Below are 57,671 nucleotides of genomic sequence, written 5' to 3'. Positions count from 1 at the left end.
TGTACCCAATTTTTGATTAGTTGTCATATCAGAAATCACAGCATGTGGATCCATCTCAGAACCAGTCGCTGATAGTGTTAATATTGTTACTATAGGCAATACTTCATTAATTTTTTGTGGACTAGTTACTAAATCCCATGGATCTCCTTCGTATTTTACTCCTGCCGCAATAACTTTCGCACAATCTATTGTACTTCCGCCTCCTACAGCAAGAACTACTTCAACATTATTTTCCTTACAAATTTTAATTCCTTTTCTTACTGTTTCAATTCTTGGATTTGGCTCTATTCCTGACAATTCAACATATGATATTGAATTATCATTTAATATTTTAATCATTTCATCGTATAACCCAATTTTCTTAATACTTCCTCCGCCATATGCTATAAGTATTTTATTACCATATTCTTTAATTATGGCAGCAAGATTTTTGATTTGCCCTTTTCCAAAATAAACTTTAGTAGGTATTGAATAATTAAAATTTTCCATAAACGCTCTCTCCTTATAATATATAATTTAAGTTATAATTATTAAAAATAGTAATCCATGAATTTTGTTTCTCATACCTCAATCTATATTATTTTTTCATATCATAATATAAGAATATCAGGTAATAAATCCATGAATATGAACCTTTCCTATAAATTTTACACCTTAGAGTTAACTTTATGTCAAGTATATATATTTATTATTTTGGTAAAATGAAAAACTAACTTCTTGATTGCAAGAGTAAATTCGTTATTAACGACTTTACTCTTGCACTTAACTATATTTATTATGTTTAAAATTTTAAATGTCATTATCTTTTATCATTTTATAAATAATAATTTTATCATCTTTCATTTTTCCATTTAAGATAAATTATTATACCTTGCTTGTTAAATATTAAGATTCAACTCTTTTCTATTCAAAATAAAAAAGACAAAACTCACAGCTTGATTGATTAAACCAAACATAAGTTTTGCCTAGAAATTACTTATAACAATTTATTTTTTAATAGATTATTGCATAACACCGTTCCAATCAAGATAATAACCGCCTACATACGTATTATATGCCATAGATCCATCTGAATTTAAATAATACCAGTTGTTTCCATCGTTTATCCATCCAGTCTGCATTACTCCATTAGAATCCATGTAATACCATTGTCCTCTTACCATTTTCCAACCACTTACTGGAACACCTTGTTCAATCAATATCCATTTTCCATCTGAAGTCTTTCCCCAAAAATCTCCTCTGTTTCCTGTGCTCGGTGAACTGCTTACGATAGCATTTCCTACACTTGTGTCTACAGCAGTTGTTGCACTTGAAGTATTGTCTTTACTTGTTGTATCACTAGTATCCTTATCCTTTGCATCTGGGGTCTGCGTACTTGAAAATGAGTTTTTATAGGAATCAACTTTATAGTTACTTTTGTCTATGTCTTTTGCATCCCATCCTGGAGTTAAATTGTTTAATTCATCTTTAGTATAATCGCTCTTATCCGAACTTGCTGCATAAGTACAAGATCCTTGAGCTAGGAATGCTAATAAGGCTAAAGATAAAATTCTTAATTTGTTATTCTTCATTTTGCTCATCTCCTAGAATATTTAATGTAATTTAATATTTATGTCTCAATTATATTCTTATAATTAATTATCGATTATAGCTATTAACACTTTAGCCTTTTTTATCTCTATTTAACACTACTTAAGCTAATTTCCATTTTCAAGAATCCTAATTATTAAATTCTATCGAATTTTATTTGCTTATATCACTTCTGCTCAACATATAACATATTTATTTAAATCATATATTCATCTAACTTTTCTGATTAAACTTTTTACAAATCTCTATCATATCCTTCTGTGCATTAACAATTTTACCTTCACTTTTAATTTTTGTATAAGAACCATCTTCTAGCAATATCCTACTTTTAACATTATCTTTTATATATAATTCAAGCATTTCTTTAAGTTCCTTTTTTATAAGATTATCTTCTATTACTGTCATAGTTTCAACTCTTTTGTCTAAATTCCTATACATCCAGTCAGCACTTGATATATATGTGTCTTCTTTTCCATTATTATAAAAATAATATATTCTGCTGTGTTCCAAATATCTTCCTACAATGCTTCTCACTGTTATATTATCACTTAAGCCTTTAACTCCAGGTCTTAATGAGCAAATTCCTCTAACTATAAGTTCTACTTTAACTCCAGCTTGTGATGCCTTATATAAAGCTATCATAAGTTTTCTATCAACTAACGAATTCATTTTTGCAATTATTTTTGCTTTCTTTCCATTTTTAGCATGCTCAGTTTCTCTTTCAACTAGATGCTCCAACTTTTTTCGTAATCCGTACGGTGCAATAGTTATTTTACTCATATTTTCAGGTTTAAAATATCCTGAAAGCATATTAAATATAACTGATGCATCTTCTCCATATTCAGGCTTTGATGTTATTATCCCAATGTCTGTATAGAATTTAGCTGTTACATCATTATAATTTCCAGTTCCTAAATGAACATATCTTTTAATACCTTTTTTTTCTTTTCTAACAATCAATAATATTTTACTATGAGTTTTTAATCCAATCACACCATATATAACATGACATCCCGCTTTTTCAAGCTGCCTTGCCCAATGAATGTTATTTTCTTCGTCAAACCTAGCTTTAAGTTCAACTAATACTGTTACCTGCTTTCCGTTTTCTGCTGCTTTTGAAAGAGCAGCTATTATAGGTGAATTCCCACTTACTCTGTATAGGGTTTGCTTTATAGCTAGTACTTTTTCGTCCTGAGCAGCAGTTTCTACTAATTTTACTACTAATGAAAAACTTTCATATGGGTGGTGTAGAAAAATATCCTTCTTGCTTATTTCTTGAAATATATCCTCTTCTTGTAATTCCTTAACTTGCAGACTCTTTATTTGCTCAAACTTAAGTTCACTATATCCCTTAATACTATATAATTTATTTATAAATGTTAAATCAATTGGCCCTTTTATACAAAATATTTGATCCTCCGAAATTTCAAATTCTTGTTCTAATTTATTTATGATCCTGGTATCATTTGTTTCTTCAATTTCTAATCTTACGGCAAGCCCCCACCTTCTCTGCTTAAGAGATTCTTCTATTGTTTCAAGCAAATCTTCTGCTCCTTCTTCATTTAAACTTAAATCTGCATTTTTAGTTATTCTATAGCACGCTGTTGTTAATACTTTAAATCCAAACAATTCCTTTAAGTGGCTTTTTATGACATCTTCCAATAATACAAAGTTTTCACCTATCCCTCCTGGTATAGGAACTAATCTCCCTAAAACTGATGGTACTTGAATTGTAGCAAACAATTCTTGTTCACTCTTACTTTCTTTTAATATAACACCTATATTTAATGTTTTATTTAACAACAAAGGAAATGGTCTACCTGAATCAATTACCATAGGTGTTAAAACTGGATATAATATATTTTTATAATAGTCATTTATAAATTCTAATTGTTCTTCATTTAACATATCATACGTGAAAATTCTTATATTTCTGGAACCTAAGTGGTCATATAAATGCTCATATGTATGATATTGGTCCTTAACCATCTCCCTAACTCTATAAAGTATTTTACTAATCTGTTCACTTGGTGTTAAGCCAGAAACTTCTCTTTCATCAAATCCTGCTTGAATTTGACTATATAATGATCCAATTCTCACCATAAAAAATTCATCGAGATTGGAACTTGATATGGATAAAAATTTTAATCGTTCCAATAAGGGGTTCGTATTATCCTTAGCTTCATCTAAAACTCGTTGATTAAATTCCAACCAACTAAGTTCACGATTAAAAAAATTTTCGTAATTATCATATGTATAATTTTCATCCATAATTATTCTCCTCATCCTATAAGCTAATCATTTTCAACTTAATTTAATTATTTGTAAATATAGTATTTTAAATACACATTGAATAATGTAATATATTTAAATGTATACTAATATAATCTAATATTTTTGTTAACTTTAAGTTAAAATGTTATTATATACAAGTTAACTTTTTATCATATTTTTATATAGAGGAGGAGTGAACAATGAAAAATATCGCAGTTATTGATATAGGTTCCAATTCAATGAGGGTTCTAGTATATGAAATATATAAGAATAATTCATTTAAAATAATTGATGAAGAAAAAAGAATGACAAGACTTGGTCAGTTTATTGATGAAAATGACAATTTATCAAATGAAGGAATAGGTAAGTTGTTAATTACTTTAGAATTCTTCAAGATTTTATGCGAGAAAAATGATGTAGTCGAAATAATTGTAGTTGCTACTGAGGCAATCAGACGTGCAAAAAATAGAGATCATATTTTATCTTTGGTAAAAGAGAAGACTAAATTAGATATTAGAATTCTTAGTGGAATTGAAGAATCAGCTTATGGATATATAACAATCAAAGCTACCATGGATATAAAGGATGCTTTACTTATTGATATTGGCGGTTCAAGCATGGAAATCACTTTAATGAAAGATAAAAAAATACTTAATGGAGTAAGTTTACCTCTCGGCTCCATACCACTAACTAAGCTATTTCCTTTTGATGTGTCAGCAGACAAAAATACTATTTCAGCATTTAAGAAATTTATATTTAATGAATTTGATAAGTTACCTTGGCTAAAGCTTGCTCAAAATTTGCCTTTAATAGGAATTGGCGGAACAGCTCGTTCGATTGGTAAAATTCACAAGAAATTTATTAAATATCCACTTGATCTGCTCCATAATTATACTATGCTTTTTGATGAAGTTAAAATAATTCATGAATATGTTCTCAATCTTAATACGAACCAAAAGGCAAAATTAAAGGGATTACCTAGAGAAAGATCTGACATATTTACCGCACCTTTCTCGGCACTTGTAATGCTTATGAACTATTGCAATTGTCCTGCTTTTAGAATTAGTCAATATGGAATCCGTGAAGGTGTTTTATACGAAAAACTCTTGAATAAAGATCTTGATAATCTTGATATTTTAGATTATTCATTGAACAATATTTTAACAAATAATGACTTAAATATTTCACATGCTGAAAAAATACGTGATTTATCTCTTGTATTTTTTAAATACCTTGAAAAACCAAATTATGAATTTTTAGAATTAGAATATAAACTTCTTGGTGCAGCAGCTAAATTGCATGATTTGGGGATAAGTATTTCCATAAAACATGCTTATAAACACAGCTTATATATAATAATTAACTCCTTAATTTCAGGACTTACACATAAACAAATATTAATGCTTGGTTACGCCATAGCACTAAGCGGTAAATTTGATTACAAATTATCAGATGAATATAAAAATATCCTTAGAAAAGAGGAGATTCTAATATGCAAAAAAATTTCAATAATATTATGTCTTGCTCATAAAATTGATAAGTATTTTTATAATAGCTTATCCGAAGTCACAATTATAAACCAGAAAGATACTTTTAAGTTAACACTTCCAAAGAGTAGTGTTAAATACATGCAAGATAGTTTACCTGTGGAAATGGATGAAAACTTTAAGAAATGTTTCAACAAAAAGTTATCTATTATCCCATTATAGGTTTTACTTAAATATTTATATGATATATTTGCTTTAAAATATGATATAATTCATATAATAGTAAATTAAGTTAAAGTAAAATAAGGAGATAGTACCGTTATATGAAAATTGAATTTGATAAAAAATTATTCAAGTATTCCATATATATAGTTATTACAGCAGTTATACTATATATAGCATTTTTAATTATTTTAAATATGGGATTATTATTTAGATCTGCATTTGACTTTCTAGGGTATTTAACTAATTTAATTAAGCCGCTGATTTTCGGTATCATAATAGCATATCTTTTATATCCTATAACTAGAGGCATTGAAACTTTTCTAAAGCAGAACAGACTATATAAATTAGAGAAGGCATCTACTCGAAGAATTATAGCAATTATGATTACATATGTCTTAATTATTGGTATATTTTCAGGCTTAATCTTAGGAATCTATTTTATGATAGGCGGTCAGATATCAAATAATACTACTATTATAAATATGACTCAACACATTTCCCTATACTTAAAGAGTAATTCCTTTTCAACTGAATCCATAAAAGGGACTTTAGATAGGCTGGATAATTCTTTTATAGATAATATAAAACCTTATATTATTAGCGGAATTATATATTTACAAAGATATGTTGAAAGCAACTTAGGAAATATGACATCATATATAATGTCAATTGGAAGTGGTGTTGCAACATTTTTTATTGCACTTGTAATTAGTATATATCTTCTAAAGGATTCTGAATATTTTATAGCACTATGGAATAAGCTTTATTATTTAGTATTTGGTAAAAGTATTTTAGGCAATAAAATTATTTACGTTTTTAGAGTTGTTCATGAAGTCTTTGCTAAGTACCTGCGCGGTCAATTGCTAGAAGCTTTTTTCGTTGGAGTTTTATCAGCGATAGCACTTTCAATTGTTGGAATAGATTACGCTTTTGTAATTGGTATAATTGCAGGAATAAGCAATATGATTCCATATGTAGGCCCAATTATTGGCACTATTCTTGCTGCTATTATGGGACTTTTAAGTGGTACACCTATAAGAATAGTTTACGCCATAGTTGCTATGCTAGTTGTACAACAAATTGATAATAATCTTCTAGCCCCTAAAATTGTTGGAAATAGTGTAGGTTTACATGCGGTATTTACAATGATGGCTATACTAATTGGTGGCAATGTAGGCGGGTTATTAGGAATGCTCCTTGCTGTACCAGTTGCTGCTTCATGTAAAGTTCTATTTAATAATTGGTACGAAAATTACATAGAAAAGCAAAAGCAGTCATAATTCTTTATGAATTAATTTATTAAAAGAGGCAGTTCAATTGAGTGCCTCTTTTAATATAGTATATATTCTTTCATTTAATTCTTTTAATACACTTTTAGCTACTTTACTATTTTAACAAACTTCTTCTTGCCTAACTTTATTATATCTCCATTTTTAATTGTTATATTGTTAAAATCAGATACTTTTTGCATATTTACATATACTCCACCTTGACTTAAAAGCCTTTTAAATTCATTATAGGATTTTATTAAGTTACTTTTAGCAAGAACTTTTCCAACATCTTCTAACAAGCTACATTCAGAAGATATATTTATTTCAGGCACCTCATCAGGTATATTTTTATTTTTAAATACATTTTCAAAATATTTAAGTGCGAATTTACTTTCTTCTTCTGTGTGATATAATCTTGTTATAATTTTTGCAAGCTCAAATTTGACATCTCTTGGATTTTTGCCATTATCCAACTCTTCTTTAATTCCTCTAATTTTATCTGGATGCTCATCGGTAGCAAGTTCGTAATATTTTATAATTAAATCATCAGGAATTTCCATTACTTTCTTAAACATTATTTCTGCTGATTCTTGTATTCCTATATAATTTCCTAAACTCTTACTCATTTTTTCCTTTCCATCCAGTCCTTCTAATATAGGCATAAATATTGCTGTTTGTTGCTCCATTCCAGCATTTTTTTGTAATGTTCTCCCCATAAGAATATTAAATGTCTGATCAGTTCCTCCTAATTCTATATCCGCCTTTAATGCAATAGAATCGTAACCTTGCATTAGAGGATAAAAAAATTCATGAATTCCAATAGGAGTATTAGAATTATATCTCTTTTTAAAATCTTCTCTTTCTAGCATTCTTGCAACTGTTGTAGTCGCAGCCAGTTTTAAAACTTCTTCAAATGACAGTTCAGATAACCATTCACTATTAAACTTAATTTCTGTTTTATCTCTATCTAAAATTTTGAAAATTTGCTTTTGATACGTTAATGCATTTTCTACTACTTCTTCTTTGGTCAGAGGCTTCCTAGTTTTAGATTTTCCGGTTGGATCTCCTATTTTACCAGTAAAATCCCCAATTATTATAACTGCTCGATGCCCTAAATCTTGCATTTGCTTAATCTTTCTTAATACAACCGCATGACCTAAATGGATGTCTGGCGCAGTTGGATCTAAACCTAACTTAATTATTAAAGGTTTATCTTCTTTTGCCGACTTAATAATCTTTTTCTCCAAATCATCAATGCTAATTATGTCTGCAACTCCTTTCCTTATAATTTTAATTTGTTCTTCAGTATTCTTTCTCATCTTCTTAACTCCTAAATATTTCTTATTTTTAATATAAGTAAGCGTTACAAGATTCAATATTTGCAACAAAAAAACTCTTGTCCTTTAAAATATAAAGGACAAGAGTATAACTCCCGTGTTACCACCTTAATTCATTAATCGCTCACACGATTAACCTCTTCAAGTACGCCAAAATTTTGGTTATACTTTAGCACTATAACGGGTGCAGGGTTCCGTCATCACCTACTCAAAAGAAACTTTTTTCAGCTTGAAGCTCTAAGATGTATTCAAAACCAGCTTCCATGCACCTCTCATCAACCGGTAACTTTCTGTATGGCATCACTAATTTCTACTTATTCTTTTCATTGCTTTTATTGAAAATCTAGAATAAAGAAATATAATAAATTACTTTCCTTATTATGCGATATATTAAATTGTTTAAATTATACAAAAAACTTAAGCTTTTGTCAATATAAACTTTATTGTTTAATTGCTACAGCTATGATATCCATGCTCCATTTGAATCAACTCTATATTTTCCATCAATAACGGAATTAAGAGCCATAGCCCCGCTTCCAGGATAACAATAATACCATTTTCCATTAGAGTATATCCATCCTGTTTTCATTATGCCATCATTGCCTAAGTAATACCAATTATTATCTATTATATTCCATCCAGTTGCATAACGTCCTGTGTTTTCCATAAAACACCACGCAGAATTAACTAAATTCCACTTACCATCTTTATTTGACTTAAGCTCAGATAATAATCCAGCATAACTGCTTGCCTTATTATTCTCATAATTATAATCCTCAGAGCATTCTGGATAATCACTTTCTTTCCATGTAAATCCATCATTTTTTAGAACCTTATCTTGTCTTAGAAAATATTTATTATTTCCTAATGCATCATTATTTGTGACATCTAAATGATACCACTTATTATTTAATTTAACTAAGTTCCATCCATGAGGAACGCCATCTAAATTTCCAATAATAATTTTATTCTCTACACCTGCTAATTTAAGCATTTTATAAGCAGTCATGGCATAACCTTGACATGTAGTTTTTCCAGTTGTCAATGCAGAATAGGCATTATTAGATACAAGACTATCATCATATTCAAATCTATTTATTAAATATTCATTTATTGCCTTGACCTTATCAAAATCGCTCATTCCATCGGTAGTTATAGAATTAACTATTTTAGTTAGCTCTTGATTAATATATAACTCTTGATCTTTAGTTGTTCTATAAGTAACCTTTAATGTTGCTTTATCTCCAACTCTTTCATAGACCATTTTCTCTAGTGATCTCATTAAGTAATCATCATCTTTTGCAATATTTTGTACCACTTCTAATACATCAGATTTATAATAATCAATTTGAAACTCTGTGTCCCAATTTTCTAAATGGTTATATACATATGAGTTTAAATCATTATCTGCTGCAAAAACAGGTTGTCCCATTATTGCTGATATTATTATTAATCCAAGTAATAGATTTCTAATAACGTTTCTCATCAATAAATCCCTTCTTTCTTCATATGAATCCCATTGGAATAATTTTTGTTAATATTATGTTATAAAGCAGCACAATTCAATACTTTCCTCCTTCCCAGATTATTATTTACCTCCCAAAACATATATATCTATTATATCAGAATATTATCAATGATGCTAAATTCAAATATATATTCATAAAAATAACTACCTAAAATATTAAATTTTCTAGGTAGTTGCTAAAACTATTTTATAATTCAAAAGTGCTGTTATCGATCCATTTATATTGTGGTCTTATGACTTTTATATCTTTTACTAATTTATACAGTGCCTCATCTTTCTGCTTGCATTCTAGCATTATATCAAAATCCCTATCTAGAACCTTGGCTTTTTCTAAGAATTCAACAAGATCCTCTGCATTTATATAATCAGCATGTTTTCTATCTTTATCGTGGTCTTTTGGTGTTGAAAAATGTATTTTAGGTGGGAAAAATTCATTATCCCATGTATTAAAAATCTCCTCAAGTAAGTCCTCTATATTTTCACCATTATTATTGCAATTGTGATGGTGAACATCTAAGACCATTGGAAGATTTAAAGTCCTGCATATATCTAGAACTTCCCTTGCCGTATATATTTTATCATCATTTTCAAGAATTAATTTAGATCCTATTTCTTCTGGAATTAGAGAAAAATTATCAATGAATCTGCTTATTCCTGACTCTTTTCCACCAGTTGCTCCTCCAACATGCAAAACCATTTTTCCATGTAAATACCCAAGATTCTCAAACCATTCTACTTGACGCATTAAATTGCTGATAGAATTTTTAACGATCTCATTACTTGCACTATTTAAAACATTAAACTGATCTGGATGTGTATCCACTCTCATGTTATTTTGCCTAATTATTCTTCCAATAAATTCAAAATCCTTTTTAAAAATCTCTCTATGTCCCCAATAACCAACATCAGGATGAGTAACTAGAGGAATTAACGCAGATGTTATTCTATAAAAGTGTATTTGATTATCCACATTATAATTAAGTATTTTCTCTAGATCATTTAAGTTAGATAGTGTTATACTCTTTAGTTTATCTAATTTGTTCTTTTCAGAAATAATTTTATTATAATTTGTAAACGTAACTGTGCTAGAACTAGAAATCTTTTTACCCAACCTCATTGAAATTGCTACATAGCCAAACCTTATTCTCATAATTCTTCTCCTATGTACTTAATATTTCTTGAACATAATAAAAGAACTCCAAAGTGGAGTCCAATTATATGTAAAGAGATTAATGAGTATTAGAGGTTGTATTAAAAGTTAGATTAATATTTAATAATTTAAACTTTTAAACACTCTATTACTTATTATAATCTCATCAGTTATTATTGTAAACATTTTCTTTTAAATTATAACTATTTTTTTAATATCTTTGCAAATTTCTTATAACTATACAAAAAGAAGTTATCTAAAAATAATAAAAATTAATGTTAATCATCCATTATTATTTTCCTATTCTTAGATAACTTCTTTTAACTATTTTAGTCAGAAATTCTATGCTTAAGCCAGTTATTTCCTCTAAGCCTAAAGCAGTACATAAGTCCACGTACAATCCAATCAATATACATAGCAATCCAAATTCCTAAAACACCAATTCCTAGAACAATACCTAAAATATAACCTGCAAATATTCTAAATATCCACATACCTATAAATGCAGTTAGCATAGTATATCTGGTATCACCAGCTCCTTTAAGGCCTGATGAAAGTATGAAAGATATCCCCCAAGCAATTAATGCTATACTGTTGCTTCTAGTTAATGTTGCTGATATATTTATTACCTCTGGAACATTTGTATAAAGAGATGCTAACCATTTTGATATAGGTATAAAAATCAATCCCAAAGATACTAAGCAAATAGTACCAAACTTAGTCAAGTATATTAATGTACTCTTTGCACCTTTAATATCATTTCTCCCTACATACTGTCCCACAAAAGTTGTTGCTGCTAAACAAAGTGAATTTCCCGGAACATTTATCATTATAGCAATTGATGATGAAATTGCATTGGCAGCAATAGATGCTGTTCCCATTGTAACTATAAACATCTGAACTATTAATTTTCCTGCATTAAATATCACTTGTTCCATGCCCGCTGGAATTCCTATATTAAATATATTTTTCTGTATTTCCATATCAAATTTAAATGGAAATATATTTTTTAATTTTATAATTTTACTTCCTCTAAATAAAACTAACATTATAATTAAAGTACCAATAAGTCTAGCAATTGCAATTGCTACTGCCGCACCAGCTATCCCAAATGATGGTATGTTCAATGCATTAATTCCAAATATCAATGTATATCCTAAAGCAATATTTATAAGATTCATAAATATTGTTATTTGCATAGGAGTTTTTGTATCTCCACATCCTCTGAGTATACCATTAGCAATTTGTTCTATTGCTATAAATGGATACGTAAGCAAAGTAAACTCCAAATATAGTTTTGCATCGATTTTAACTAATTCTTCTGCTGAACCATAAAGTACATTAATTAATTTAATCCTGAAAATCCACAAAAGCAATGTTATAATTAATGATACTAAAATACCTGATACAATAGCTTGTTTAGCTGTTTCATTTGCTTTCTTAGGTTTATTTCTTCCTATCTGCTGCGCAACCACTACCGTTGCACCAACTGATAAAGCTGCAAAAAATGATATGAACATATTGTTTATAGAATCAACCATTCCTATTGCTGATACAGCTTGTTCACCAATATGTCCTGCCATCATTGTATTACATGTACCTAATAACATAACAAATGTTTGCTCTATCATTATAGGTATTGCTAACTTTAAAACATCTTTTCTTATTAACACACAATATCCTTCTTCCTTCTAGTAAAACACCCAAGTTACTAGTTTTTTCTGTTAACGTTAAACAAAAATTAAAGCTATATATTTATAGCTATTACCCTTGTCCATTTTCAATTCACATTATATATCTTCATATTCGTCTTTATATCACTCCTCGCTGCTCCAACAATTTAATGCTCATATATTCAATAATAAATTCCATCTTCCATAATGTATTCTAATACACGCTATCCCAAAATCAATAATTTATAATACATTTTTTATAAAAACACGCAAATAGAATGACATATCGTTAATATTTCATAAACATATATCATTCTTTCTTTGATATAAAATTTTTATAACTATTTATAATCTTATCACTTATTACTAAAAATCACCACCTTACTCTACATACTTTATCACTAAAATAAGGTATGTAGATTATTCTTCTTTTGACTAACACTTGTTTTTATTAATATTCTGTGCAATATGAATTAATTCATAAAATTTCTTACATTTCTTTCGAGGCTTTTTAATATATATTCTTTAACCAAATTTCTACATTTAAATTGCGTATGAGTATTTCACTTACTAAAACTTTAAATATAAATTTATTACATCAATATATACGTATTAATTATTATGTTATTTTATTAAATCTATTTACATAATCTCTTATCACTTTTAGCACATAAGTTTCTCTAAAAATCCAGTTTGGAATTGGTTCTACTCCTGATGATATTATTTTTTCATTATTATTAATAGCATCTTCTATTTGTATCCACTCTGGCCTAAATTTTAATTTAGCCTCATATGGATCCAATTTTTGAGCTTTCCTTACATTTGATACTTCTGCTAAGTAATAGTAAGAGATCATCTTAAAAACTCTATTATTAACATATTTATCTTTGCTTCTTTCTGTTATAATTCCAAGTTGATCACCAATTTTGCTGCAAACATATCCAGTTTCTTCTTCCACTTCTCTTTTCAGAGCATCTATATGCCCCTCATCCTTTTTCATTCCTCCTCCTGGAAACTTATAATCCTTATTCTTGGAATGTACCATTAGAATCTTTTTATCCTTTATTATTATTCCTCTTACTGCTTCCCTAAAATTGATTTTTTCGATTGAATCACTTACTTTGTCTATTTCAAAAAGTTTGTTGAACATAATATTCATTTTCTCACATCCTTATTCTTCAAAATTCCCTATACCATAAATAATTTATCTACTAAATCTTTGATTTCGCCCAGATATTGTTAAAATAATAATTAATTTAGTTAGCCATTAATGATGTTTTTTATATTTTTTACTATTTTACAGAAAAATATCCTTAAATAAATTATACTTTAATTATCTATTATTGTAAAAATTTATTAAAAATTTAAACCCACAAAGTTTTTGCAAACCTTGTGGGCCATATTTGAATTTTATGAAATGTATCTACTTTTTTATATTAAATAGAAATTGTTCGTTTGTACTATTTATAAAGATATTTATAATGGTGTGTGGACATTAACAAATATCTTTTAATCATAATACTTAGTGGTGTGTGGTCACTAAATATTAAACTTTTGGTGGTTAATTACTCACATTCATGGTAGTGTGCGTTACCAAGAATACTTTATTTTGTATTCAAAATTTTGATAAAACTGTTTTAATTATATTAATTAATTTTAATAATCTAAATTATCTATTTGCTAAATACAATTTTTATAATCAAATGTATACAGCGTTTTTATAAAAGGAGTTTTTTATACTTAAAGCGAGGTCACGCGATAAACTTCCCTCAAGCATATTATTTATTGTATATTCTTTAACTGTGTCATATGTGTTAAAAATCATCTTTGCTTTCTTACTATCGTTATATACCTTCCAGTATCCACATAGTAAACATTTTTTAGTAGTACATTCCATAAAATCTTTAACATCTTCAAATGGTATTCCTAGGAATAATCCAAGTTCATGAGGGCAGTGATATTTATTATATCTAAATTTTAATGTATCAATATATCTATCTATGGTTATTTGGGAAGGATACCCTATGTTTGCTAAAAAATCTATATGTGATTTTTTATTTAACTCTTTTTCTAATATATTTTCATCATAAATCATTATTATCATACAATCATTATTTTCTCTTAACTCTATGAATTTTAGATTTATATTCTTTATAAATTTTTTTCCGAAGTCATTCCAGCCAATATACATCTTTTCATTACTTTTTTTCAAATTTATAGTTACAGCCGGTTTAACTCCTGCGATAACTAATGATGAATTATATACCAAGAAATTTTCTATATATTCCTTCTCATCCATTAAATCTAATCTTTTGTAAAAATCTAGATATTTCATATCATATCACCACCAAATTTAATTATATATTAGCAATCTTCTTACCAAAGTCTATGCAATCTTGTTCAGCTTCATCTGGCTCATTTTGAACTATTAATGGTGTTTCTACTACAACACAACCATATCCATTCATTCTTTCTTCAAAATCTCTCATCCATTTTCCATCGCCCCAACCATAAGAACCGAAAAGCGCAACTTTCTTACCTGATACCTTAGTTGAAATTTCCTCTATAAATGGCTCAAACTCTGACTCTTCTAATACTTCATCTCCCATTGCTGAACAACCTAGAATAAGTATATCCTCATTTAGTAATTCGTCTATATTTACATCTGAGACATTTATAGTATTAACATCTTTCCCACTTTCTATGATTCCTTTTGCAATTAATTCTGCCATTTTTTCTGTGTTTCCTGTTCCTGACCAATATACTATTTTCATTACTTATACCACTCCCTATTTATTTAAATAATCTTGAAAATCATTCTCAATTAGATAATATTATATATAACCACTTTTGTCAAGTTTTATTAATAAATTTTATATTTTTTTCCTTAACTAATATTTTTTATATTATTTATAATCAATCTTTATTGTATACAAACATATATAAGGATGCACTGAAGATGATAATATATCCCACAAGACTTAAGTAATCAGGAAGTATTCCAAATAAACATAAACTTATTATTGCCGAAAAAATTATATTTGTATAATCGAATATTGATATTTCTTTTGCTGGTGCATACTTATACGCTAAAGTTATTCCAAATTGTCCAAGACTTGCAAAAATACCAGCTAAAATCAAATAGATAAGTTGCATTATATTCATATTTTCATAGTATATTATCATTAATGGAAAAGTAATTACACTAGAAATAAAAGAAAAATAGAATACAATAGTTTCTGGATGTTCTTTTCCACTTAAAGCTCTAACACATGTATAAGCTACTGCTGCAGTGACACCACCTAAAATTCCAGCTATTGCAGGCATTATTTCTAAGTTTAAAGAAGGCTTTATTATGAACAAAGTTCCTACAAAGGCTATAATTATTGCTATAATTTGTTTTATATTCACTTTCTCTTTTAAAAATATTCCCGAAAAAATAATTACGAAGAAAGGGCTTAATTTATTTAGCATATTAGCATCTGATAGAACTAATTTATCTATAGAGTAAAAATTAAATAAAATTCCTAAGGTTCCAAATATCGACCTGAGCAATAATGTCTTTTGATTATTTTTTTGTCCAAAAAAGTTTCCTCTATGTTTTGATATTAGTGCAAATGCCACCATGAGTGATACTATATTTCTAAAAAAAGTTTTTTGAAATGATGGCAAATCACCAGAAATCTTAATAAATGCTGACATCATTGCAAACCCAAATGCAGATGCAGTTATAAATATTATTCCTTTCTTTCTGTTACTTAAATTTGTTAATTTCATTTGTCCTCCTATTAGTATATATTTATTAGTATAAAAGCGCATAAGCTACTATTAATAAGTGCTCACACGCTTATATTTTATTCAATCAATTCTAAAACTGGTCTATACCCTACAGTTTCATATTTTAAGTCCTTAACTGACTGTTTAGAATATGTTGTTGAATAATATCCTCTTATTATACAGAATTTTTCACTTCTTAAGCCTTCGCTTTGAGTGAAAGATGAGAAATTATACCAATGCCATAAAGCATTATTATTTCCATTAATCTTCTCATCATCAAATTTCTTTATATTATTATCTACATCATAATCTTCACTTGGTGGAAGTCCATCAATTTTATTAGGATTTACTATATACTTATCCCATTCATTATTCTTATAATTTTTCTTTTCACTATATCCAGTTAAGAGCCTTAAGATGTATTTTTCTCCTTCTACTATCACTACTTTACCAAAAACTAAATTTTGATCATTTAGTTCATTCCATGAAATATTTTTCAAAATATTTCTATCACAAATCAATAATTTCTTTCCAGCATCATTTATCTCTATCCAAGACAATTTATAATCATCATCTTTATCAGTATCTTTAATTTCTATTTTTTGGCCTGCAAATGAAGTAATATCTTTGAACTGCAAGAAATCTCCTGGCACCTTTTGCTTTTCATCATTTAAATATAAAGTACCAAAGCTCCTTATTATACCTGTTGAATATGTCTTAATATCAATGATTTTTTTTATCTTTTTATTTCTAAATCTCTTACCCATTGCTATAGCACCACTTAATGCTGCCATAGATCCAACAATAACTCCTGTTCCAATTAACTTATTTTTTTTACTTTTATCCATAAGTTCCACCCCTTTTACCATTGATTTTATATTTACATAAATTTAATTATATGACTTTTTTTATATTTTATTCTTTTAAAACTTATATGAATTATTATATCTTATTATGATATATCATTAAATACAAAAATTTCTTATATTTTTGTATTATCAAAATCATGATTATTTAGCAAAGTAATTTTTATTAAGCATATTATTGCTTAATCGAAATTCTGTTTTCTCCAATCTCGTACTTTGTTAACTTATTTCCACTTATAGAAATAATCCCTTTAGAATAAGATTGCAAAAGATCTCCTTCATACTTAATTGTCTTCTTACTAATCAGCTCTAAAACACTTTCAGCAGATTTATCATTAATATAAACCTTTCCTGAATAATCTACAATTATATCTTCCTTACTTACTGGCTTCGATAAAATCAGCATATTCCATTTTATTTTTCCTTCGTTTAATGCTGAATAATATATTTTAGTAATATTGCCGCTAACTTCTTCACCAAAATATACATTGTCATTAATATCACTGCCTAGTATTTTTATAACTTTTGCATTTGGTATTTCTATGTTATTGGGACTATTTAATATGGTTGCTCCATTCCCCATTTCCATTACCGCATTTGTACTTGTAGTAGGAACCACTATATTTCCAATTTCTTTATTTGATCTGACTTTCTCTAATTGATTCATTACATTAGCATAATATAGATCACTTTTTCCATTCGCTTTATCAATTTTTATGTAAAGACTATGTGTTGCAGTAGAAAATACTACATTACCTACTTTATCGCTTGTATTCCTTGTATCTATTTTCAACTCATTTAAATTAAAATCTGCAAGTTGTCGTGTTTCTCCTTTCTTTGCATCAAAAGAGACTGGCTCAAAATAAGCTCCTCCTTTTTTTTGCACTTTTTGTATAACTATTATATTGTTTTCATTTGTTAACCATTTATAGAACACTACATCTTCGCCATTATCACATTGGAATTCTTTTTCACTATTATCATTGCTATCTAATACCTTAAGTTTACTATTTTCTATATAAGCAACAAATCTGCCATCTGAGGATACTGATGCTTTAGACACCCCATCTTTAATATTAATTTCATTTTGCTTATTATCTTTTGGAGTTTCCTTTTCTTCAACTTTTTCAGCTTGAATTTTTACATCTGAAGATAAATATATATTTTCTACATATAAAAATATACCTTGTTGAATTACTATCGCTATAAGTGTCCACACTACTATTCTTATCAGGTTTTTCATTAACTACCCTCTCCTACAAAGATACTTCAAAATCACTTCTACTTTTGTGTTATATGTAATATTTATTATGATAATTTTTCATAAAATTTATTTTACTCAACGTAAAAAGCTGTGGCAACAGATCTTTCACCATCCCAAGCATTTGGCGAATTTATCACTTCTCCCTTATAGTACATTGTAGAAGAATAACCACCATCAAGAGCACCCGCATTAATAGCACCTCTATCTAACATTATTTCTTGAACATCATACAAACTTGCTCCAGGCGCTGTAATTTTTCGCCCATCAATAACTAAAAATATAACTGTACCATCTTCTTTTTGTCCCACTGCGGTTCTAGGATTAAGCCCATCAGAGGTCTTATCTTTAACTTGAGGCTTACCATTTATAATAATATTAGGCCTTCTAAAACACATTGCTTCTTGTACTCCTAGCTTTTGAATCTCATCAAGAGTATGATCTCCCACAATAAGCTGACCACCTTTAGTAAAGGCTATAACATTTTCAACAGTAGTCCTATTGACATTGCTCTTAGGATATACAACTTTTCCACCTGATATAACAAATCCTCCTGGCTCTGCCCCAGTTCCCGCATAAAGCGTTCCATCAGAAGATTTATCTACAAAAGATCCACCATTAATAGCTGCAATAGCATTATTCTCTTCTGCCATTTCGCTGGTTTTCTGTCCCATTTTTCCTAAATATTTTGTCATTGCAACTTTAACTCCTAATGGATTTTTTATTTCAAGTATATATCCATTATATCTGTCCGTATGTATATCATATCTAGTTATTTCATTTCCACTAGTATATTTAACTTTTACTTTATTTAAGTCTGTTTCTGTATTTTGGGTACTATCATCTTTCGATTCTTCTGTATTTTTGTTAACTCCTAAGATTTTATTTATTTCTTCCTGAGACATGAAATCAGTTAATAGATACGCATGTCTTGTTCCAAGTAATGTTGAAACAAATACTTTTCTTGTATTTTCATACGGTCCAAAAAATAATACTAGAGGCGTACTTATACATAGAAAAATAATTATGTATACTATTCCCAAAAAGAATACCAGCGGTTTAAATTTTTTATTTTTAATTTCCTCTTTTTCTTGATGATTACTTTGCGTATCCATCGATTACCTCCTAATAAATTGCACATTATTTTAATAGCCTATAAAACTGTACAATCACCATTGTATAAACTAAAACTAACATAAAACAATAATTGTAATAAAAACAATTACATGTAAATTCCTTCAAAAACTTTAATGCACAATGTACGTTAATTATAAATTATGTACATTATGCATTATAAATACATGATTATGCTAACTAAAACATTAAATTTAACACAATTTAATTAAATATTGTCTTCAAGTGTTAAACCTGCCTCATTATGAAATTGCTGCTCCACAATACTTTCATTTTGTTTTTTATGATATTTAAGTTCATCACCTAAATTTTTAAAGGCAACTGACAACATTAGCTTAATTCTATTTAACTGGTTTACATTTGAGGCACCAGGATCATAATCTATTGCCACTATATTTGATTTTGGATATCTTTCTTTTAGTGCTTTTATCATACCTTTTCCAGTAACATGATTAGGCAAACATGCAAAAGGTTGAAGACACACTATATTACTTGTACCAGACTCAATAAGTTCTATCATTTCTGCTGTTAAAAACCAACCTTCTCCAGTTTGGTTTCCAAGAGAAAGTATAGGTGATGCCATACCTGCTAATTCTTTTATGTGCTTTGGCTTAGAAAATCTAACGCTTTTTTCTAGTTGTTTTTTCATAGTTTTTCTGTATGTTTCAATATACGAAATAGCCATATTACATAAATTTTTTGAAAGCTTACTTCCTGCCAAATATTTTGCTTTAAAGTCTGCGTCAAATGCTGAGTAGAAAAAGAAATCTAAAAGATCTGGCACAACTGCTTCTGCTCCTTCATTTTCTAAAATCCCTACAATATCATTGTTTGCTGTTGGATGGAACTTAACCAATATTTCTCCAACAACACCGACCTTAGGTTTTTTAACATTTAGTAGTGGTAATTCATCAAACTCTTGAATGATTTCTTTTATGTTGTTATTAAACTCTCTCTTGCTTCCATTGACTAAATTCAATTTTACCTTTTCATTCCACTTCTTATAAATATCATTAGCAGATCCTTTAACTTTTTCATAAGGCCTTGTCCTATACAATACTCTCATGAATAAGTCTCCATATACTAATGCCATTATAGCTTTATGAAGCAATTTTGGAGTAATCTTAAAACCTGGTTGTTTTTCAAGTCCTACTGCATTTAACGATATAACAGGTACTTGTTCAAATCCAGCATGCTTTAAAGCCATCTTTAAAAATCCAATATAATTTGTTGCTCTACAGCCACCGCCAGTTTGAGATATTATAACTGAAGTATTATTCAAATCATATTTTCCAGATTTTAAAGCTTCAATTATTTGACCGATTACTATAATTGATGGATAACAAGCATCATTATTAACATATTTTAATCCTTCATCAACAGCTTTCATGTCCATTGATGGTAAAACTTCTAAATTATAGCCTGATGCATTCACAGCTGTCTCAATCAAATCAAAATGAATAGGTGACATTTGAGGGCATAAAATCGTATGTTTTTTTCTCATCTCAGGTGTGAATACTGGATTTTTGTATACTATTTGTTCCTCAACTGGTTTATAATTTTTTCGTTCTCTTTCGCCCATTGCAGCTTTTAATGATCTAATTCTAATCTTAGCAGCTCCTAAATTATTCCCTTCATCTATTTTTAAGACTGTATATATCTTTCCTTTTGAAGATATAATTTCAGAAACTTGATCTGTTGTAACTGCATCTAATCCACAACCAAAAGAATTTAGCTGAATCATATCTACACAAGGCTCATCAGCAACAAAAGCAGCCGCTCTGTATAATCTTGAGTGATACATCCACTGATCTACAACTCTAAGTTTATCTTTTAATATACCTAAATGAGACACACTATCTTCTGTTAACACAGCCATATCGAAAGAATTTATTATATCAGGTATTCCATGATTTATTTCAGGATCTACATGGTAAGGTCTTCCACTTAATACTATTCCTTTTTTATTATTCTCTCTTAAGTATGAAATAACTTCCTCACCTTTTCTTTGAATATCCTTTTTGAAACTCTCTCTTTCTTTAATTGCTTCTTCCACTGCTATTTTAGCTTCTTGTATGCTTACATCAAATGCCTTGAATTCACCCACTATTCTTTTTATAAGTTCCTTTTCGTTATCCAAAGATAAAAATGGTTCCATGAAATTAATGTTATTTTCCTTTAATTCATCCATATTATTTTTTATCGCTTCTGGATAAGAAGTTACCATAGGACAATTGTAATGATTTTGAGCATCCATAAACTCTTTTTTCTCATATGATATACAAGGATAAAATATATTTTTAATTCCTCTATTTATTAAATTCATTATATGACCATGCGCCAATTTTGCTGGATAACAAGCTGACTCTGATGGAATTGTTTCAATTCCAAGTTCATATATCTTCTTGCTTGAAGGTGCTGATAATTTAACGCTAAAGCCCAAGTTAGTTAAAAGTGTAAACCAAAACGGATAATTTTCATACATGTTAAGAACTCTTGGAATTCCTATAACTCCACGTTTAGCTTCTTCTTCTTTTAAAGGCTTATAGGCAAATGTTCTCTTATATTTATAATCGAATAAATTTGGTAGTTTGTTTTCCTTAGACTTTTCTATTCCAAGCCCTCTTTCGCACCTATTTCCTGAAATGAACTCCTCATCTGTAGAGAATTTATTTACAGTAAGCAAACAATTATTCCCACACTTTCCGCATCTTCTAAATGATGCTGTCATTTCAAATTGATCTATTCCATCTCTAGGTAATAAAGTTGACTTTTCTCCTTCAATATATCGTTCCTTTGCAATAAGAGCACAACCAAATGCTCCCATTAGTCCTGAGATATCTGGTCTTACTGCTTCTCGGCCTGATATAAGTTCAAAACTCCTAAGTACAGCTTCATTATAAAATGTTCCACCTTGTACTATAACTTTTTCACCTATGTCTTTTTCATCTCTTAACTTTATTACTTTAAACAAAGCATTCTTTATAACCGAATATGAAAGACCAGCTGATATGTCTGAAATTTCAGCTCCTTCTTTTTGAGACTGTTTAACTCTAGAGTTCATAAATACTGTGCACCTAGAACCTAAATCCACTGGAGCTTTAGATTTTAAGGCTTCTTTTGCGAAATCCTCTACCTTCATATCAAGAGACTTAGCAAAACTCTCAATAAAAGATCCGCATCCTGATGAACAAGCTTCATTTAAAAGTATTCCATCAATTGCATCATTTTTTATCTTTATGCACTTCATATCCTGTCCACCTATGTCCAAGATAAAATCTACACCTGGCAAGAAATGGTCTGCAGCCTTATAATGTGCAATTGTTTCAATTTCTCCTATATCTATATGAAGAGCTGCTTTAATAAGCGCTTCTCCATAGCCTGTAACAGAAGAGTTTGCAATCTCTATTGTTTCTGGAAGCTTTTCATATAAATCTTTCATGATTTCTACAACTTTATTTAACGGATTCCCTTCATTGCTTCCATAGTAAGAATATAGAAGCTCGGAATTTTCACCTATAAGTGCTACTTTAGTAGTTGTGGAACCAGCATCTATTCCTAAAAATGCTTGTCCTTTATATTCCCTTAACTCTCCCCTTTTTACAACATTTTTATCATGTCTCTCTTTAAACTTGTTGTAATCTTCTTTATCTTTAAATAACGGTTCAAGTCTTGGTTCAGTATCATCCTTTATATTAGAAATATCAGAAATTTTATCTACTATATTTTTTAAAGATGTTGATTTTTCCTTTGTTGACAATAGAGCCGCTCCCATCGCAACAAAAAGTTGAGAATTTTCTGGTGCAATAATTTGGTCATCCTTTAAATTCAATGTTTCAATAAATCTTTCCCTTAATTCTGAAAGGAAAAATAAAGGACCTCCTAAAAATGCAACATTGCCTCTTATAGGCTTACCACATGCAAGTCCTCCTATAGTTTGGTTAACTACAGCTTGAAATATCGATGCGGCTATATCGCTTTTTTTAGCGCCTTCATTTATCAATGGCTGAACATCTGTTTTCGCAAAGACACCACATCTTGATGCTATAGGATATATTACTTTATATTCTTTAGCATACTCGTTTAACCCCATTGCATCAGTATTCAATAATATGGCCATTTGATCAATGAAAGCTCCAGTACCGCCGGCACAACTTCCATTCATTCGTTGCTCTATTCCACCTCTAAAATATGTAATTTTTGCATCTTCCCCGCCTAATTCTATTACAACGTCAGTCTCAGGAATAATTGTTTCAACTGTTTTTGAACATGCAATTACTTCCTGTACAAAACCAAGATTAAGCCATTTTGATACTGACAATCCTCCTGATCCTGTTATATTAATTTTGCAATTAACATTCCCTAATTCATCATAGCATTCCTTTATTAAGTCAATTATTGTACTTCTTATATCTGAAAAATGTCTTTTATATTTACTATATATTAAAATGTTCTCATTATTAAGAACCACTAATTTTACTGTTGTTGATCCTATATCTAAACCAATTTTATAATTTATCATATTTATTTCACCTACTCTGTTTTTTCAATGTACATATTGGTCATATAATTTTAAAGCTTAAGCACATGAAAGAAAATAATCCCTCATGCATACTGGTCTGTTATTTTTTTGATTATGCCTTAATAAATACTTCCATATGTATACTAATATAAAGTATTGTCTATAATTATAAAGAATTTAAGTTAATATTTACAATTTTGCTATTGGAGGTCACAAATGAATTATTTTACTGAAGGAAACAAATTTTACAATATGAAGGATTACGAAAAAGCCATGGATTTTTATAAAAAGTCCGCATCAGAAAATTTAAACACGGCTTGTTCATACTATAATTGTGGAGTTTGTTTAATTAAACTCAAAAAATTTGATGATGCAATAATTATGCTTAACAAAGCAATTTCTCTTAAGCATGAAAGTAAATACTTTTTTAATCTTGGATATTGCTATGTCATGAAAGAAAGCTTTAATACAGCTTTACGTTTCTTTAATTTAGCATGGTCAATAGATCCTAATGACAAAGATTGTGAAAAGGCCATAGATCTTATTATTTCAAAATTTAAAAAAGCAAACTAATTTACCATTCACCAGCAATTTCTTCTACATCATGCTTATTAAATAAATTGGAATCAAAATAATTTCCTCCATCATAGAAGGTTGTATCTACATTGATCCATTTATTTTCATCCGCTAAATAAACTTGGTTCCATGCATGGCCAACATATTGTTCTCCATCATAGGCTTGGCCTCCTAAAAGCCTAACTTTAAGATTAGCAGCTCTAGACATCGCTACATAAAGACATGCCTTATCAAAACAAATCCCGTTCTACTACTGAACGCTGGAATTGCACCGCTTTCTGGCATTTTTTCAGTGTCGCCTCCACTTAAAACTTCTTGAGCCTTTTCATTATCGTACTTTATATTACTTCCAATCCAACTATATAATATTTTTGCTCGTTCCCTATCAGTTTTAGCGCCCTGAGTTAATTTTAGCGCTTTATTATCAATTTCTTCATTTGATTTAATACCGTCTTCTATAGTAACTCCATTATAAATAATAATTTCTTTTGATGATGCATTTTTAATTGACTGTATGTTCTTAAATAATTTACTATTTACAATCTTGCTATTTTCACTTGGTGAATATTCTTGTTTAAGAACATTTTCTGTAAATGATTGAACTGACGTGGAATTAAATATTATACTAGGAAAGACTAATAGTGCAATTATGATACTTACTTGGATACATCCTGAGATGATTCCATTAACTACTAACATAGTTTTATTTTCATTCATAATTTTTCCTCCACAAATAATATTTTCACCCTATTATAATGTATATTCTAATTATATCAAAAATGAGAACATAAGCATATTAAAAATACATCTAAAATATGTGCTTTGAATTTCAACGAGCGAAATATAAAAACACTATTAAAAATCATTCACGTCTACAGCCATAACTTTTTTGATTACCTGACTAGTAACCTCTGTATTATATCCCTTTGAAATTAAATACCTATATAATTTTCCTGAAATTTTATAAGTATCGGTCTCTTTATTCTTTATTAAATTATATTTTTTTTGTGCTATATCAAATGCAACATCTTTTTCATTTTCTTTATCTAGATTTAATAATTCCTCATCAATGATTTCTTTGCAAATTCCTTTGCGAAGCAATGTATATTTTATTTTCTGACTTCCCATTGATCGTAATTTATCTTTTATAAAAATTTTTGTATAATTGCCATCATTTATAAAATTATATTCTTTAAGAAATTCAATAGCTTTGTCAATAGATGATTCGTCATACTCTTTAAGCTTTAGCTTATCTCTAACCTCTTTTTCGGTTTTATATGTTTTTTCTATTATTCTCAAAGCAGATTCCTTACACCTCATAAAGTTTTCACTTTCTGCTAGTGTCCTCAATTTCTCAGGATTTATTTCACTATTTACTTTAAGACTTTCTTTATAAACCAATTCTGCTGAAATAGAAAATGCATACTCACCATCTAAGAATAAATTAACTCTTTCTTTGTTTCTCTTTTGAATTTCTATTTTCGTTATTTTCGCCATAGTTAAAACTTTCACCTTTTTTATTATTTAATTTACTAGTTAGACTTTAGTATGTGTATCGTTGGGCTTTTTAAAACTTTTTTCCCAACTTCATTAATCTTTAATATATCCACCATATTTAATCTATCCATATCTTTAACAAATTCAAATATGTCCTCGCCCTCTAATGCCTGATGAAGCATGTAATTGCATAACTCAGATGAATCCTCTAATGTTGATATTACAGCTGTCTTATGGACTTTCTTCATTATATTTAAATCTCTATCTCCTATTTGAATCTTTCCATCAACTACGCTTTTTATTGTTTCCTCAATGGCCGCTTTAGCTTCATCAACGTTTTCCTCACTAACTGCTGTGTATATATAGAGAGTTTTTATATTATTGGTTATTTCTAAATGAGTATAAATATCGTAAGCTAATCCCCTATTCTCTCTAATTTCTCTAAAAAGAAGTGAATTCGAACTTTCCCCAAGTCTATGATTCAAAATTCTTAGTGGAAGTTCATTTGATTTTTCTAAATCATTGAAGGTATATAAATAGACTATAGTGCTTTGCTCTATATCCTTCTTATAACTTATTCCTGTTATTTCTTTATTTTTTTCTATTATGATATTTATAGGTTCCGGCTTTTGCCCTTCCCATTGACTGAAATAGTTTTTCACTAAGTTTATAGCTTCATCATGCTCTAAAGGCGATACCATAGTTATGAGAGAATTTTTTGGTGTATAGTACCTTTTATAAAAAGACATCAATTTCTTTCTGGTGAATCCAGAAACATTCTCTTCAAGTCCAGTAACTTCATATTTCAAAGCACTTTTATTAAATGCAAGTTTATTTACATTTTTAAAACTAAAATCCTCTATATCATCTTTGCTCATCCTTATTTCTGATAAAATTACACCTCGTTCTTTTTCTATTTCATTTTTATCAAATGTTGGATTTACAATCATATCGGCCAAAAGCTCTGTTGCTTTTCTAAATTCTTCAATCAAGCAGCTAATCGTATAAACCGTAACATCATAATCTGTATAAGCATTATATTCTCCACCTAAAGCCTCTAATTCATCATTTAAGTCTTCACCAGTTCTATTGATGGTTCCTTTAAACAAAGTATGTTCAATAAAATGACTTATACCTTTTTCTTTCATATTCTCATATAGAGCACCGACCTTAACTCCTATATTAATAGATGCAATTTGAGTGTCCTTCTTAATAGTTATTACTTCCAAGCCATTTTCAAGTGTATGTCTCTTCACATCAAAATTTAATTTTATCATTCACTATTCTCCTAATTACATATCAAATATCCTGATACTTTGCGATCTTTTCATTTAAAATAACACTAGTAATGCTAATCACGTTTTAAAGTATAAATATGCCATTTATAATCATATCACAAAACAAAAGTAAATTTCTATAATCAAAAATAATCTATACACCTATATAATAACACAAATATATGTTCCAATTCAAAATTAGTATTATTATCCACGCAAGATGTCTGACGTATATTCTTAAAAATCTTTTTTATTTCTTCCAAATTCATGATAATCATTATAAATTTATTATTTATAGATAATTATTATCCAATATAATATATGAGCGTATTTACATTATTATACTATAACGAATTTAATATATACCTTATAATTGAGCTTGCAGATTTTAGTCCTGCTTAGATCTTGTTTTATTGCAATCTTAAATGTAGATTTACTATTATAACATACATATTGATCTTTATATGCTAAACTTAATATAATATGTATATTGCAATTCACAATTACAACCAAAATTCTTGTAATATTTTTAGAATTTTGATAAAGGATTATTTTTGCAATATTATATTGCGCTTAGGACACAAAAAATTGTACAATGTGATATATAATTGTAATAGAATTGCCTTATTTGTAAGGTATTATGTTATTATAAGCATTGTATGAATTTACACGTTCACATATAAGGAGATGAAATGTTATGAGAAAGTCTATTTTAATTGTTGAAGATGAACTAAGAATTAGATTTTTACTTAGAGATTATTTAATAAAAGAAGATTTTAATGTTTTTGAAGCCTCAAATGGCGAAGAAGGATTATTTGTATTTAGTACACAAAAAATTGATTTGGTACTTTTAGATATTATGATGCCTGTTATGGATGGATTAACTATGTTGGAAAAATTGAGAGAAGTCTCTACCGTTCCTGTAGTTTTACTCACTGCAAAAGGTGAAGAAGAGGATAAACTTCAAGGTTATGATTACGGAGCTGATGATTATATAACAAAACCCTTTAGCCCTAAAGTTTTAATTGCTAAAGTTAAGGCTCTTCTAAAAAGAACAAGAGAAGACTTAGATTCGAGCTTTCAAGATTTTAACGGTTTGACTATAAACAAACTTTCGCATGAAGTAAAAATTGATGGTAAAGAAATAATATTATCTCCAAAAGAATACGAACTTTTAATGTACTTAGTTACTAATGAAGGAATTGCTTTAAGTAGAGATAATATATTGGATAATGTTTGGGGGATTGACTACTACGGAGATATACGTACAGTTGACACTAACGTTAAAAGACTTCGTGAAAAGCTGTTAGATAAATCTAATTATATAATTACAGTTCGTGGCAGTGGCTATAAATTTGAGGTTAAATAAATGAGGCGTAGTTTATCTAAAAGGCTATTTAGCATAACATTAGGCCTTGTTCTTGCATTAATGTTCATAACTTATTTTGCACAAGCTTTTTTCTTTGAAAGTTTTTATTCTTACAAAAAAACAATTTCATTAGTTAAAGAAGTTAATAAGTTTCATGATTTATATTCACTTCATATTGACAATGATGCTGACTTATATAAGGCCTTGCAAAAATTTGAGAATGATAATAATGCTAAAATCATCATTACATCAACAAATGGAGATATAAAATATTTTTCTAACAACATTTATAGTGATAAGGAGAGTTTTGATACCTTAACTTCTTTTGGTAAAGAATTAATAAATAATAGCGATTTGATTAATGATGTTATTACTCATTCTCAAACCAAGTACACAACTTTTACCAATGAGAGCAGCGGCTTAAGTAAAATTGGTGTAATTAGTCCTATGTCCATAACCACAAAAAATGATAGTCTTATTTTTTGCGTTGCTTCAATTCAGCCAATAAAGGAAGCCTCTGAAGTTATGAGTGAATTTTTTGTATATTTGTTTTTTGGATTGATTGTTATATCAGTAATACTTTCTTCAATTTACTCTAACCTTATATCTAAGCCTCTTGTAAACTTAACCAATACAGCAAACAAAATATCTCATATGGATTTCTCAGCAAAAGTTTGTGAAGCTGATAGAGATGATGAAATAGGAAGCCTTGCCAAATCGCTAAATTTTTTATCTAAAAATCTACAAGCTGCTTTAGTAGATTTACAGCAAAAAAACAAGAAATTAAAAGATGATATTGAAAAAGAAAGACAATTAGAAGATATGAGAAAAGATTTCATATCTAACGTTAGTCATGAACTAAAAACCCCAATAGGAATTATAGAAGGATATGCAGAAGGCATTAAAGATGGCATTGTATCTGGCGAAGACGCTAATTTATATTTAGAAACTATAATTGATGAATCAAAAAAGATGACTGTATTAGTCACTAATATGCTAGAACTTTCGAAACTTGAATCCGGGATTATAAAACCAAATTTTGAATCTTTTAATATTAATAGATTAATTAATAAAATATTAAAGAAGCATAAGCTAGACTTTGAAGAAAATAAGTTCAATGTAAACTTTAATTCATCAATACCTTATAGCTATGTTTATGCAGATCCATTTCAAATGGAGCAGGTTTTAACTAATCTTATAACAAATGCAATTAAATATACTCCTCCTGGCAATGACATAAACGTAAATATTGAAGAAGGTCTAGACAAGTTTAAAATATCTGTTCAAAATATTGGCGTAGTTATTCCTGAAGCTGAAATAAGCAAACTTTTTGATAAATTCTATAGAATAGATAAATCTAGAGAAAGAACTCAAAAGAACAGTACTGGCATTGGCTTATCAATAGTTAAAAATATACTACGTCTTCATAACAGTGAGTTTAATTTACAAAATATCAATAATGGTGTAGAATTTTATTTTTACTTGGAGAAAATAGTATCACCTGAAGGTGAAGAAGAGTAAGCGGATATACATTAAATATATCCACCATCTGCTCTTATTATTTGCCCTGTTATATACGATGAGTCTTCACTAGATAAAAATACAGCAATTTTACCAATCTCACTTGGAAGTCCAAATCTTCCTAGAGGAATTTCTTCCTCTAGGGATTTTTTTTCATCTCCTTCTAAAAATGAGTTCATTTTTGTATCTATTACTCCTGGAGCTATACAATTTACTCTTACATTAGAAGGCGCTACTTCTTTTGCAAGTGCTTTTGTAAATGAATTCAATCCGCCTTTGGTAGCTGAATACAACACTTCACAAGAGGCTCCAACTTCTCCCCACATAGAAGAAATATTTATGACAGTTCCACTTTTTCTGGAAATCATATTATTTAGGACATGCTTTGTTAAATAAATTGCTCCTAAAAGATTTGTATTCAATATCCTGCTTATTTCTTCTTCTGTTGAATCCATAAATAAACCTATATGACTTATGCCTGCATTGTTTACTAGAATATCAATCTTCCCCATTACTTTTAAAACTTCTTCAACTATCATTTGGCAATTATCAAAAGCTGATATATCTCCTTTTACTATGACTCCGTAGCCGTTTATACTCTTTATCTCTTCCAAAGTTTCCTTTGCACCTTCGTCATCAGTAGAGTAATTTATTATAACGCTTGCCCCTTCCTTTGCGAGCTCTACTGCTATAGCTCTTCCTATGCCTCTTGATGCACCTGTAATTAATGCAACTTTACCCCTTAATTTATTCATAACAAACCTTAGCCAGATATTATATAACTGAATATCTGACAAATTCACCACCTTTTAAATTTTCATTGTATTCTACTATATAACTTCTAAATAACATATTCACTCTTCATAAAATTATTTAGTTTGTATTGACTGATAATTTAAGATAATATTTTATAAATTAAAATTTTTTATAACACATGCATTTCAAGAATTTGGTCGTAATTTTCAATTGAGCATATATATGAATTTTTATTATTTAAAGTTTTCTTCAAAAACCCTTAGGACGTTTTTATAAAATATTTTTTCTATCTCTGATTCCTTAAAATGATTTTGTTTAAGTGCCAAATATAATTTATTAAATTCTGAAGCGTTTTCTATTTCCACCTCATTGTGTATTCCATCAAAATCGCTTCCAAGGGCAAGTACATCAATTCCTCCAATGTTCCTAATATGTTTTATATGACAAATCATTTCTTCTATTGAAGATACACTTTCATTTCCTAAAAAATCAGAACAAAAGTTTATCCCCATTACTCCACCCTTTTCAGCTAATAATTTTATCATATTATCATCTAAATTTCTAGGATGCTCTGTGATTGCACGTGCATTAGAATGTGAAGCTATAAATGGTTTTTTGCAAATTCTAATCAAATCATAAAATCCAGCATCTGATAAATGAGACACATCAGGAATCATGCCTAAGGCTTCACATTCTTCAATAACTTCGACTCCTTTTCTAGTTAATCCTTTATTTCTATAAGTATAACCTGCGTTAGGATACCCTAATGAGTTTTGGTAATTCCAAGTAATTGTTATGATTCTAATTCCCATATCATATACAGTTCTTAGCTTTTGTATATCTCCTTTAATGACTTCTCCTTCTTCTATAGATAAAAAAGCCCCAATCTTACCTGATTTTTCAGCATTTTTTAGCTCAGTTGTATTTCTTACAATCTCTATCTCTCCTGTATTTTTACTTATTTCTTGAGTAAAGCTATTATATAATTTTATAAATTCATCATATGGATCTTCAATTGATTCTTTCTCTATGAAAAATGCAAAAACCTGACCTAAATTTTCGCCTCTTTTTAAATTTTCAATATTAACTTTACACTTCTTATGATTAAGATTTAACTTTTCATAAAAAATTCTACTTGCAGTATCACAATGTAAATCAATAAACTTCATATATAATCTCCTTTTTAAACGTTCTTCTACTCTAAAACTGTTTTGCATAATAAAAGTACTTTTCTAAATTTTCAGGACCTCCAATTATAGTTTTATTAATGTATAAAACATCTTTACTATCAACTTCTATAGCCCACTTAATTAATGATATTTTACCACCTGTTAATTCAATACAAGTTACTGCTGATGGAAACACGCAGCAGCCATCATTGAAATAAATCCCCTCATCTGCTTCAGGAAATATATCGTTGTGAGTATGCCCGCAGATTATAACTTTTTTCTCCTTACGAGCTAAATGTCCAAGTATATGATCTATTTTTGTTCCTTTATCATAATTACTTGCCGGACTAGTTGGCGGTTTAAACCCTGCAACTCCCTCCATAAATCTCCATACATGTCTTACTAGAAACCTACTAGTTTTCCACATCTCACAATTAATAAAATCTACTTGATGCCCATGAAATGCAATTATATCCTCTTTTGATGGCATATATCTAAGTATAACTCCTTCATAAAAAGTTATATTAGAATATAAGTTTATCATCTCACGTCCAAAGCCATTTCCGGCATTTGCAAAAAGTCTTTCTTGCCGTTTTATGAATTCTGGGTTAGCTTTTACTATATCATGATTTCCGTATACCAAGCACAACCTATTATCATCATAAAAGTTATTAAGCATTGAAAAAACATCTTTATAATTATAGGCGATATCTAAACAATCTTTATTTTTCCATAATTCATCACCATCACCTAATTCTATTAAAGTATATCCATTTTCATAATAAAATCCAAGAGCAGCTTTATAAATATTTCTGTTTTGTCTTAAAGAATCAGCATACCCACCGTCGCCCCTATGAACATCACTTATAAATACTATTTTAGATTTTTCATCAAATTCAATTAATTTACCATTTTTATATAACCTCTTAAAAAAATCATTGCTTTCTGTGCATTGTTCTTTCATATAAAAAGCCCTATAACATTATATTGATTTCATTTATTATATGAATACGAAGTTTTATTTGATGACTAAAATATTTATTAATATCCAAATTAAATACTTAATTAAGTCCTTATTATAGATAAACAATATATAACCTGACTTATGCAATAATCCACCGAAAGTAAAAACATTGTTATTTCACAGGACTATGAAAATTTCGCTGAAAGTGCTAAATTGCAGGTTGCACCACTAATGCTTGCTCCCAATTTCATTGTGACAAGCATTAGTTGAACAACCTGCAATTAAGAGCTTTTAACAGCTCATTTTCAATGCTGCTTCATAAAATATGTTTCTACTTTCTAGTATGGTAATTCATTGCAAAGTATAAGCCTAATTCTTAAATTGTTCATCTATATAGATAACACAATCATAAACTATAACCTAGACTATGCAATCTATTCCAACTAGAAATGGGTGATATACTTTTGTGGAATGTTTCATTGGTAATTATGATGGATGTAATTCTTAATTGAAATTCCAAATCTATGATTTGGTCAATTGAAATTACTCAGTGAACGAAGTGAGTCGAGTTTCCTTTGAACTATTCAAATGCGTAGTTCAAAATGATGCTATTTACATTTAAGCAAACTTTCTTGACGCTTGTCTTTGAGCTAGCACTTTGGGTGCAACTTTATAGTCTTAGAATTACCCATCAAAATAACCTAGAAACTGGAACAAAAGTATATTATTCATTTCGGCGAGTTATACGCATAAGCATAGATTATAGTTGGCTTATCTATAAATAAAAGGTAAAGATAGTATTTTTATAAACTATCTTTACCTTAAATATAACATTTTCAATTAGTATGAGATCTATGAAACATTTTATACCAAACTACATTTAGTTGAAATTTTTATAATATTTGAATTAATACTCTGCAAATATTCTTTTTATTTCAGAGTAGTCTTTAGTCTTAGTAAGTGCCAGTGTAAGTAATATCCTAGATTTTGGAGGTGATAATGTATAACTAGGAATACAATTTGAGTATTTATCTATAGTTGAATCTGTTAATATTATACCATTTCCTATTCTTGAAGATCTAACAACTGGAATGCCCTTTGTTTCAAGATTCCTGATTTCTCCCAACCAATTTGAGCTGAAAGTACCACTTCCCGCACCCGCTATTACAATTCCTTCAGAGTTTTGAGCAAAATAATTAATAATTGAAGGATCAGCGTCAATATGGAAATATGCGATAGAAACCTTAGGCAGCTCAGTTAAGCCTGTAACATCGAATTGTGAATAAATTGTATGTGGTTTTATTGACTTATTAAAAAAGAATGGTATATTGTCCTCATATAACCAAGACATCCAAATTCAATTGAGTTAAAGGCATTTGTTTTAAAGGTATTGATTTTTTGGACATTTCTCCCGCTATAAATTCCATCTGAAAAAACAACCATCGCTCCATGCCCTCTTGATAAATCGCTAGCAGCTAATGCTACTGACTGATATAAATTTAAAGGTCCATCTGCACTCGTTGCTGTTGACGGTCTCATTGCTCCTGTCAATACGACTGGTTTATCTGTTTTAACTGTTAAATCTAAAAAGTATGCTGTCTCTTCTAATGTATCAGTACCATGTGTTATTACAAAACCATCCACATCGTCTTGCTTTGAAAGTTCATTTATTCTATTAGCAAGAGTTAACCAATGATTCATAGTTATATCATTACTATCAACATTAGCAATCTGCTCACCATATATATTAGCTATTTTATCAAGATTTCTGACACTACTAACTAGCACTTCTATATCTATGTTACCTGCTGTATAATTAGTAGTCTTCCCCTCTTCTCCGTACCAGCTATAGTTCCCCCAGTAGCTAGAATTATTATATTTTTTAATTCAGAATTTTTCGGATTAATTTGTATCATTTTTATCCTCCCCAATTTCTATGTGCTATATTTTCTAAAACAATAAATCGAAAATATAATGTACTTCTTTATATATTTTAACGAGTTAGTGTATAGATTTATTATTCTACTTATAATACCTAATAAATATAAATTATAGCATATTAATAAATAAATCAAGTAAAAAACCATGAAAAATATATAAAAAGAACATTGTTTCTCAATGTCATTAAATATTGAAATTGAAACAATGCTCTTTATTTCTCATATAATAAATTTTAATTGTTAATTACTTTATCTAAGAACTCTTTACATCTATCGCTAGTAGGTGCAGTGAATATTTCTTCTGGAGGACCTTCTTCAACTATATATCCTTGATCCATAAATATAACTCTATCAGATACATCTCTAGCAAAATTCATTTCATGAGTTACTACAACCATTGTCATTCCTTCTTGAGCTAAATCTTTCATAACCTTAAGCACTTCACCAACCATTTCAGGATCTAGTGCAGAAGTTGGTTCATCAAATAACATTATCTTAGGATTCATTTCAAGGGCTCTGGCAATTGCAACCCTTTGTTTTTGTCCCCCAGATAAAGTATCTGGATAAACATCTTTTTTATCTTTTAATCCAACTTTGTCCAATAATGAAAGAGCTTTTTCAGTTGCTTCAGCTTTGTTCATCTTCTTCAATTCTAAAGGTGCTAATAACATATTTTGAAGAACTGTTAGGTGTGGGAATAAATTAAAAGATTGAAACACCATTCCGATTTCTTCTCTTAATTTATTTATGTCCTTATTATTTACAAGCTCTTGGCCTAGTATTGTAATACTACCTGCTTGAATTTCTTCTAAACCATTAAGACATCTTAAGAAAGTACTCTTTCCTGATCCTGAAGGACCTATAATGCAAAGAACTTCACCTTCTGTAACATTTACTGATATATCTTTAAGAACTTCTAATTGTCCATAACGTTTTTTAAGATTCTTAGCGCTTATTACCATAGCTGATTTTCCTTTCTATATAACTTGATATTAAAGTCAATACTGTTATTACTATAAAATACATACAAGCTACAATTGCATACATCTGAAGTGCCTTAAAGTTTCTCGCAATAATAATTTGTCCTGACGATGTAAGTTCTCTTATACTAATAACTGTCAATATTGATGTATCCTTCAATGTAACAATAAATTGATTTAATATAGATGGAATCATAATCTTAACAGCTTGAGGTAAAATTACCTTTCTCATAGCCTTTGAGTAATTAAGTCCCAAACTTCTTGCAGCTTCCATTTGACCATTATCTACAGCTTGTATTCCTCCTCTAAATATCTCAGCCATATAAGCTGTTGCATTTACTGTAAGAGTTATTACACCTGCAACTATAGGGTCAAATCTTATACCAAATGCCTGTCCAACACCAAAATATAAGAATAAAGCTTGAACCATAAGTGGTGTTCCACGGACAATGTAGATATATATTGTAGATATACCTTTTAAAATTTTTGAAGTACTTATGCTAAATATTCCTAAAATTATCCCGAATATAACTGCTAATATTAATGATATTACTGCAACTTCAATTGTTACTGAAAGCCCACTTAATAAACTAGGCAGACTATCTTTTAGTAATTGAAAAATCTCCATTTTTAATTCTCCTTACTATTTTCCTATATATTGACCAACGATTTGGTCATACTTTCCACTATCTTTTAATTTCTTTAATCCTTCATTAAATTTCTTTAATAAATCTTGATTTTCACCTTTTTTAACTGCAAATCCATAATTTACAGCATCTAATTTATCTCCAACAATTTTTAACTTTGCTCCATTATCCACTTTGATTTTGTACGCAATAACAGGGTAATCCTCCATTAAGAAATCAGTATTCCCATTTTCAACGGCTTGGAACATTGATGGAGAATCTTCAAAATAACTTAAATTCAATCCATATTTTGATTCGTTATCTTCAGCAAATTTTGCTCCTGCAGTCCCTTTTTTTATTGAAACACTTTTTCCATTTAGATCGTTGACTCCATTAATTGAAGTGTTATCATTATTCGTAACTATTGATAACCCTGATACAAAATATCCATCTGAAAAATCTAATGTTTGTTTTCTTTCATCAGTTATAGTAATAGCTGCTATAGCTCCATCCAATTGATTAGCTGTAAGCCCTGGAATTATTCCGTTAAAATCCATTGGTTTTAATTCATATTCAAAATTTTCTTCTTTTGAGATTGCATCTAAAAGTTCTACATCTATTCCTTTATATTTCCCATTATCTTCGAAAGAGAATGGTGCAAATTTTGAATCGCATGCAATAACATACTTTTTATTTCCTTCACCTGATCCTGTATCACTCTTTGATGCACCACATCCAGTCATTAGCCCTATAGACATTACTGATGCTAATAAAATACTTAATAATGATCTTTTGTTCATTTTTCCTTGCCCCTTTGCAATATTTATTTAATTTTAATTAAAAAATCTAATTTATTGCACTCTGAAAAAACAATTCCACGCAATAAATTTCAAATGATTTTTTACTTCATTATGAAACTTATTATATAGTTTAATTCAAAAACTGTCAATGCATTAAGTATATGTATAAATATAACAAGCCATATAATAAAATAATTATATCTAATATATATGCGCGTTTATAGGCAATATTTACTGTTTCAAAACAAAGATTTTATAAAAGCTATGTATTCATAATTATGAATCAAGTGATGCATTCTCCTTCATTTTTGATATTTAATACTTATTTTATGAATTAAGTTTTTATTTCAATTTCAAATTCAATTTTAATAGGAAAAAGCTATAAATTAGAAACATCGTCTCCTAAGTTCATAGCTTTTTAATTTAAAATAAACTCATAGCTTATTTTAATCATTAGTAGTTCATATTTTATCTACTATTTATTTAGCAATATATTGATCAACGATCTTATCATATTGCCCATTTTCTTTCAATTTTTTCAAACCTTCATTGAATTTCTTTAATAAATCTGCATTCTCACCTTTTTTAACTGCAAATCCATAATCAACATTTGTTAGCTTATCTCCTGCAATTTTTAATTTTGAATCAGGATCAACCTTAATTTTATATGCAATAACAGGATAATCTTCTAATAAGAAATCGCAATTCTTATTTTCAACAGCTTGGAACATTGATGGAGAATCATCAAAATAGTTTAGCTTTAATCCATATTTTGATTCATTGTCTTCAGCAAATTTTGCTCCTGCTGTGCCTTTTTTAAGTGATGCATTTTTACCTTTTATATCGTCTACACCTTTTATATCAGCGTTATCTTTATTAACGACTAATGATAGCCCTGAAACAAAATATCCATCTGAGAAATCTAAAGATTGTTTTCTTTCATCTGTAATACTCATTCCTGCAATAGCACCATCTAATTGATTAGATGTAAGTCCAGGAATAATTCCATTAAAGTCCATTGGCTTTAAATCATATTCAAATTTCTCTTCCTTTGCAATTGCATCTAAAAGTTCTACATCTATACCTTTATATTTTCCATCTTCCTCAAAAGAGAATGGTGCATATTTAGCATCACATGCAATTACATATTTCTTGTTTCCATCACCACTTTTTGCCGAATCATTTTTTGATGACCCACAACCTGCCATTATACCTACTGTCATAACTGATGCTAGTACAATTCCTACTAACGATTTTTTGTTCATTTTTTTTCCCCCTTAATTAATTAAAAAAGTATTTTATTAATAATTCTTATTTTATAATAAGTTAAAATTTTTATACATTCTTTGTAAATATAGAAGTTCTTATCATACTTTTACATTCAAAAAGCAAAACTCTCCTTCTAAATAAAAGCTTACCCTAAACTTTACTTCTTATACTATAATGCTTTCATTAGTATTTACTCTTGATTCTAAATGTAGAAGATGCTCCGTTATAAGCTTTTCTGCATTTTTACTATCTCTATTAATCAGTGCTCTTGCTATATTTATATGTTCTTCTTTTTCATTCACAAACTCTAAATGTTTGCTATCTGTCATTAGTATCCGTGATAAATTTTCCATAACTCCTTCACACATTTCAATTAAAAGAGAATTGTGAGTTGCCTTTATGATCGACATATGAAACATATCATTTAACTCATTAAACCGTGCAATCTCATTTTCCTGCGAGACTTCTGGAAATTTCGCAGCTAATTGCATTATATTTTGCAATTCCGAATCACTAGCCAGCTTAACTGCTAAACTTACAGCTACTTTTTCAAAAATAAATCTCATTTGAAAAGATTCTCTTATATTTTTCTGTGTTATAGGTTTTACTAAATAACCTTTTCTAGGTAAAGATTTAAGATATCCTTGAATCTCTAACGCTCCTAGCGCATCTCTTACAGGTGTTTTACTCACATTGTACTTATCTGCCAATTCTGATAATGTAAGAAAATCGCCATCCTTTATTCTTTGGTTCAAAATATCTAACTTAATTTGCTTATATATTTCTTTAGCATACGATTTTTCAGCTTGACACAGATTTATCTCTCCTTTCACTGAAATTCATTGAAATCCCACTGATATATCAGCAATAATAAATAAAAAAAAGCAATAAAACACCTATATAAAATAAATGCTCCATTGCTTTATCTATGTCTTATTATATTTTATATCACTACCATTTGTCAATATTTTATTGATATTTTTTTATATTTATCACAAAACTTATTAATATATTGAGAATTTAACAATTAATAACAAACAAATCTAGATTCTCCCCCTTATGCACTTTCTAAAAAACACATAAAATAAAGACTGAAAGCCATAAATATTATGCTTTCAGCCTATATCTTTATATAAACAGAATTAATTATATGTTAATGACTTATCTTTATAAATAAAAAACTTAAGAATTAGATTCATTAGGTGAACATATTTACAAAGTTGCTAAAACTTTAAGTTAATATCCTCACTAGAAATCATAAATATATTTGTGGAGAAAACATATGAAAATGAGCTGTTAAAGGTTCTTAGCTGTAGGTTGTTCCATTTTAGCTTGTCAAACTGAAAGTTGGAGCATGCTAAAGTGGATACAACCTGCTGCTTAGAACCTTCAGCGACATTTTCATAGCTTTTCGTAACCAAAATATTTATGATTTCGGTAAGCTATCGCATAATTCTAAGTTATTATTTAGATATTTATAAATTTTAAACTATGCAAATGGATTTTCAGTTTTGTAAAGCATACCTTTTGGTTGATTGAATCCAACTTCTTTAACACCTAAATATCTAAATAAGTTGTAAACAGCTTTTCCAAAGTGTCCAAATGCAACTGCTCCATGATGAGGATATCTGCCTTCTACTAATACGTGACGATAGAATCTTCCCATTTCAGGAATTGCAAATACTCCTATAGCTCCAAACGAACGAGTTGCAACTGGTAATACTTCACCTTCTGCTACATAAGCTGTAAGTTCTGCATCTGCATTACTTTGTAATCTGAAGAATGTAATATCTCCTGGTACTATGTCTCCTTCAAGTGTTCCTCTAGTTATATTTGGTTCTTGATTTGGTTCAAGAGCTCTTGCCATAATCATTTGGTTTTTCATTGTTCCACGTGTTAATTTACAAGCTGCTGTATTACCACAGTGGAATGCCATAAATGTATCATTTAATGAATAATTAAATTTCCCTTTAACTTCTGATTCATACATATCAGCTGGAACTGTATTGTTTATATCAAGTAATGTTACAACATCTTGGCTTATGCAAGTTCCAATGTATTCACTTAATGCACCATAAATATCAACTTCGCATGATACTGGAATTCCCATAGCTGTTAAACGGCTGTTTACATAACATGGTACAAATCCAAATTGTGTTTGGAATGAAGGCCAGCATTTATTTGCAAATACAATGTATTCTCTTGAACCTTTATGTTCTTCCATCCAGTCTAATAATGTAATTTCATATTGAGCAAGCTTAGGTAAGATACCAGGCATTTTATTTCCTTCACCTAATTCTTTTTCCATGCTAGCTATAACGTCTGCAATTCTTGGATCATCTTTATGATCATTAAATGCAGCAAATAAATCTAGTTCTGAGTTTTCTTCTATTTCAACACCTAAATTGTATAATTGTTTAATTGGTGCATTACAAGCTAAGAAATCTTGAGGTCTTGGACCAAAAGAAATTATCTTTAAGTTCTTTAATCCAAGTAGTGCAGTAGCAACTGGTACAAATTCAGAAATCATTCCTGCAACTTCTGGAGCTGTTCCTACTGGATATTCTGGAATGTATGCTTTAATGTTTCTTAGAGCTAAATTGTAGCTTGCATTTAACATTCCGCAATATGCATCTCCACGTCCGCCTATTAAATTATCTCCACTTTCTTCTGAAGCAGCTGCAAACATAACTGGTCCATCAAATTCTTTAGCAAGTAAAGTTTCTGAAGTTTCAGGACCAAAGTTTCCTAAATATACAACTAATGCGTTTACTCCAGCTTCTTTAACTTCAGCTAAAGCTTTTCTCATATCCTTTTCATTTTCAACAGTTGTTTGACATTCAAAAATTTCTCCATTAAAAGCTTCTACTACTGCTTTTCTTCTATTTGCTGATAATTCCATTGGGAAACAATCTCTGCTTACTGCAACAATTCCTAATTTTACTTGTGGTATATTATTCATTGTCTAATTCCTCCATTTTACTCTAATCTTTTCATTTAATTTATAATGTCTTTCTTATTTCTTATAGTTTATTTCTTATAGTTTATTCTTATAGTTTATTCTTATAGTTTATTTAATAATTTTTATGCTTATTAAGTCTTCTTATAGTTTATTTAAATTTATTATTATCAAGTAAATATCAGCTATATTTCTTTGCTGATTTATATATAATAAGCAAACATATTTAAATCATAGAGTCAATATGTCTGCTTAGATTCAAAACAAATTAATGGATTTTAATTTCTATTTATAATCTATTTTATTGAGATATTTTCTCCAACTAACCCTATAAATGCGCCTTGATCACCTAAATCTGTATCCTTGTGACCAATTAACCATTTATTTCTAGCAAATAATAACGCATCTTCTCCACTTTTTTCAACCTTATTTTCTAAAGGCAAATTTGTATCCCTTGGTAAAACTACAACGCATCTAAAACCTTCTTCATTTACATTGCAAGGTGCATAATGAAGAGTAGTTGCATATACTTCAATTGCAGTTCCAGCTGGAACTTTGAAAGCTTCAATTTTAGATGTATCATATGAGTAATCGTCTTCAATATCTTGTTGACTTCCTATAAGTAATATAAGATCAGTTGCTGCTATATTAATCTCAGATGAACGATGATATTCTACTGCATTTAACATATAGTTGTTACCATTACAGTATCCTATTTGTATTGGTAATTCTCCATATTCTCTATCTTGTAACTCTTTAGCTATAGCTAATTCTTCAAGTTCCTTAATTGATGGTTCATATATTACATCTTCTGGTAGTGGTGTACTTTTCATCTTTTCAATTATTTCTGTGCAATCATAGTTTTTTAGTACTTGTCCATACTTTTTAAACTCTTTATCATTAACATTTTTAATAATCATATTAATCTCCCTTTCTTAAATATACATTTATTAAAAATCTATAAATATATTTCTAACCAATGATTTATTATTTTAATTACATTATTTCACACTAATCTTTTCACACATCTTTATACATATCTTTTAATAATTTTAACTTTTATAATAATGAATAAATTGGTTTTAATATATTTATAGATTAATTAATTTACACACTTTTAATCTAGATCTTTTTTTATATCTTTTCGCTATATTTATTAATATTTTAAGGTTAAATCTATTTTTCTAAAGTTTTACTATAATCGCTAAATTTTCTCTACTATATCGTAGATTTAATTACTGTAACTTCTATTTCTTTGCTACATTAATAGCCTTTTCAACAACATTTTCTACAGTGAATCCAAATTTCTCGAATAGGATTTCTGCTTTACCTGATGCTCCAAAAGTATCTAAAGATATAACATCTCCATCAAGACCTACATATTTGTGCCATCCAAAAGCTTGTTAATGCTTCTACTGCAACTCTAGCACGAACTTTATTTGGCATAACTGATTCTTTATAGCTTTCGTCTTGAGCATCAAATAATTCAAATGATGGCATACTTATAACTCTTGCATCTATTCCTTTAGCTTCTAATTCAGCTGCTGCTTTGTAGATTAATTCTACTTCTGATCCTGATGCCATTAAAAGTACATCTGGAGTTTCTTTCTTAGAATCTTTTAAGATATATCCACCCTTTAATGCTCTCTTAGGACATCCATCATATAGTGGTAACTTTTGTCTTGTTAATACTAGTGATGTTGGAGTAGTTCCATTAGTTACTGCATAATACCATGCTGCTGCAGTTTCTTTTGAGTCTGCTGGTCTAAATACTGTCATATTTGGCATGCTTCTAAGAGCTGCTAATTGTTCTATTGGTTCATGAGTTGGTCCATCTTCCCCTACCCAATACTATCATGTGTTAATACATAAGCTACTGGAAGATTCATAAGAGCTGATAATCTCATAGCACCCTTCATGTAATCACTGAATACAAAGAATGTTGCACAGAATACTTTAAGTCCTCCATGAGCATACATTCCGTTAGCGATAGCTGCCATAGCATGTTCTCTAACTCCAAAGTGAAGGTTTGATCCACTTCTATCTTCTGCTGAGAAATCTCCTCTATCGTTCATATGAGTTTTGTTAGATGGAGCTAAATCTGCTGATCCTCCAATAAAGTTTGGAATTAGTTTAGCTAATCTATTTATCATTATTCCTGAAGATTCTCTTGTAGCCATTTCTTTATCAAAGCTCCAAAGTTCTTCATTGTTTAATAAAGCTTCTTTATCAAGTTCTCCACTCATCCATTTAGTATATTCTGCTGCAAGTTCTGGATAAGCTTTTGCATATGATTTAAACAACTCATTCCAAGCTTCTTCAGTCTTTTCACCTTTTGCTATGTGTTCATTCATATTTGTATACACTTCGTCTGGTACGTAGAATGCAGGTTCTGTCTTCCATCCTAAGTTTTGCTTCATAGCAATTACATTGTCTGCTCCTAAAGGTTCACCATGTGCTGAAGCTTTTCCTTGTTTTGCTGGACATCCAAAACCAATTTTGATTTTTAACTATTATAATAGATGGTTTTGTTGCTTCTGCTTTAGCTGCTTCTATTGCTTTTTCTATAGTATCTATATCATTTCCATCTGCTACATTTAGTACTTGCCATCCATAAGCTTCGTATCTCTTAGCTACATCTTCTCTAAATGCTATGTCTGTATTTCCTTCAATTGAAATATTATTTGAATCATATAATACAACTAATTTTCCAAGACCTAAAGTTCCAGCAAGAGATGACGCTTCTCCTGAGATACCTTCCATAAGGCATCCGTCTCCAACTATAGCATATGTATAGTGATCAACTACGCTATAATCTGGTTTATTGAATTTTTCTGCAAGATGTGCTTCTGCTATAGCAAAACCTACTGCATTACAAATACCTTGTCCAAGTGGTCCTGTTGTTATTTCAACACCTTTTGTATGACCAAACTCTGGATGTCCTGGTGTTAAACTTCCGAATTGTCTAAAGTTTTTAATATCTTCAACTGTAAGTCCATATCCAAATAAATGTAGCAATGAATATTCAAGCATTGAACCATGTCCTGCTGATAATACAAATCTATCTCTATTATCCCATTCAGGGTTCTTTCCATTATGATTCATCTTTGCCCATAATGTATAAGCCATTGTAGCTGACCCAAGTGGTAACCTGGATGTCCTGATTTTGATTTTTCAATAGCATCTGCTGATAATACTCTTATTGCGTTAATAGATAATTTATCTAATTCTCTACTCATCTTTATCCTCATTTCATAGACATATTTTTTTATAAGTTATTAGTTGTGCTAATTAAGTTCCATGCTGCGCTTCGAATTCATTTCAAACTGAAATAATCTTAGCTATCCTTCATTATCTTTTCAAAAGGTTCCTATTTTACCACATTTTTGAAATTTGTTTTATGTTTTCATTTATAAATTCTTAAATTCCTATATTCTTAAATTCTTAATTCTTATATTCTTATATTCTTAAGAATATATATTTTTTACCATTTTAAATATAATAAAACAGAAATGATGGTCATGCTTTTGCGAAAGCGTTATATCAAAATATTTATCCATAAACATTTATGCCTTTCCTAATTTCAGAATCTAGCCATCATATCTCTAAATTACTCTTATTTTCGAAATATGTCTGCCTAGAAATAATAACATATTTTGTGAGTGTTCATTAGAAATTGTGTTGGTAGTGCTTATTGATTATAAGTTATTCCAAATGTGCTTGTTCAAAAGTGAGAGTCCAAATTTATATTTGGGTTCTCGAACTTTCTCTGTGAGCGTTACCTTTGAGGCCAAGCATTTGGGCACAACTTATAATCTTAGAAGCACTCAACAAATTTCTTAGGAACCGGAACCAAAATATGTTTCTTATTTCGGCAATCTATTTTCCAAATGCTGCTGCCCAGTCTGCTTTAAATCTTTCTAATCCTTGATCTGTTAATGGGTGTTTTAGCATTTGCATTACTAAACTATAAGGCACTGTTGATATATCTGCGCCTGCTTTTGCTGCTTCTATTACATGAATTGGATTTCTTACGCTTGCTGCTATTATTTCTGTTTCTATTCCATGTACTGCAAATATTTCTGCTATATCTCTAACTAAATCCATACCTATCATTGAGATGTCATCTACTCTTCCAAGGAATGGGCTTACATATGTTGCTCCTGCATTTGCTGCAAGTAATGCTTGTGTTGCTGAGAATATTAATGTTACATTTGTTTTAATTCCTTCACTAGCTAATACTTTAGTTGCCTTTAAACCTTCAGCTGTCATTGGAATCTTTACTATCATATTCTTATGAATTGCTGCAATTTCTCTTCCTTCTTTTATCATTCCTTCAGCATCTTCACTTACAACTTCTCCACTTATTGGTCCATCAACTATTTCTGTAATTTCTTTTATTACTTCATTGAAGTCTCTTCCTTCTTTTGCTATTAATGATGGATTTGTTGTTACACCACATATTACTCCCATTTCATTTGCTTCTTTAATGTGTTCCACATTTGCTGTGTCTAAGAAAAATCTCATTTTATTAACATCTCCTCTTTGTTTAATTAAAAATCATTTAATATATAAGGTTATCTCAAATAAGAAATTTTAATTTCTTACTTAAGACTCACCTTTATGTAAATATTTATTTAATAACACATAAGAAATTTGCTCTTAATTCGGAGTTCCAATCAAAAATCAAGAACATAAATCTAATATGAAATAAATAGATATTTAGTTTTATATAAAAGGCTTGTCTTAATCTGGAGTTCCAATCAAAGATTAAGACCCCCTTAATATAGCTATGCTTACATAACTTTAAAAATATATTTTAAAAATTTATTTAATAAGTTTTTAAATTAATAGAGCAGCTTTCACCACTCCATTATTTAATTTCTAAGAATTCTTCTATAGGCATCATAGCAGCTCCTAGTAGATAAGATTCTTTAAAACTTGCAATACTTATACTGCAATTATTTTCATTTGTAAATAAGTTATCTTTATAAACCTCTTTTTTTAGCATATCTATCTTATCATTAAGTAAATTATTTATATCTCCACCTATTACTATGCTGCTAGGATCAAATATCATAACCAAATTCGATAGACCTAAAGACAATGTTTTTAAATAATCATTTTAATACATCATGAGCATCTTTGTCATTTTGATTATATCTTTCTTCAAATTCATCAATATCACTAATATTTGAACTATTAGCTTCATTATAACTATCAATCAGAGAATTCATAGATGTGTATGCTTCTAAACAGCCTCTAGCTCCACACTTACATTTTTTTCCATCAATTGCTATCTTAGTATGACCTAATTCTCCTGATGAGTTATTGTCACCTCTGTAAATTTTTCCATTTATTATTATACCAAGGCCTAAACCTTCTGTTATTGATACATATAATAGATTTCTTAGTATATCTCTTTTATTTAAAAACTCGTAGTAAGCAGATAAATTTGCTTCATTATCTACATATACTGGAATGTCTAAGTATTCGAACTTTTCCTTTAAATTAAAATCTTTGGCGCCTAACAATATGAATACTTTATTATGCCTTCTTTAAAATCTACGGTTCCAGGTAATGAAATCCTATTCCTAATAAATTTGCAGAGCATAAATTATATTTCTTCATTAACAAATCTATATTTTCATTAAGTAAATTTATTATGTTCTCTATTCCATCACTATTATGTCTAACTCGCATACTTTCAATAACTTTTTTCTTTATATTTACTAATGATATCTTTATATGATTCGGTGTTAGTGCTACTCCAATTGAATATCTACAGTTTTCATTCAATTAATAGCAATTGCTTTTCTTCCTCCTGTAGATTCCAACGATCTTACATCTTCTACAAACCTTCGCTTTTCAATTCTGTAATATTTGTAGAAACTGTTGTTATACTTATATCTAATATTCTAGATATATCTAATTTGGTGATCTCATTTTTCTTTAATAATAATGCTATTATCTTTTTTCTGTTAGTTTCTTTTATTTTTACTGTGATTTACTTCTATCAAACTTTAAAATACTCCTCTCGACTATTATCAGTAATAGTAGCTTTTTCTTAAATAATATCACTATTATTATTTTTGTTAAAGTATTTAAAAACTATATGATTTTTTTGCTAAAATTCGATACTACTACACACCCTTAATTAATTATACAATTACTTAACTAAGATGATTGATTTNTTGTTAATTACTTTATCTAAGAACTCTTTACATCTATCGCTAGTAGGTGCAGTGAATATTTCTTCTGGAGGACCTTCTTCAACTATATATCCTTGATCCATAAATATAACTCTATCAGATACATCTCTAGCAAAATTCATTTCATGAGTTACTACAACCATTGTCATTCCTTCTTGAGCTAAATCTTTCATAACCTTAAGCACTTCACCAACCATTTCAGGATCTAGTGCAGAAGTTGGTTCATTCAATAACATTATCTTAGGATTCATTTCAAGGGCTCTGGCAATTGGCAACCCTTTGTTTTTGTCCCCCAGATAAAGTATCTGGATAAACATCTTTTTTATCTTTTTAATCCAACTTTGTCCAATAATGAAAGAGCTTTTTCAGTTGCTTCAGCTTTGTTCATCTTCTTCAATTCTAAAGGTGCTAATAACATATTTTGAAGAACTGTTAGGTGTGGGAATAAATTAAAAGATTGAAACACCATTCCGATTTCTTCTCTTAATTTATTTATGTCCTTATTATTTACAAGCTCTTGGCCTAGTATTGTAATACTACCTGCTTGAATTTCTTCTAAACCATTAAGACATCTTAAGAAAGTACTCTTTTCCTGATCTGAAGGACCTATAATGCAAAGAACTTCACCTTCTGTAACATTTACTGATATATCTTTAAGAACTTCTAATTGTCCATAACGTTTTTAAGATTCTTAGCGCTTATTACCATAGCTGATTTTCCTTTCTATATAACTTGATATTAAAGTCAATACTGTTATTACTATAAAATACATACAAGCTACAATTGCATACATCTGAAGTGCCTTAAAGTTTCTCGCAATAATAATTTTTCCTGACGATGTAAGTTCTCTTATACTAATAACTGTCAATATTGATGTATCCTTCAATGTAACAATAAATTGATTTAATATAGATGGATCATAATCTTAACAGCTTGAGGTAAAATTACCTTTCTCATAGCCTTTGAGTAATTAAGTCCCAAACTTCTTGCAGCTTCCATTTGACCATTATCTACAGCTTGTATTCCTCCTCTAAATATTCAGCCATATAAGCTGTTGCATTTACTGTAAGAGTTATTACACCTGCAACTATAGGGTCAAATCTTATACCAAATGCCTGTCCAACACCAAAATATAAGAATAAAGCTTGAACCATAAGTGGTGTTCCACGGACAATGTAGATATATATTGTAGATATACTTTTTAAAATTTTTGAAGTACTTATGCTAAATATTCCTAAAATTATCCCGAATATAACTGCTAATATTAATGATATTACTGCAACTTCAATTGTTACTGAAAGCCCACTTAATAAACTAGGCAGACTATCTTTTAGTAATTGAAAAATCTCCATTTTTAATTCTCCTTACTATTTTCCTATATATTGACCAACGATTTGGTCATACTTTCCACTATCTTTTTAATTTCTTTAATCCTTCATTAAATTTCTTTAATAAATCTTGATTTTCACCTTTTTAACTGCAAATCCATAATTTACAGCATCTAATTTATCTCAACAATTTTTAACTTTGCTCCATTATCCACTTTGATTTTGTACGCAATAACAGGGTAATCCTCCATTAAGAAATCAGTATTCCATTTTCAACGGCTTGGAACATTGATGGAGAATCTTCAAAATAATTCACTTAATCCATATTTTGATTCATTATCTTCAGCAAATTTTGCTCCTGCTGTTCCCTTTTTTATTGAAACACTTTTTCCATTTAATCATTGACTCCATTAATTGAAGTGTTATCTTATTTGTAACTATTGATAACCCTGATACAAAATATCCATCTGAAAAATCTAATGTTTGTTTTCTTTCATCAGTTATAGTAATAGCTGCTATAGCTCCATCCAATTGATTAGCTGTAAGCCCTGGAATTATTCCGTTAAAATCCATTGGTTTTAATTCATATTCAAAATTTTCTTCTTTTGAGATTGCATCTAAAAGTTCTACATCTATTCTTTATATTTCCCATTATCTTCGAAAGAGAATGGTGCAAATTTTGAATCGCATGCAATAACATACTTTTTATTTCCTTCACCTGATCCTGTATCACTCTTTGATGCACCACATCCAGTCATTAGCCCTATAGACATTACTGATGCTAATAAAATACTTAATAATGATCTTTTGTTCATTTTTCCTTGCCCCTTTGCAATATTTATTTAATTTTAATTAAAAAATCTAATTTATTGCACTCTGAAAAAACAATTCCACGCAATAAATTTCAAATGATTTTTTACTTCATTATGAAACTTATTATATAGTTTAATTCAAAAACTGTCAATGCATTAAGTATATGTATAAATATAACAAGCCATATAATAAAATAATTATATCTAATATATATGCGCGTTTATAGGCAATATTTACTGTTTCAAAACAAAGATTTTATAAAAGCTATGTATTCATAATTATGAATCAAGTGATGCATTCTCCTTCATTTTTGATATTTAATACTTATTTTTATGAATTAAGTTTTTATTTCAATTTCAAATTCAATTTTAATAGGAAAAAGCTATAAATTAGAAACATCGTCTCCTAAGTTCATAGCTTTTTAATTTAAAATAAACTCATAGCTTATTTTAATCATTAGTAGTTCATATTTTATCTACTATTTATTTAGCAATATATTGATCAACGATCTTATCATATTGCCCATTTTCTTTCAATTTTTTCAAACCTTCATTGAATTTCTTTAATAAATCTGCATTCTCACCTTTTTTAACTGCAAATCCATAATCAACATTTGTTAGCTTATCTCCTGCAATTTTTAATTTTGAATCAGGATCAACCTTAATTTTATATGCAATAACAGGATAATCTTCTAATAAGAAATCGCAATTCTTATTTTCAACAGCTTGGAACATTGATGGAGAATCATCAAAATAGTTTAGCTTTAATCCATATTTTTGATTCATTGTCTTCAGCAAATTTTGCTCCTGCTGTGCCTTTTTTAAGTGATGCATTTTTACCTTTTTATATCGTCTACACCTTTTATATCAGCGTTATCTTTATTAACGACTAATGATAGCCCTGAAACAAAATATCCATCTGAGAAATCTAAAGATTGTTTTCTTTCATCTGTAATACTCATTCCTGCAATAGCACCATCTAATTGATTAGATGTAAGTCCAGGAATAATTCCATTAAAGTCCATTGGCTTTAAATCATATTCAAATTTCTCTTCCTTTGCAATTGCATCTAAAAGTTCTACATCTATACCTTTATATTTTCCATCTTCCTCAAAGAGAATGGTGCATATTTAGCATCACATGCAATTACATATTTCTTGTTTCCATCACCACTTTTTGCCGAATCATTTTTTGATGACCCACAACCTGCCATTATACCTACTGTCATAACTGATGCTAGTACAATTCCTACTAACGATTTTTTGTTCATTTTTTTTCCCCCTTAATTAATTAAAAAAAGTATTTTATTAATAATTCTTATTTTATAATAAGTTAAAATTTTTATACATTCTTTGTAATATAGAAGTTCTTATCATACTTTTACATTCAAAAAGCAAAACTCTCCTTCTAAATAAAAGCTTACCCTAAACTTTACTTCTTATACTATAATGCTTTCATTAGTATTTACTCTTGATTCTAAATGTAGAAGATGCTCCGTTATAAGCTTTTCTGCATTTTTACTATCTCTATTAATCAGTGCTCTTGCTATATTTATATGTTCTTCTTTTTCATTCACAAACTCTAAATGTTTGCTATCTGTCATTAGTATCCGTGATAAAATTTCCATAACTCCTTCACACATTTCAATTAAAAGAGAATTGTGAGTTGCCTTTATGATCGACATATGAAACATATCATTTAACTCATTAAACCGTGCAATCTCATTTTCCTGCGAGACTTCTGGAAATTTCGCAGCTAATTGCATTATATTTTGCAATTCCGAATCACTAGCCAGCTTAACTGCTAAACTTACAGCTACTTTTTCAAAAATAAATCTCATTTGAAAAGATTCTCTTATATTTTTCTGTGTTATAGGTTTTACTAAATAACCTTTTCTAGGTAAAGATTTAAGATATCCTTGAATCTCTAACGCTCCTAGCGCATCTCTTACAGGTGTTTTACTCACATTGTACTTATCTGCCAATTCTGATAATGTAAGAAAATCGCCATCCTTTATTCTTTGGTTCAAAATATCTAACTTAATTTGCTTATATATTTCTTTAGCATACGATTTTTCAGCTTGACACAGATTTATCTCTCCTTTCACTGAAATTCATTGAAATCCCACTGATATATCAGCAATAATAAATAAAAAAAAGCAATAAAACACCTATATAAAATAAATGCTCCATTGCTTTATCTATGTCTTATTATATTTTATATCACTACCATTTGTCAATATTTTATTGATATTTTTTTATATTTATCACAAAACTTATTAATATATTGAGAATTTAACAATTAATAACAAACAAATCTAGATTCTCCCCCTTATGCACTTTCTAAAAAAACACATAAAATAAAGACTGAAAGCCATAAATATTATGCTTTCAGCCTATATCTTTATATAAACAGAATTAATTATATGTTAATGACTTATCTTTATAAATAAAAAACTTAAGAATTAGATTCATTAGGTGAACATATTTACAAAGTTGCTAAAACTTTAAGTTAATATCCTCACTAGAAATCATAAATATATTTGTGGAGAAAACATATGAAAATGAGCTGTTAAAGGTTCTTAGCTGTAGGTTGTTCCATTTTAGCTTGTCAAACTGAAAGTTGGAGCATGCTAAAGTGGATACAACCTGCTGCTTAGAACCTTCAGCGACATTTTCATAGCTTTTCGTAACCAAAATATTTATGATTTCGGTAAGCTATCGCATAATTCTAAGTTATTATTTAGATATTTATAAATTTTAAACTATGCAAATGGATTTTCAGTTTTGTAAAGCATACCTTTTTGGTTGATTGAATCCAACTTCTTTAACACCTAAATATCTAAATAAGTTGTAAACAGCTTTTCCAAAGTGTCCAAATGCAACTGCTCCATGATGAGGATATCTGCCTTCTACTAATACGTGACGATAGAATCTTCCCATTTCAGGAATTGCAAATACTCCTATAGCTCCAAACGAACGAGTTGCAACTGGTAATACTTCACCTTCTGCTACATAAGCTGTAAGTTCTGCATCTGCATTACTTTGTAATCTGAAGAATGTAATATCTCCTGGTACTATGTCTCCTTCAAGTGTTCCTCTAGTTATATTTGGTTCTTGATTTGGTTCAAGAGCTCTTGCCATAATCATTTGGTTTTTCATTGTTCCACGTGTTAATTTACAAGCTGCTGTATTACCACAGTGGAATGCCATAAAATGTATCATTTAATGAATAATTAAATTTCCCTTTAACTTCTGATTCATACATATCAGCTGGAACTGTATTGTTTATATCAAGTAATGTTACAACATCTTGGCTTATGCAAGTTCCAATGTATTCACTTAATGCACCATAAATATCAACTTCGCATGATACTGGAATTCCCATAGCTGTTAAACGGCTGTTTACATAACATGGTACAAATCCAAATTGTGTTTGGAATGAAGGCCAGCATTTATTTGCAAATACAATGTATTCTCTTGAACCTTTATGTTCTTCCATCCAGTCTAATAATGTAATTTCATATTGAGCAAGCTTAGGTAAGATACCAGGCATTTTATTTCCTTCACCTAATTCTTTTTCCATGCTAGCTATAACGTCTGCAATTCTTGGATCATCTTTATGATCATTAAATGCAGCAAATAAATCTAGTTCTGAGTTTTCTTCTATTTCAACACCTAAATTGTATAATTGTTTAATTGGTGCATTACAAGCTAAGAAATCTTGAGGTCTTGGACCAAAAGAAATTATCTTTAAGTTCTTTAATCCAAGTAGTGCAGTAGCAACTGGTACAAATTCAGAAATCATTCCTGCAACTTCTGGAGCTGTTCCTACTGGATATTCTGGAATGTATGCTTTAATGTTTCTTAGAGCTAAATTGTAGCTTGCATTTAACATTCCGCAATATGCATCTCCACGTCCGCCTATTAAATTATCTCCACTTTCTTCTGAAGCAGCTGCAAACATAACTGGTCCATCAAATTCTTTAGCAAGTAAAGTTTCTGAAGTTTCAGGACCAAAGTTTCCTAAATATACAACTAATGCGTTTACTCCAGCTTCTTTAACTTCAGCTAAAGCTTTTCTCATATCCTTTTCATTTTCAACAGTTGTTTGACATTCAAAATTTCTCCATTAAAAAGCTTCTACTACTGCTTTTCTTCTATTTGCTGATAATTCCATTGGGAAACAATCTCTGCTTACTGCAAACAATTCCTAATTTTACTTGTGGTATATTATTCATTGTCTAATTCCTCCATTTTACTCTAATCTTTTCATTTAATTTATAATGTCTTTCTTATTTCTTATAGTTTATTTCTTATAGTTTATTCTTATAGTTTATTCTTATAGTTTATTTAATAATTTTTATGCTTATTAAGTCTTCTTATAGTTTATTTAAATTTATTATTATCAAGTAAATATCAGCTATATTTCTTTGCTGATTTATATATAATAAGCAAACATATTTAAATCATAGAGTCAATATGTCTGCTTAGATTCAAAACAAATTAATGGATTTTAATTTCTATTTATAATCTATTTTATTGAGATATTTTCTCCAACTAACCCTATAAATGCGCCTTGATCACCTAAATCTGTATCCTTGTGACCAATTAACCATTTATTTCTAGCAAATAATAACGCATCTTCTCCACTTTTTTCAACCTTATTTTCTAAAGGCAAATTTGTATCCCTTGGTAAAACTACAACGCATCTAAAACCTTCTTCATTTACATTGCAAGGTGCATAATGAAGAGTAGTTGCATATACTTCAATTGCAGTTCCAGCTGGAACTTTGAAAGCTTCAATTTTAGATGTATCATATGAGTAATCGTCTTCAATATCTTGTTGACTTCCTATAAGTAATATAAGATCAGTTGCTGCTATATTAATCTCAGATGAACGATGATATTCTACTGCATTTAACATATAGTTGTTACCATTACAGTATCCTATTTGTATTGGTAATTCTCCATATTCTCTATCTTGTAACTCTTTAGCTATAGCTAATTCTTCAAGTTCCTTAATTGATGGTTCATATATTACATCTTCTGGTAGTGGTGTACTTTTCATCTTTTCAATTATTTCTGTGCAATCATAGTTTTTTAGTACTTGTCCATACTTTTTAAACTCTTTATCATTAACATTTTTAATAATCATATTAATCTCCCTTTCTTAAATATACATTTATTAAAAATCTATAAATATATTTCTAACCAATGATTTATTATTTTAATTACATTATTTCACACTAATCTTTTCACACATCTTTATACATATCTTTTAATAATTTTAACTTTTATAATAATGAATAAATTGGTTTTAATATATTTATAGATTAATTAATTTACACACTTTTAATCTAGATCTTTTTTTATATCTTTTCGCTATATTTATTAATATTTTAAGGTTTAAATCTATTTTTCTAAAGTTTTACTATAATCGCTAAATTTTCTCTACTATATCGTAGATTTAATTACTTAATTCTATTTCTTTGCTACATTAATAGCCTTTTCAACAACATTTTCTACAGTGAATCCAAATTTCTCGAATAGGATTTCTGCTTTACCTGATGCTCCAAAAGTATCTAAAGATATAACATCTCCATCAAGACCTACATATTTATGCCATCCAAAGCTTGTTAATGCTTCTACTGCAACTCTTGCACGAACTTTATTTGGCATAACTGATTCTTTATAGCTTTCGTCTTGAGCATCAAATAATTCAAATGATGGCATACTGATAACTCTTGCATCTATACCTTTAGCTTCTAATTCAGCTGCTGCTTTGTAGATTAATTCTACTTCTGACCCTGATGCCATTAAAAGTACATCTGGAGTTTCTTTCTTAGAATCTTTTAAGATATATCCACCCTTTAATGCTCTCTTAGGACATCCATCATATAGTGGTAACTTTTGTCTTGTTAATACTAATGATGTTGGAGTAGTTCCATTAGTTACAGCATAATACCAAGCTGCTGCAGTTTCTTTTGAAGTCTGCTGGTCTAAATACTGTCATTTGGCATACTTCTAAGAGCTGCTAATTGTTCTATTGGTTCATGAGTTGGCCCATCTTCCCCTACTCCAATACTATCATGTGTTAATACATAAGCTACTGGAAGATTCATAAGAGCTGATAATCTCATAGCACCCTTCATGTAATCGCTGAATACAAAGAATGTTGCACAGAATACTTTAAGTCCTCCATGAGCATACATTCCGTTAGCGATAGCTGCCATAGCATGTTCTCTAACACCAAAGTGAAGGTTTGATCCGCTTCTATCTTCTGCTGAGAAATCTCCTCTATCGTTCATATGAGTTTTGTTAGATGGAGCTAAATCTGCTGATCCTCCAATGAAGTTTGGAATTAGTTTAGCTAATCTATTTATCATTATTCCTGAAGATTCTCTTGTAGCCATTTCTTTATCAAAGCTTCCAAAGTTCTTCATTGTTTAATAAAGCTTCTTTATCAAGTTCTCCACTCATTCCATTTAGTTATATTCTGCTGCAAGTTCTGGATAAGCTTTTGCATATGATTTTAAACAACTCATTCCAAGCTTCTTCAGTTCTTTTCACCTTTTGCTATGTGTTCATTCATATTGTATACACTTCGTCTGGTACGTAGAATGGCAGGTTCTGTCTTCCAATCCTAAGTTTTGCTTTCATGAGCAATTACCATTGTCTGCTCCTAAAAGGGATTCACCATGTGCTGAAGCTTTTCCTTGTTTTGCTGGACATCCAAAACCAATTTGATTTTTTAACTATTATAATAGATGGTTTTGTTGCTTCTGCTTTAGCTGCTTCTATTGCTTTTTCTATAGTATCTATATCATTTCCATCTGCTACATTTAGTACTTGCCATCCATAAGCTTCGTATCTCTTAGCTACATCTTCTCTAAATGCTATGTCTGTATTTCCTTCAATTGAAATATTATTTGAATCATATAATACAACTAATTTTCCAAGACCTAAAGTTCCAGCAAGAGATGACGCTTCTCCTGAGATACCTTCCATAAGGCATCCGTCTCCAACTATAGCATATGTATAGTGATCAACTACGCTATAATCTGGTTTATTGAATTTTTCTGCAAGATGTGCTTCTGCTATAGCAAAACCTACTGCATTACAAATACCTTGTCCAAGTGGTCCTGTTGTTATTTCAACACCTTTTGTATGACCAAACTCTGGATGTCCTGGTGTTAAACTTCCGAATTGTCTAAAGTTTTTTAATATCTTCAACTGTAAGTCCATATCCAAATAAATGTAGCAATGAATATTCAAGCATTGAACCATGTCCTGCTGATAATACAAATCTATCTCTATTATCCCATTCAGGGTTCTTTCCATTATGATTCATCTTTGCCCATAATGTATAAGCCATTGTAGCTGACCCAAGTGGTAACCCTGGATGTCCTGATTTTGATTTTTCAATAGCATCTGCTGATAATACTCTTATTGCGTTAATAGATAATTTATCTAATTCTCTACTCATCTTTATCCTCATTTCATAGACATATTTTTTTTA

General features: G+C 29.2%; 39 protein-coding genes, 8 pseudogenes and 1 other annotated feature (1 of these 48 running past the window's edge). Of the genes and pseudogenes, 5 read left to right on the top strand and 42 right to left on the bottom strand.

All coding sequences use genetic code 11. The annotated features are described in order from the left end of the window. The 3 genes from AXY43_RS00225 to AXY43_RS00215 all read right to left on the bottom strand — a co-directional run. Positions 1-489, bottom strand: partial view of an iron-containing alcohol dehydrogenase gene (locus tag AXY43_RS00225; RefSeq protein WP_017213095.1) — the beginning only. It extends 675 nt beyond the left edge of the window; the window shows 489 of its 1,164 coding nt (coding positions 1-489); its start codon is at positions 487-489; the stop codon falls past the left edge of the window. A 512-nt stretch (positions 490-1,001) separates the two neighbouring features. Then, complete coding sequence (locus tag AXY43_RS28345) at positions 1,002-1,571, bottom strand: cell wall-binding protein (RefSeq protein ID WP_023976524.1); 570 nt, start codon at positions 1,569-1,571, stop codon at positions 1,002-1,004. Positions 1,572-1,803: 232 nt separating this feature from the next. Further along, on the bottom strand, positions 1,804-3,861 hold the full coding sequence (locus tag AXY43_RS00215) for an RNA degradosome polyphosphate kinase (RefSeq protein WP_105410747.1): 2,058 nt from the start codon (positions 3,859-3,861) through the stop codon (positions 1,804-1,806). 203 nt (positions 3,862-4,064) lie between these two features. Between AXY43_RS00215 and ppx the strand changes: the two genes are divergently transcribed. Continuing rightward, entirely contained in the window at positions 4,065-5,573 is a 1,509-nt protein-coding gene (gene ppx / locus AXY43_RS00210) for an exopolyphosphatase (protein WP_023976525.1), read from the top strand. Between the two features lie 101 nt (positions 5,574-5,674). After that, complete coding sequence (locus AXY43_RS00205; RefSeq protein ID WP_023976526.1) at positions 5,675-6,856, top strand: AI-2E family transporter; 1,182 nt, start codon at positions 5,675-5,677, stop codon at positions 6,854-6,856. Positions 6,857-6,954: 98 nt separating this feature from the next. Here the strand turns inward: AXY43_RS00205 and tyrS are convergent, their stop codons facing one another. The 12 genes from tyrS to AXY43_RS00145 form a co-directional block, all read right to left on the bottom strand. Further along, a complete protein-coding gene (gene tyrS / locus AXY43_RS00200) occupies positions 6,955-8,166 on the bottom strand; it encodes a tyrosine--tRNA ligase (protein WP_105410746.1) in 1,212 nt (403 codons plus the stop codon). Between the two features lie 91 nt (positions 8,167-8,257). Next, positions 8,258-8,520: a binding site (T-box leader), on the bottom strand. 124 nt (positions 8,521-8,644) lie between these two features. After that, positions 8,645-9,670, bottom strand: a complete 1,026-nt coding sequence (locus AXY43_RS00195; protein ID WP_105410745.1) for a transglutaminase domain-containing protein — start codon at positions 9,668-9,670, stop codon at positions 8,645-8,647. Between the two features lie 229 nt (positions 9,671-9,899). Continuing rightward, positions 9,900-10,862 (bottom strand): UV DNA damage repair endonuclease UvsE, encoded by a 963-nt coding sequence (gene uvsE / locus AXY43_RS00190; RefSeq protein ID WP_105410744.1) that lies wholly within the window; start codon positions 10,860-10,862, stop codon positions 9,900-9,902. Between the two features lie 329 nt (positions 10,863-11,191). After that, positions 11,192-12,535, bottom strand: a complete 1,344-nt coding sequence (locus AXY43_RS00185) for an MATE family efflux transporter (RefSeq protein WP_105410743.1) — start codon at positions 12,533-12,535, stop codon at positions 11,192-11,194. Between the two features lie 619 nt (positions 12,536-13,154). Continuing rightward, positions 13,155-13,694 (bottom strand): NUDIX domain-containing protein, encoded by a 540-nt coding sequence (locus AXY43_RS00180; RefSeq protein ID WP_105410742.1) that lies wholly within the window; start codon positions 13,692-13,694, stop codon positions 13,155-13,157. A 540-nt stretch (positions 13,695-14,234) separates the two neighbouring features. Continuing rightward, the gene (locus AXY43_RS00175; RefSeq protein WP_023976531.1) at positions 14,235-14,870 is read right to left on the bottom strand and encodes a DUF3793 family protein; all 636 of its coding nucleotides are present in this window, start codon (positions 14,868-14,870) and stop codon (positions 14,235-14,237) included. A 22-nt stretch (positions 14,871-14,892) separates the two neighbouring features. Further along, positions 14,893-15,309 (bottom strand): flavodoxin, encoded by a 417-nt coding sequence (locus AXY43_RS00170; RefSeq protein ID WP_023976532.1) that lies wholly within the window; start codon positions 15,307-15,309, stop codon positions 14,893-14,895. Positions 15,310-15,451: 142 nt separating this feature from the next. After that, a complete protein-coding gene (locus AXY43_RS00165; protein ID WP_105410741.1) occupies positions 15,452-16,312 on the bottom strand; it encodes a DMT family transporter in 861 nt (286 codons plus the stop codon). A 77-nt stretch (positions 16,313-16,389) separates the two neighbouring features. Continuing rightward, positions 16,390-17,160, bottom strand: a complete 771-nt coding sequence (locus tag AXY43_RS00160) for a hypothetical protein (protein WP_012058622.1) — start codon at positions 17,158-17,160, stop codon at positions 16,390-16,392. A gap of 193 nt (positions 17,161-17,353) precedes the next feature. Further along, the gene (locus AXY43_RS00155; RefSeq protein ID WP_105410740.1) at positions 17,354-18,421 is read right to left on the bottom strand and encodes a hypothetical protein; all 1,068 of its coding nucleotides are present in this window, start codon (positions 18,419-18,421) and stop codon (positions 17,354-17,356) included. A gap of 92 nt (positions 18,422-18,513) precedes the next feature. Beyond that, positions 18,514-19,554, bottom strand: a complete 1,041-nt coding sequence (locus tag AXY43_RS00150; RefSeq protein ID WP_105410739.1) for a phosphodiester glycosidase family protein — start codon at positions 19,552-19,554, stop codon at positions 18,514-18,516. A gap of 227 nt (positions 19,555-19,781) precedes the next feature. Further along, complete coding sequence (locus AXY43_RS00145; RefSeq protein ID WP_105410738.1) at positions 19,782-24,095, bottom strand: 2-hydroxyacyl-CoA dehydratase; 4,314 nt, start codon at positions 24,093-24,095, stop codon at positions 19,782-19,784. 216 nt (positions 24,096-24,311) lie between these two features. Here AXY43_RS00145 and AXY43_RS00140 point away from each other — a divergent pair, with 216 nt between their 5' ends. After that, positions 24,312-24,668: a tetratricopeptide repeat protein gene (locus AXY43_RS00140; protein ID WP_012058618.1), complete on the top strand. Its 357-nt coding sequence runs from the start codon at positions 24,312-24,314 to the stop codon at positions 24,666-24,668. A gap of 1 nt (position 24,669) precedes the next feature. Here the strand turns inward: AXY43_RS00140 and AXY43_RS27345 are convergent, their stop codons facing one another. From AXY43_RS27345 to AXY43_RS00125, 4 genes are all read right to left on the bottom strand, one after another. After that, entirely contained in the window at positions 24,670-24,879 is a 210-nt protein-coding gene (locus AXY43_RS27345; protein ID WP_243099135.1) for a transglutaminase-like domain-containing protein, read from the bottom strand. A gap of 2 nt (positions 24,880-24,881) precedes the next feature. Then, positions 24,882-25,388, bottom strand: a complete 507-nt coding sequence (locus tag AXY43_RS00135) for a transglutaminase-like domain-containing protein (RefSeq protein WP_243099134.1) — start codon at positions 25,386-25,388, stop codon at positions 24,882-24,884. A 138-nt stretch (positions 25,389-25,526) separates the two neighbouring features. Further along, complete coding sequence (gene recX, locus AXY43_RS00130; protein WP_023976720.1) at positions 25,527-26,168, bottom strand: recombination regulator RecX; 642 nt, start codon at positions 26,166-26,168, stop codon at positions 25,527-25,529. Positions 26,169-26,203: 35 nt separating this feature from the next. Next, complete coding sequence (locus AXY43_RS00125) at positions 26,204-27,445, bottom strand: M16 family metallopeptidase (protein ID WP_023976721.1); 1,242 nt, start codon at positions 27,443-27,445, stop codon at positions 26,204-26,206. A 697-nt stretch (positions 27,446-28,142) separates the two neighbouring features. Here AXY43_RS00125 and AXY43_RS00120 point away from each other — a divergent pair. Together AXY43_RS00120 and AXY43_RS00115 are read left to right on the top strand one after the other, a co-directional pair. Beyond that, on the top strand, positions 28,143-28,814 hold the full coding sequence (locus AXY43_RS00120; RefSeq protein WP_012058614.1) for a response regulator transcription factor: 672 nt from the start codon (positions 28,143-28,145) through the stop codon (positions 28,812-28,814). Beyond that, positions 28,815-30,335, top strand: a complete 1,521-nt coding sequence (locus AXY43_RS00115) for a sensor histidine kinase (protein WP_039769768.1) — start codon at positions 28,815-28,817, stop codon at positions 30,333-30,335. 11 nt (positions 30,336-30,346) lie between these two features. On the opposite strand, the gene ymfI is transcribed toward AXY43_RS00115, so the two are convergent. The 23 genes and pseudogenes from ymfI to tkt (AXY43_RS28700) all read right to left on the bottom strand — a co-directional run bounded on the left by ymfI (position 30,347) and on the right by tkt (AXY43_RS28700) (position 57,638). After that, positions 30,347-31,090 (bottom strand): elongation factor P 5-aminopentanone reductase, encoded by a 744-nt coding sequence (gene ymfI / locus AXY43_RS00110; protein WP_031276316.1) that lies wholly within the window; start codon positions 31,088-31,090, stop codon positions 30,347-30,349. A gap of 234 nt (positions 31,091-31,324) precedes the next feature. Then, positions 31,325-32,260: a dipeptidase gene (locus AXY43_RS00105; protein WP_039769770.1), complete on the bottom strand. Its 936-nt coding sequence runs from the start codon at positions 32,258-32,260 to the stop codon at positions 31,325-31,327. 31 nt (positions 32,261-32,291) lie between these two features. Continuing rightward, the gene (locus tag AXY43_RS00100) at positions 32,292-33,224 is read right to left on the bottom strand and encodes a metallophosphoesterase (protein ID WP_023976725.1); all 933 of its coding nucleotides are present in this window, start codon (positions 33,222-33,224) and stop codon (positions 32,292-32,294) included. Positions 33,225-34,131: 907 nt separating this feature from the next. Next, entirely contained in the window at positions 34,132-34,575 is a 444-nt protein-coding gene (locus AXY43_RS27340) for a hypothetical protein (protein ID WP_243099133.1), read from the bottom strand. Further along, positions 34,524-35,012: an asparaginase gene (locus tag AXY43_RS27335; RefSeq protein ID WP_243099132.1), complete on the bottom strand. Its 489-nt coding sequence runs from the start codon at positions 35,010-35,012 to the stop codon at positions 34,524-34,526. Before AXY43_RS27335 ends, AXY43_RS27340 begins: the two co-directional genes overlap by 52 nt. A 385-nt stretch (positions 35,013-35,397) precedes the next feature. Continuing rightward, positions 35,398-36,126, bottom strand: coding sequence for an amino acid ABC transporter ATP-binding protein (locus AXY43_RS00090; RefSeq protein WP_012058608.1), 729 nt, complete (start codon positions 36,124-36,126; stop codon positions 35,398-35,400). After that, entirely contained in the window at positions 36,110-36,772 is a 663-nt protein-coding gene (locus AXY43_RS00085) for an amino acid ABC transporter permease (RefSeq protein ID WP_017213116.1), read from the bottom strand. Before AXY43_RS00085 ends, AXY43_RS00090 begins: the two co-directional genes overlap by 17 nt. A gap of 15 nt (positions 36,773-36,787) precedes the next feature. Next, entirely contained in the window at positions 36,788-37,570 is a 783-nt protein-coding gene (locus tag AXY43_RS00080; RefSeq protein ID WP_105410737.1) for a transporter substrate-binding domain-containing protein, read from the bottom strand. Positions 37,571-38,049: 479 nt separating this feature from the next. Beyond that, positions 38,050-38,835, bottom strand: a complete 786-nt coding sequence (locus AXY43_RS00075; protein ID WP_012058607.1) for a transporter substrate-binding domain-containing protein — start codon at positions 38,833-38,835, stop codon at positions 38,050-38,052. Positions 38,836-39,003: 168 nt separating this feature from the next. Further along, complete coding sequence (locus AXY43_RS00070) at positions 39,004-39,672, bottom strand: GntR family transcriptional regulator (RefSeq protein ID WP_017213118.1); 669 nt, start codon at positions 39,670-39,672, stop codon at positions 39,004-39,006. 656 nt (positions 39,673-40,328) lie between these two features. Next, entirely contained in the window at positions 40,329-41,801 is a 1,473-nt protein-coding gene (locus AXY43_RS00065) for an L-fucose/L-arabinose isomerase family protein (protein WP_012058605.1), read from the bottom strand. A gap of 293 nt (positions 41,802-42,094) precedes the next feature. Then, a complete protein-coding gene (locus tag AXY43_RS00060; protein ID WP_012058604.1) occupies positions 42,095-42,718 on the bottom strand; it encodes a DUF4867 family protein in 624 nt (207 codons plus the stop codon). A gap of 327 nt (positions 42,719-43,045) precedes the next feature. After that, positions 43,046-45,037, bottom strand: a pseudogene (tkt, locus tag AXY43_RS00055) (transketolase). Between the two features lie 640 nt (positions 45,038-45,677). Then, a complete protein-coding gene (fsa, locus tag AXY43_RS00050) occupies positions 45,678-46,325 on the bottom strand; it encodes a fructose-6-phosphate aldolase (protein WP_012058602.1) in 648 nt (215 codons plus the stop codon). A gap of 346 nt (positions 46,326-46,671) precedes the next feature. Continuing rightward, positions 46,672-47,818 (bottom strand): annotated as a pseudogene (locus tag AXY43_RS28605) (ROK family transcriptional regulator). A gap of 149 nt (positions 47,819-47,967) precedes the next feature. After that, a pseudogene (locus AXY43_RS00040) lies at positions 47,968-48,718 on the bottom strand (amino acid ABC transporter ATP-binding protein). After that, positions 48,702-49,362 (bottom strand): annotated as a pseudogene (locus AXY43_RS00035) (amino acid ABC transporter permease). The pseudogenes AXY43_RS00040 and AXY43_RS00035 overlap by 17 nt, the downstream one beginning before the upstream one ends. A 15-nt stretch (positions 49,363-49,377) precedes the next feature. Next, positions 49,378-50,153, bottom strand: a pseudogene (locus AXY43_RS28705) (transporter substrate-binding domain-containing protein). Between the two features lie 480 nt (positions 50,154-50,633). Beyond that, positions 50,634-51,420: pseudogene (locus AXY43_RS00025) on the bottom strand (transporter substrate-binding domain-containing protein). Between the two features lie 168 nt (positions 51,421-51,588). After that, positions 51,589-52,257, bottom strand: coding sequence for a GntR family transcriptional regulator (locus AXY43_RS00020; protein WP_105410736.1), 669 nt, complete (start codon positions 52,255-52,257; stop codon positions 51,589-51,591). A gap of 657 nt (positions 52,258-52,914) precedes the next feature. Beyond that, positions 52,915-54,390: pseudogene (locus AXY43_RS00015) on the bottom strand (L-fucose/L-arabinose isomerase family protein). Between the two features lie 293 nt (positions 54,391-54,683). Then, positions 54,684-55,307 (bottom strand): DUF4867 family protein, encoded by a 624-nt coding sequence (locus AXY43_RS00010; RefSeq protein WP_012058604.1) that lies wholly within the window; start codon positions 55,305-55,307, stop codon positions 54,684-54,686. A gap of 326 nt (positions 55,308-55,633) precedes the next feature. Next, positions 55,634-57,638 (bottom strand): annotated as a pseudogene (tkt, locus tag AXY43_RS28700) (transketolase). Between the last annotated feature and the right edge of the window lie 33 nt (positions 57,639-57,671).

Source organism: Clostridium sp. MF28, from assembly GCF_002969175.1.
GTDB classification, from domain to species: Bacteria; Bacillota; Clostridia; order Clostridiales; family Clostridiaceae; genus Clostridium; species Clostridium beijerinckii.
This window is presented reverse-complemented; position numbering and strand designations above follow the sequence as displayed.

What these genes read in the sequence shown, in the direction of transcription:
- AXY43_RS00065 (WP_012058605.1), bottom strand. Translation starts at nt 41,801, where the DNA reads ATGAATAATATACCACAAGTAAAATTAGGAATTGTTGCAGTAAGCAGA.
- AXY43_RS00010 (WP_012058604.1), bottom strand. Translation starts at nt 55,307, where the DNA reads ATGATTATTAAAAATGTTAATGATAAAGAGTTTAAAAAGTATGGACAA.
- AXY43_RS00090 (WP_012058608.1), bottom strand. Translation starts at nt 36,126, where the DNA reads ATGGTAATAAGCGCTAAGAATCTTAAAAAACGTTATGGACAATTAGAA.
- AXY43_RS00165 (WP_105410741.1), bottom strand. Translation starts at nt 16,312, where the DNA reads ATGAAATTAACAAATTTAAGTAACAGAAAGAAAGGAATAATATTTATA.
- AXY43_RS00170 (WP_023976532.1), bottom strand. Translation starts at nt 15,309, where the DNA reads ATGAAAATAGTATATTGGTCAGGAACAGGAAACACAGAAAAAATGGCA.
- AXY43_RS00100 (WP_023976725.1), bottom strand. Translation starts at nt 33,224, where the DNA reads ATGAAAGAACAATGCACAGAAAGCAATGATTTTTTTAAGAGGTTATAT.
- ymfI (WP_031276316.1), bottom strand. Translation starts at nt 31,090, where the DNA reads ATGAATAAATTAAGGGGTAAAGTTGCATTAATTACAGGTGCATCAAGA.
- AXY43_RS00120 (WP_012058614.1), top strand. Translation starts at nt 28,143, where the DNA reads ATGAGAAAGTCTATTTTAATTGTTGAAGATGAACTAAGAATTAGATTT.
- AXY43_RS00060 (WP_012058604.1), bottom strand. Translation starts at nt 42,718, where the DNA reads ATGATTATTAAAAATGTTAATGATAAAGAGTTTAAAAAGTATGGACAA.
- AXY43_RS00155 (WP_105410740.1), bottom strand. Translation starts at nt 18,421, where the DNA reads ATGAAAAACCTGATAAGAATAGTAGTGTGGACACTTATAGCGATAGTA.
- AXY43_RS00145 (WP_105410738.1), bottom strand. Translation starts at nt 24,095, where the DNA reads ATGATAAATTATAAAATTGGTTTAGATATAGGATCAACAACAGTAAAA.
- uvsE (WP_105410744.1), bottom strand. Translation starts at nt 10,862, where the DNA reads ATGAGAATAAGGTTTGGCTATGTAGCAATTTCAATGAGGTTGGGTAAA.
- AXY43_RS00085 (WP_017213116.1), bottom strand. Translation starts at nt 36,772, where the DNA reads ATGGAGATTTTTCAATTACTAAAAGATAGTCTGCCTAGTTTATTAAGT.
- AXY43_RS00135 (WP_243099134.1), bottom strand. Translation starts at nt 25,388, where the DNA reads ATGAATGAAAATAAAACTATGTTAGTAGTTAATGGAATCATCTCAGGA.
- AXY43_RS00175 (WP_023976531.1), bottom strand. Translation starts at nt 14,870, where the DNA reads ATGAAATATCTAGATTTTTACAAAAGATTAGATTTAATGGATGAGAAG.
- AXY43_RS28345 (WP_023976524.1), bottom strand. Translation starts at nt 1,571, where the DNA reads ATGAAGAATAACAAATTAAGAATTTTATCTTTAGCCTTATTAGCATTC.
- AXY43_RS27345 (WP_243099135.1), bottom strand. Translation starts at nt 24,879, where the DNA reads ATGTCTAGAGCTGCTAATCTTAAAGTTAGGCTTTTAGGAGGCCAAGCC.
- recX (WP_023976720.1), bottom strand. Translation starts at nt 26,168, where the DNA reads ATGGCGAAAATAACGAAAATAGAAATTCAAAAGAGAAACAAAGAAAGA.
- AXY43_RS00160 (WP_012058622.1), bottom strand. Translation starts at nt 17,160, where the DNA reads ATGGATAAAAGTAAAAAAAATAAGTTAATTGGAACAGGAGTTATTGTT.
- AXY43_RS27340 (WP_243099133.1), bottom strand. Translation starts at nt 34,575, where the DNA reads ATGTCTTGGTTATATGAGGACAATATACCATTCTTTTTTAATAAGTCA.
- AXY43_RS00150 (WP_105410739.1), bottom strand. Translation starts at nt 19,554, where the DNA reads ATGGATACGCAAAGTAATCATCAAGAAAAAGAGGAAATTAAAAATAAA.
- AXY43_RS00205 (WP_023976526.1), top strand. Translation starts at nt 5,675, where the DNA reads ATGAAAATTGAATTTGATAAAAAATTATTCAAGTATTCCATATATATA.
- tyrS (WP_105410746.1), bottom strand. Translation starts at nt 8,166, where the DNA reads ATGAGAAAGAATACTGAAGAACAAATTAAAATTATAAGGAAAGGAGTT.
- AXY43_RS00080 (WP_105410737.1), bottom strand. Translation starts at nt 37,570, where the DNA reads ATGAACAAAAGATCATTATTAAGTATTTTATTAGCATCAGTAATGTCT.
- AXY43_RS00195 (WP_105410745.1), bottom strand. Translation starts at nt 9,670, where the DNA reads ATGAGAAACGTTATTAGAAATCTATTACTTGGATTAATAATAATATCA.
- AXY43_RS00105 (WP_039769770.1), bottom strand. Translation starts at nt 32,260, where the DNA reads ATGAAGTTTATTGATTTACATTGTGATACTGCAAGTAGAATTTTTTAT.
- AXY43_RS00215 (WP_105410747.1), bottom strand. Translation starts at nt 3,861, where the DNA reads ATGGATGAAAATTATACATATGATAATTACGAAAATTTTTTTAATCGT.
- AXY43_RS00115 (WP_039769768.1), top strand. Translation starts at nt 28,815, where the DNA reads ATGAGGCGTAGTTTATCTAAAAGGCTATTTAGCATAACATTAGGCCTT.
- AXY43_RS00075 (WP_012058607.1), bottom strand. Translation starts at nt 38,835, where the DNA reads ATGAACAAAAAATCGTTAGTAGGAATTGTACTAGCATCAGTTATGACA.
- fsa (WP_012058602.1), bottom strand. Translation starts at nt 46,325, where the DNA reads ATGAGATTTTTCTTAGACACAGCAAATGTGGAACACATTAAAGAAGCA.
- AXY43_RS00140 (WP_012058618.1), top strand. Translation starts at nt 24,312, where the DNA reads ATGAATTATTTTACTGAAGGAAACAAATTTTACAATATGAAGGATTAC.
- AXY43_RS00180 (WP_105410742.1), bottom strand. Translation starts at nt 13,694, where the DNA reads ATGAATATTATGTTCAACAAACTTTTTGAAATAGACAAAGTAAGTGAT.
- AXY43_RS00125 (WP_023976721.1), bottom strand. Translation starts at nt 27,445, where the DNA reads ATGATAAAATTAAATTTTGATGTGAAGAGACATACACTTGAAAATGGC.
- ppx (WP_023976525.1), top strand. Translation starts at nt 4,065, where the DNA reads ATGAAAAATATCGCAGTTATTGATATAGGTTCCAATTCAATGAGGGTT.